Origin of the sequence: Streptomyces sp. NPDC091371, from assembly GCF_040684275.1 — a bacterium.
Taxonomy (GTDB): Bacteria; Actinomycetota; Actinomycetes; order Streptomycetales; family Streptomycetaceae; genus Streptomyces.
Window position 1 is genome coordinate 88,495 of record NZ_JBFBFP010000003.1, and the last position, 55,358, is coordinate 143,852.

Here is a 55,358-nt window from a genome sequence, read left to right on the forward strand (position 1 = left end):
AGCATCCGGCCTGCGCACTGCTGCCGCAGGAGGCGGACGAGGCCGGGGTCTCCACCCTCGTGTGGCACCGCCACCGGCCGTTCCACCCGGAGCGGCTGTACCAGGCGCTGGAAGACCTGTGCTGTGCGGCCGCCCGCAGCCGCGGCCGGTTCTGGCTCGCGGACCGGCCGGACACGCTGCTGGCCTGGGACGCCGCGGGCGGCGCGCTCTGCGTGGAGAACAGCGGGCCCTGGCTGGCTTCGCTCCCCGACGCCGCGTGGGAGATGGTGCCGGCCGTGCGCAGGGCGGCCGCCGCGCTGAGCTGGCACCCCGAGCACGGCGACTGCTGCCAGCACCTGGTCTTCACCTCGCCCGGCCTCGACCGCGAGGGGCTGGAGCGGCTGCTCGACTCCTGCCTGCTCACCGACGCCGAGTACACCGCCGGGCGCGAGGGGTGGAAGCGGCTCCCGGCCGCCTTCGACGCCCTGCTCGACCCCGTTTCGTAGAACACCTACCGCCGAGGAGTCCCCGTGGCCCGTCGTACCGCCATCCGCAAGCCCGTCAAGGCGCGCCCCAACCCGCTGGACGCCGCCAAGATCACGCACATCGACTACAAGGACACCGACCTGCTGAGGAAGTTCGTCTCCGACCGCGGCAAGATCCGCGGCCGCCGCGTCACCCGGGTCAGCGCCCAGCAGCAGCGCCTGCTGGCCGTGGCGATCAAGAACGCCCGGGAGATGGCCCTGCTGCCCTACGCGGCGCGGTAGCGGGGGGGGTGACCGGGGCCCTCACTCCCCGGTGCTTCGGGCGCGGGCGCCCGTACGGGTGCGGGACGCCGTCTGGGCCCGCTGCGGGTGACGGCGTACGTACTCGTGCTCCAGCTCGTTCATCCGCTTGGTGTGGGTGACCAGGGCGTCGTCGGACCCGTGCAGCAGGGTCTCGTGACGCGTGCGGTGGATGGCCTCGAGCTCCTTGAGGAGCTTGCCCTCCTCCAGTCTGCTCGCCGACGGACCGCCGTCGTGCTCCGTCATGTCACGTGCACCTCCTCCGACTCCTGCGACGCGTCCTGCGGGCTTCGTCCCCCGACCTCCATCATGCGCCGCCCGCGCCCCGCCCGCCGACCTCCGCGACGAGGGCGCCGCAGAAGGCCTTGAGGTCGCGCGGCCTGCGGCTGGTGATCAGGGTGGCCGGCGCCGCGTGGCAGACGTGGACCTCCTCGTCGACCCAGGTGCCGCCGGCGTTGCGGATGTCGGTCGCGAGGCTGGGGTACGAGGTCAGGGTGCGGCCGCGCACCACGTCGGCCTCCACCAGGGTCCAGGGCGCGTGGCAGATCGCGGCGACGGGCCGGCCCCTATCGAAGAACTCCCGGACGAACGAGACGGCCCGCCGGTCCGTGCGCAGGGCGTCGGGGTTGGCGAGGCCGCCGGGCAGGACGAGCGCGTCGAAGGCCTCGGCCGCGTCCTCGCCCAGGACGTGGTCGACGGCGTGCGCTCCCGCCTTGTCGAGGTGGTGGTAGGCGCGGACCACGCCCGGCTTCGTGGACACCAGCCGGGGTATCCAGCCGGCTTCCAGTACGGCCTTCCACGGCACGGTGAGTTCGACCTCCTCGACGCCCTCGGGCGCCATCAGGAACGCGATGCGCATGCGGGTCGCCTCCTTCCCTCGTCCTCCTCCTTCCAGGGTGCCTGCTCGGGCAGGACCCGGGCGCGGCCGAGGCGGCGGATGGGGGGCGCGGCGATGAGGGCGGTCGCGCAGCAGCAGCTGACCACCGCGCCGAAGAGGAGGAGGCGGTGGACGCCGAGGACGGCGCTCGCGGGGCCGGCCAGCGCCTGGCCGAAGGGCAGCGCCAGGACCGAGCCGGCGATTTCGTACGCGGTGACCCGGCCCAGCCGGTCGGCGGGGATCTGCGTCTGCACGGTGGTGGCCCACTGGACGCTCCAGAAGGCCCAGCCGGTCCCGCTCAGCCCGTATCCGAGCAGGAGCACGGGCAGGCCGGGGACCAGGGATGCCGCCAGCGGCATCAGCGGGAACAGGAACATCGCGAGGCCGCCGGCGAAGAGCGGGCGGGAGGGCCGGATCCGCATCGCGATCAGCCCGCCGAGCACGCAGCCGGCCCCGAAGGCGCTCTCGGCGTAGCCGAACGCCGCCTTGCCGTGGGCCTCCATCACGGAGACCGCGCCCAGCGGGGTGACCGGGCCCCAGACGCACACGCCCAGGACCCACCAGATCAGGATGACCCCCCACATCCAGGAGCGGGAGCGGAACTCGGCCCAGCCGGTGCGCAGGTTCGCGAGGGTGGACGCCGACCGGTCGACGTCGAACCGGGGCAGCCGCAGCGCCAGCAGGCAGATCGCGCTGACCGCGAAGGTGGCCGCGTCGACGGCGAACACCGTGGCCGCCGAGGTGACGGCGACAAGGGTCCCGGCGAGTGCGGGTCCGGCCATCGTGGCGACGCCCTCGCTCACCCGCAGCACCCCGTTGGCCTGCTGCGGGTCGGCGGCGACCTGGGGCACGAGGCTGTTCACGCCCGGCTGGAACATCGCGGTCGCGATCCCGCCCAGCACCGCGCCGCCGATGATGAACCACAGGGGCGGGTGGCCCAGCCAGAGGAAGGCGGCGAGCCCGGTCTGGAGCAGGCACCGGACCGTGTCCGCGCCGATCATCTGCGGCCGGGGGTGGAAGCGGTCCGCGAACACCCCGCCGAAGACCACGAAGAGGGCGAACGCCCCCATCCAGGCGCCCAGCGCGAACCCGACGCCGCTCACCCCGTAGCCGAGGGAGAGCATCGCGACGGCCATCGCGACCGGGATCATCGTGTCGCCGACCACGGACATGGTGCGGGCGGTGAAGTAGAGGGTGAAGTTCCAGGTCCAGAGGCGGGACGGCGACGGCGCGGCAGCAGTGGTCAAGACCATTCGCGCATCCTCGACGGCGACCCGCTCGCGGTCAAGTCATTTGGCGCTTCCCCGAGTCGGGACGAGTAGACACTGTCCAGGCACGGCTGGTAGACAGTGTCTATGCAGGAGGAGAGACCGCTCCGGGAGCGGCTGATCGACGTCGGCGTGGACCTCGTCACGACCGAGGGCACCGCTTCCCTCGGGCTGCGGGAGATCGCCCGCCGGGCCGGGGTCTCGCACGGGGCGCCGCGCCGGCACTTCCCCACCCACCGCTCCCTGTTGTCGGCGATCGCCCGGCGCGGGTTCGCGGACCTCGGCGCGCGGTTCGCGGCGGCGGTCGCCGGGGCGCCCTCCCCGCGCGGGCAGGTGCGGGCGCTGGGAGTCGCGTACGTCGGCTACGCGCTGGAGCAGCGCGGGATGTTCGAGCTGATGTTCCGTCACGACCTGCTCGACGGTTCGGGAGAGGAGTCCTCGGGCGTGCCCCGGCTGCGGGAGTCGACCCTTCCGCTGTTCGACTCGCTCGTCGCGCTGGTCTCCCGCTGCGGGGCGGCCGACCCGGCGGTCACGGCCGCCGCGCTGTGGGCCAACCTGCACGGCGTGGCGCAGTTGTGGGGCTGGGGCAGTCTGCCGCTGGTGCTCGGGGAGAGTGGCGTCCCGGTCGAGCGGCTGGTCGACGCCGCGCTCGACGCGCACCTCGGGCCGGGCCCGCGGGACCCGGCGTGAGGCCGCGGCTCGCGCTCCTCGTCAGCGTGGCCGGCGCCATGATCGTCGCGTTGGACGGCACGGTGCTGAGCGTGGCGCAGCCGAGCCTGCGCCGCGACCTCGGGGCGAGCCTCGCACAGGTGCAGTGGACCAGTACCGCCTATCTGCTCGCGGTGGCCGCCTTCCTGGTGGTCGCCGGGCGACTCGGCGACCGCTACGGGCACACCCGGCTGCTCTTCACCGGCGTGCTGGGATTCGCCGCGGCCTCGGCGGGCATCGCGTACGCGCCCGACGTGGGCTGGGTGATCGGACTGCGGGGCGCGCAGGGCGTGTTCGGGGCGCTGCTCCAGCCCGCGACGCTGGCGCTGCTGCGGCTCGCCTACCCGCCGGAGCGGCTCGGCACGCCGGTCGCGGTGCGGACCAGCGCGATCGGCGTGGCCGCCGCGGCCGGGCCGCTGCTGGGCGGCGTGCTGGTCGCGCAGTGGGGCTGGCGGGCCGTGTTCGTGATCAACGTGCCGGTCGCGCTGCTGATCGCCGTACTGGCCCTGGCCGTACGGGCACCCGCGCCTCCGCGCACGGAGGCCGGGCGGCTGGAGTTCACCGGCTCGGCGCTGCTCGCGGCGGCCCTCGCGGTGCTGGTGCACGCGCTGGTGGGGGTGCCCGCGTACGGGTGGTCGTCCTGGCCGACGCTGCTGGGGTTCGGCGGGGCCGCCGCGCTCGCGGTGTGGTTCGTGCGGCGCGAACGGCGGGCCGCGCGGCCGCTGGTACCGGCCGCCGTGGCGCGCTCGGTGCCGGTGGCGGGGTCGATGGGGCTGCTGCTGGCCGTGTCCGCCGGGCTGTTCGGGGCACTGTTCACGGCGACGTTCCGACTGCAGGACGGGCAGGGGCTCGATCCGCTCGCCACGGGACTGCGGGTGCTGCCGCTGACCTTGCTGATGGTGGCCGGAGCTCCGGTGGCCGGGTTCGCGCTGCGCCGGTTCGGGCCGCGGCGCACCGCGCTCACCGGTACGGGGCTGGTCGCCCTCGGCATCGCGGGGCTGGGCTCGGCCTCCGGGGTGGCCTTCGGCGTGCTGGGTGCCGGGTTCACCACCGTGATGGTGACCGCCACCGGGACCGTGGTCGGCGAGGCGCCCGCCGGGTACGCCGGGGTGATCGGCGGGCTCAAGCAGACGGCGATGAACGTCGGCCCGGCGCTGGGGATCGCGGTCGCGGCGGGCGCCGGGGCGGGCGGGCTCTCGCTGGCCGCCCTGGCCGCGCTGGCCCTCGTAGGACTGGTGCCGGCGTCACTGCTGCCGCCGTCACCGCTCCCCGGGCCCGGCCGCGCGGGCCGTGCAGCTGCGGGCGACCTCGTCGGCGAAGACGAGGGCGGGCGGGGCGAGGGCGGACCAGCGGCGGACCGCCCAGCCCACCGCGAGGGGCGGCAGGGCGGGGATCGGGACCAGGCGCAGCGGGCCGTCGCTGCCGGGGACCCGCCAGCCGGGCAGCGCGGGCACGACGGCGTGGCCCAGGCCTAGTTCGGCGAGCAGCAGCGCCGTGTCCCAGTCGGCCACGCTGGTGTCGGAGCTGACCCGGATGCCGGACTCCGCGAGGGCGGCGTCGAGGTGGCCGCGGGAGGCGGAGTTCTCCGGGAGCCGGATGTGGCGGATCGCGCCGAGGTCGGCGGGCTCGATGCGGGCGCGGGTGGCGAGGGGGTCGTCGGCGCCGACCGCGAGGACCCAGGGCAGCTTCATGACGGGCCGCTGTTCGATGCCGCGGACCGGCGCCCCGATGGTGATCCAGGCGAGGTCGAGGTCGTCGGCGGCGAGGGCGTCGAAGCAGCTGCGGCTGGAGTTCTCGGTCTGGAACTCCAGGCTCACCTCGGGGTGGCGGCGGCGGAAGGTGACGACCGCCTCGGACATGAAGTGGCGCACGGTCGTCGCGCCCGTGGTGACGCGCACCGTCCCGCCGCCTCCCCGCACGAGGTCGTCCAGCCGGCGCAGGGCCCCGTCGAGGCCCGCGATGCCGTCGGCGGCGGCCGCTTGCAGGATGCGGCCCGCTTCGGTCGGCACGACGCCGCGTGCGTGGCGCTCCAGGAGGCTCGTGCCGGTCTGCTTCTCGAGGCGGCGGACGTGCTGGCTGACGGCCGACTGGGTGCAGCCGAGGTCGCGGGCGACGGCGCTGAGGCTGCCCGCGCGGCAGACGGCCACGAACACACGGAGATCATCGAGGGTCATGAGACCCAAGGTATCCCTTGGATGTGTGGAGCAAATCGGAGGATTGACTTGGGTTTTGGGCTGGCTCAAGATCGGTACAGGCCCGGGCGGCAACCCGTCCCGCGCCTCCGCCACGGGGTCCGGACCCCAGGAGGAGGCGAGGACGGGTGTCGACCCGTCCGGGGTCGGGTCAGGGACGTGAAGGTGCGGCCTCAGCCGGAGCCGTCGTCGGGCGGGAACCAGCCCGCCGGCAGGCCGGCGGCGCGCGCGTCGGTCGCGTACCCGGCCCCATCTGCCGCGGCCTGGTGGCGCAGTGCCGTGGAACCGCTCGTCCGCGCCGCGGGCCACCCGGATCGCGGCGGCGCCGGTTGGCCGGCGGCACGGTGGCGCTCGCCGTGGCAGCGGCCGTGGCCGGGGGCGGGGGCGGGCTGTGGTACTTCGACCCCTTCTCCGACACCGGCGGCACCGTGCACCTCGACGACGCCGGCGGCAGCCGGACGGTGGCCGGGGCGGCCTCGGCCGATCCGCTGACGCCACTGCCCACCGGACCGGAGCCGGAAGGTCACCAGGGGATGGCGCCGTCGTCTTCGAAGAACGAAGCGGTCGGGCCGTCGTCGGAAAGCGTGGCGAGCCGGATCGCCGTGGCTGCGCCCTGCTCGGGGGTGCGGGGTCCGTGGAAGCCGGTGAAGTCGGTCGCGCACAGGCCCGGGCAGGCGGCGTTGATCAGGATGTTCGTACCGGCGAACTGCCGGGCGTACTGCACGGTGATGGCGTTGAGGAACGTCTTCGACGGCGCGTAGGCCGCCATGATGGGGCCGATCTCGATGTCCGGGTCCGCCTGCCGGGTCAGGGAGGCGACGCCGCTGGAGACGTTGACGATGCGCGGCGATGTGGAGCGCCGCAGCAGCGGCAGCATCGCGTTGGTCACGCGGATGACGCCGAGGACGTTGGTCTCCACGACCGTGCGGACCACGTCGAGGTCGAGCGCGGTCGGGTCCTGCACCCACCCCGGGCCGGACTCCCCCGAGATCCCGGCGTTGTTGACCAGGACGTCCAGGCGCCCGGCCTGCCGTTCGATCAGTTCCGCGGCATCGGTGACACTGCGGTCGCTGGTCACCTCCAACGGCACCCCGAACGCGTCCACCCCGGCGGCGCGCAGCTTCTCCACGGCGGTCTCGAGCCGGGCCTCGTCCCGGGCTCCCACGCCCACGCGGTGTCCGAGGGCACCCAGACCGGTCGCGATCTCGTACCCGATTCCCTTGTTCGCGCCGGTCACCAGCGCAATCTTCGTTTCGCTCACGGCATTGATGCTCACTCACCGACTGCGGATGCGACCAACACCGATCAAGCATCCAGTGATACTCGTGGGGTATCACCGTGAAGTACGCTCCGGGCATGGACACCCTGGAGACCCGCGAGTTGAGGTACTTCGTGGCCGTCGCCGAGGAACTGCACTTCGGCCGCGCCGCAGAGCGGCTCGGCATCGCCCAGCCACCGCTGTCCCGGGCGATCCAGCAGCTCGAACGGCGCCTCGGCGTCTCGCTACTGGACCGCAACCGGCGCGGCGTCTCGCTGACCGGCGCCGGAGAGGTCCTGCTGCACGAGGGTCGCGCCGCCCTGCACGCGACCACCGCCGCCGCACGCCGCACCCGTCGCGCCGGTGGCGCCGATCATCCGGGTGGCGCCCGCGACCGCCTGGTGCTGGCGGTCAAGGCCGCTTCGTCCCAAGAACTGCTGCGGAAGCTTCTCGACGCCTACGCGGCCCAGCCCGACGCCGCCGAAATCGAAGTGCTGCCCTGCGGTATCGGCGAACAGGAAATACTGCTGCGCGACGGCCGCGCCGACGTGGCACTCATGCAGACGCCGTTCAACTCCCTCGCCGGGTTCGACAGCGAGGAACTGCTGACCGAGGGACGGATCGCCGTCCTGCCCGCCGGGCACCCTCTCGCCGGGCACAAGACCTTGTCCCTGGCCGACGTCACCGACGTCACCGATCTTCCGCTCGCCCGCTGGCCCCGCAACGGCGCCTACCCTCCCGGCCCCGGCCCCGAGATCCGCGACCAGACCCAACTGGCCCAGCTGATCGCCCTCGGACGCACCGCGGCCATCTGCCCCGAATCCTCCCGCGCCTGGCTATGGGCCGAACACACCGCCGTCCCCCTCACCGACGCACCCCCCGTCATCACCCACATGGCCTGGCCCCCACACAGCCGCTCCCGCGCCCTCGCCCAGCTGATCCGCACGGCCACCGAGCTATGACCCCCGGGGGCAGAGGAGTACCGCCGGTCCGCTGCAGGTCGTTGATGCTCAGGGGTGCCCGGCCGCCACGGCCGGCCTACTCGGCAACCACCAGCACCGGCGGCGCCGGTGCGGACCACCGGTGGCCGCAGGGTTCGAAGGCCAGTACGACCGGCTCTCCCGGGCGCTGGCGCCAGGAGATCCGCTGCGGCGCGTCCTCGCACACCGGACAGCAGGGCAGCGCGCCGGACTCCGGCCGGCACTCGGGTGCGGCCGCGAGGGGCGTGGAGTGCGGATCGCGCATGGAGGCTCCCTGCTGGTGCGGTTGGACTGATCGCACTGTGCCATGGACGGGTCCCTCACCGCACGGGCGAATCCTCCAGTGTTTTCGCTGGTCAGGGGTGTGGTCGGCAGGGGTATTCCGGTCCTCTTGCGGGCACTTGGTGATCAACCGCTCGCGCCGGCGGCCGACACCAGGCCCGATTCGTACGCGGCGATCACCGCCTGCGCCCGGTCCCGGACGCCCAGCTTGCCGAAGATGCCCGTGATGTGGTTCTTGACCGTGGAGACGCTGATGTCCAGCTCCCGGGCGATCTCGGCGTTGTCCAGGCCGGTGGCCAGCAGCTGCCAGATCTCCAGCTCGCGCGGGGTGAGCCCGGCCGGGACCCCGGCCGCCGGCGGCCGGGGCCGGGCGGGCGCGCGTACGTAGGCGGAGATGAGCCGGGTGAGCAGCCTCGGCGCGACGGCGGCCTCGCCGGTGTGGACGGTGCGGACCGCGGCTCCGAGCTCCTCCGGGGAGACGTCCTTGGGCAGGAAGCCGTACGCGCCGGCGCGCAGGGCGGCGACCACGTACTCGTCCATGTCGAAGGTGCTGAGCGCCAGAACGCGGGCTTCGGGGACGGTCCGCGCGAGTTCCTCGGTGGCCTTGACCCCGTCGAGGACCGGCATGCGGATGTCCATGACGACCACGTCGGGCTTCAGTTCGCACGCGAGGGCGACGGCCCGGGCGCCGTCCTCGGCCTCGCCTACGACCTCGAACTCCGGGTCGGGGCCGAGGATCAGTGCGAGGCCGCGGCGCACCAGTGGCTGGTCGTCCACGATCAGTACGCGGATCATCGGCTCCCCTTCGGTTCTGGCGGTTCTTGTTGTTCTTACGGCACGGATGGTTCCGACGGGGCCGGGAGGCGGGCCGCGACGCGGAATCCGCCCTCGTCGAGTGCGGCGGCCTCCAGGCTCCCGCCCTGTAGGGAGACGCGCTCGCGCATCCCGATCAGACCGTATCCGGGCGTTTCTCCGGGCCGCGCGGCCGGGGCCTGCTCTCCGGCCCCGTCGTCGCGCACTTCCACCGCCACTTCGTCGGACCCGTAGGTGAGCCGTACGCGGGCGCGCGCCCGGCCGCCGTGTTTGCGGGTGTTGGTCAGCGCCTCCTGCACGATGCGGAAGACGGCCAGGCCGACGGTCGGCGGCAGCGGGCGGACCGGACCCTCCACGGTGAACTCGGTCTCCGTCCCGGCCAGGCAGGCCTCGGAGATGAGCCGGTCGAGGTCCGCAGTTCCGGGCTGCGGGGCCGGCGGGGTGTCCTCCGGTTCCTCGCCGGCCCGCAGCACGTCCAGGAGTTGCCGCATCTCGCGCAACGCGAGCCGCCCGGAGCCCTCCAGCGTGACGAGGGCCTCGCGGGCGACCTCGGGGTCGTGCGCCAGGTTGGCGCGCGCCCCGCCGGCCATCAGCTGCATGGTGGTGATGTGGTGGGCGACGATGTCGTGCAGTTCGCGGGCGATCCGGCGGCGTTCCTCGGCCAGCGCCCGGTCGGCGAGCAGCCTGCGGTGGGCCTCGGCCTCCCGCTGGCGGCGGTTGACGACCTCGGCCGCGCCGACGGTGAACACGGTGACGAAGGCGTTCCCGAACAGGCCCCACCAGCCGAACGGCAGGGGCCAGCCGCTCTGTCCCAGGGAGGTGAGCGGCACCGCCGCGAGGCCGGTTGCCGCCACCACGGCGGGTCGCCGGAACCTGGCCACCGAGTAGAGGGCCACCACCAGTGTGAGGCCGAAGTGCGGGGAGTGCGGGGTGGCCAGGTTCAGCAGCACTCCGAGGGCCAGCACGGCGGCGAGGGCCGCCACCGGGTACCTGCGGCGGACGAGCAGGGGCAGCCCGGAGACCACGGCGATGACGGCCGCGCTGATGCCGATCGCCCCGCCGTCGGTCCGCGAGCCCAGGGTGAAGCCGATGAGGTCGGTGGCGGCGGCCCCGACCGCCACGAGGGCGTCGTTACGCGTCCAGGCCGACCGCTCCCCGCCACTGCCCACCCCCTCAGCCCGACCCACGCCCCGGGCCCCGGCCCGGCCGGCGCCCCGGCCCGCGGCCGCCGCCGCACCCGTGTGCGGTCGCGTGCCGTCCGGCTCCTCGCCCACCAACACCGTCACCGGTCCTCCCCCGTGGCCGCTCATCCCGGCGGACGCCGGGGACCGCGGCCGCGCTCTCCGGTGGTCCATTCTGGCAGCGGCCCCGCTCCCCGCCACCGGCCGCAGGTCGGATCCGTACCAGGACTCCAGTACTGGCCGCGCCGTCCGCCCGGACCCCGGTCCCGGCGTACGGCTCCTCCCCCGACCTGACGTTTTCCCCGTCCCGCCCTGATGGTCTGGAGTCCGGCCGGGAGCCCCCGGCCGGCACCGTACAGACCGGAGGAGATCAGTGATCCGCGCCCTGACCGGATTCTCGACGAGGAATCCGTGGAAGGTCATCGCCCTGTGGGCGGTCCTGGGAATCGCGCTGACCGTGCTCGGCCAGACATTCGTCTTCCGCGCCACCCAGACCGGCAACGGCGGCTTCCTGCCCGCGCAGTACGACTCGGCCGCCGCTCTGAAGATCGCCGAGGAGCGCTTCGGGGCCGATCCGGACGCCAGCCCGCTGACCGTGCTCGTGGCCCGGGCGGACGGCGCCCCGCTCGGCACCGCCGACGAAGCCCGCATCGACGCGGAGGCGGCGCGCCTCGCCCGGACCCGGATCGTCATGCCCCGCGACGAGGACGCGCCGCCCTTCGTCGAGGACCATTCGCAGGTCCCCCGGGTCAGCCCGGCCATGACCGCGCCCGACCGCTCCTTCCGGCTGCTGACCGCGGAACTGACGGGCAATCCGGCCGACCCCGGGGTGCAGGGCACCTACCGCGCCTTCCGGGACTCCGTACGGGAGCGGTTCGCGCAGGAAGGGCTGCGTACGGGCTTCACCGGCGGGCTCGCCGACCGCGTGGACGCGGCGGACGCCGAGAAGACCAGGACGATGGTGGTCGGCATCCTCATGCTCGGGGTCATCGTCCTGCTGCACGTACTGGTCTTCCGCAGCGTCCTGGCGGCCCTGCTGCCGCTGCTGGCCGTGTCCGTCATCGGCGGGGCCGCGGCCGGTGTCGTGGTGTGCGCCGCGCTGCTGACCGGTACCGGACTGGCCGATTCCACGCCGGGGCTGATCAACGTGGTGCTGGTGGGCATCGGCATCGACTACTTCCTCTTCCTCCTGTTCCGCTTCCGTGAGCAGTTGCGCGAGCATCCGGAGCAGTCCGGGCGCGAGGCGGCCGCCGCCGTCGCGGGCCGGGTGGGTACGGCGATCACCTCCGCGGCGCTGACGATCGTCGCCGCGTTCGCCACGCTCGGAGTGGCCTCCTTCGGCCAGTTCCGGGTGCTCGGGCCGGCCATCGCCCTGTCCGTACTGGTGATGCTGCTGGGCAGCCTGACCTTCATGCCCGCACTGTTGGCGGTCACGGGGCGCAAGATGTTCTGGCCCTCCCGGGCCCTGAAGCACGCGCCGCGCGCGGGCGCCGCGGCGAAGACGGGCGCCCTGGTGGCGGGGCGGCCGCTGGCGCTGGTCCTCGCGTCGGTGGCGCTGCTCGGCGGGCTGGCCGCGGGGATGCTGGGGATGCGGATGGACTACGGGCAGGGCGGTGCGGGCGGGGAGCGTACAGCCGCGACCGTCACCGCGGCCGAGATGGCGGGCGCGCTGCAGGCCGGGGTGTCGGACCCGACGAGCGTGTTCGTCACGGCGAAGGACGGGGGCCCGCTCGGCGCCGGGCAACTGGACGGGCTGTCCCGGGCACTGGCCGGGGTCGACGGTGTGGGCCGGGTCGCGGACACGGTGCTGAGCGAGGACCGGCGGGCGGCGCGGATCGACCTGTTCCTGACGGCCGAACCGCAGCGGCAAGAGGCCCGCGACCTGGTCTCGGGACCGGTGCGGCAGGTGGTCGCCGCGCACACGCCCGCCGGTACGGAGGCACACGTGGGCGGCACCCCGGCCCTGTTCGCCGACATCGCGGCGGCCGTGGACAAGGACCTGAAGGTGGTCTTCCCGGTGGCGGCGGCGCTGATCGCGCTGATCCTGTTCGCGCTGCTGCGCAGCCTGCTCGCGCCGGTGATCCTGCTGGCAGCCGTCGGGCTGGGCTTCGCCGCCACGCTCGGCGCCTCGAACCTGGTGTTCCAGCACGCCCTGGGCCGGCCCGGGGTGGACTTCACGCTGCCGCTCGTGCTGTTCCTGTTCGTGGTCGCGCTGGGCACGGACTACAACATCCTGATGAGCGACCGGATCCGGGAGGAGATGGAACGGCCCGGTCCGGCCCGCGCGGCGGTGGGCCGCGCGGTCCGGCACACGGCGCCGGCCATCGCGACGGCGGGCCTGGTGCTGGCCGCCTCCTTCGGGAGCCTGGCCGTCAATCCGGCCCCGTCCACGCAGCAGATCGGCTTCGCGACGGCGCTGGGGATCATGCTGTCCGCCTTCGTCCTGTCGATCGTGCTGGTACCGGCGCTGGCCGCACTGCTGGGGCGGTCCACGTGGTGGCCGGTGCGGCCGCGCCCTTCCGGCGGGGCCGCGGCCGCGACCGCAGACGCCGGCCGGACCCGGATCCCGGACCGCGTGCCTATGTGACGCGGAAGCCGGTGGCCGCGTAGTGGAGCCGGTCGCGGTGGAGGACCAGCCGGTCCCAGGTGGGGAAGGCCAGGTCGGTGACGGCCAGCAGCCGGCCGGAGGTGTCGTGCAGGGTGCGGCGCACGGTCAGGCCGCAGGTCCCGCCGCCGACCGGGGGGTGGGTCGTGCGGGTCATGGTGAGGGTCTCGGCGACCCGGCCGACGACGGCGGCCCGGTCGAGCCAGCGCTGCAGCGCCTGCAGGTCCTCGGCGCGGGCGGCTGCCGCGCGGTCGCGGCAGCGGGCCAGTTCGGGGGTGCGGGCGAGGGCGCCGGGGCTGAAGTAGGTGACGGCGTCCCGCAGCGCCTCCCCGGCCGGCCCCCGCTCGCGCCGGTGGTGCATCAGGGTGCGCTCCCCGCCCCGCATCCCGAGCACCGCGGCGAGCGAGGGCGGCACGGTGACCAGGCTGACCCGGCTCTGGACGCCGGCGCCGGAAGCGACGCCCCCGGCCACGGCTCCGGCGCCGGCTCCAGCTCCGGGCGCGGGCCGCGTGCCCCGGCGCCCGGTCACGACGAGGCCGTCCTCGCGCAGGTGCTGGAGGGCGGCCCTGATGGTCTGCCGGTTGACCTGGTAACGGGCGGCCAGGGTGCGCTCGGAGGGCAGTCTGGCCCCGGGGGTGTGCGCGGTGCGGTCGAGTTCGTGCCGCAGCGCTGCGGCGATCCGCTGGTACTTGGGCATGGCGGCCGAGCCGCCGCCCCGCGAAGGGGAGGGCATGGCATCTCCTCTGACGGGTGGTCAAGGACTGCGCGGTCTGCCCAACCAACCTAGCATTGGTCTATACCTTTAGGTGAGGGGGTGCCCGCACCGACCGCCCACCTTGGCCGATTCCTTACCCCGGCCACCGGTCCGTGGCCGCTGACGGCACGAGGCGCCTACGAGGCCGCGTGCGGAGGCCGGCGAGCCGGCAGCCCCCTCAGCGGGGAGGGCCCCACGGCTAGGATCGGCTCGTGTTCGAATACCACGGTTGGATCACGATACGAGAGAGCCCCGGCGATGACGACGAGGCCCGGCTGGCGGCGATCGTCGAGGAACTCGGGCAGCGCGTCGAGCAACTCGCCCCTCGGTACCTTCTCGACCTGAGGTGGATGAACGGCACGCCGTCCGTCCACCTGGGCGGCCACACGAACCACAGTCACTCCGCGAGCGACGTCCTCGACTTCTTCGCGCACGTGGGCGCCGTCGCCCCCGGCTCCTACGGCCTGCTCCACATCCGTGACGACGAGGACGAGCGCGGACACGAGAACGACTTCCGCGTGATCAGACTGGCCCGCGGTCAGGTATCGGACCACATCGAGCCGTTGCTCTCGCCCTGCATACCCGCCCTGGAAGACCCGTTCACCGCGTAGCGTGCCGCACACTTCGCCCCCGGCGCTCACGGTGGATCAACTCCCTCATTTCAGCGAGTTCGGGAGGGGGATGTAGCGGGCGTCCGCGCCGTCCGCGTGGGTCCAGCGGAGCAGGAGGTTCGTCTTGCCCGGGAGGGAGGGGGACGTGAGGAGGTCCGTGATCTCCGGGAGGTGGTGGGTGGTCGCGTAGCGGAGGAACTCCTCGCGGGCCGCGGGCCACAGGAGCGGGGCGGACTCGGGGTGGCGGGTGGCCAGTTCGTCGGCGATTTCCGTGAGGTGGTTGACCACCAGGCAGTAGACCAGGCGTTGCCAGGCCGCCGCGCGCGGGAGGTCCGGCAGGAGTTTGACGCCCTCCGCGTCCCGGAAGAGGGCCTGCACCGGCATCCCCGCCGCGTCGACCGCGACCAGGGTGTTCTGGAGGTGGGCCTCCAGTACGACCCCGTGGCGGTCGAAGAGTTCCAGCACCGGCGGGACGACCTCGCGCAGGTACGCCCGCCACCAGGCGGCCGGGTCGGTGGTGGCGGACAGGGGGCTGCCCGGGTAGCCCTCCGCCAGGGCGGCGGCGAGCAGCGGGGTGGCCCCCGGCGCGGTGTGCGCGCGCAGCCCGTCGCGGACCAGGACGGCGAGTTCCTCGAAGGCGAACCCGGCGGTGCGGTAACCCCGGTCGGCGAGCCAGGCCGCCCGCGATCCGGAACGGCGAAGCGCCGCGAACCCCGCCTCGACCGCCGCGTCGGTGCGGCGCAGTTTCAGCAGGTCGTGGCGCCACAGCCGGCGCACGTCGTTGGTGATGCGCACGTCGAGGCTGAACTTCACGAACAGGTCGGCGGAGTCGTCGGGGACGTAGAGGGTTCGGATCGAGGCGGTCGGCCAGGCCGGGAGCCGGCTCTCTCCGAGGCGTACGAGGCGCCCGTCGCCGAGGGCCTCGCGCACCGCGGGCCGGGCGGCCACCAGCTCGAGCTGCCACGGGTGCGCCGGCAGCAGCCGGTAGCCCGCCGGCGCGCGCGGCCCGTCGAGCGCGTCCGCGAGGGAGTCGACGGCGTCGGCGGCGGCCCGGCCGCCCTCCTCGGCGCACTGGTCCTCGCGCACCCCGAGGAAGAGCAGCGGGAAGCGGGCGTGGGCCTCCGGCGCGTACGGCAGCCAGCTCGCGGCCGGGGCCCCGCCCCTGGCCTTGGGGGCGGGGTGGTGCGGGTGGCCCATGACGAGGGACTGTTCGGACAGCAGGTACGGGTCCGTCGGGGGCCGCGCGGTGCGGCGGGCGGTCAGCAGCGCGGCGATGGTGTCGCGGCTGTCGGCGATCTCGACGGGGAGTTCGTCGTTGGTGATTCCGGTGAAGCGGCCGAGCTCGTCGGAGGTGAGTTTGACCAGTTCGGCGTGGCTGAGCGGACGCCAGCCGTCCGCCGTGCGCAGTTCGGGCCTCCCGGGCCGGCGCCCGCCGTGCACGCGGAGCAGCCGGCCGCTGCCGCGCAGCCGGTGGACACCACCGCCCGCGGGTTCCGCGGCCTCCCTGAGCAGGCAGTTCAACAGCGGGGTGGCGGCGTACGCGTCGGCGGCGGCGTTGAGATCCACTGATTCCATTCGGTCCGTCCGGTGCGCCGGGGCTCGCGGGACGCGACCACCCGGCCGTGATCTTCAGTATCCGCGATGATGACGTGATCATCCTGTGAAGCGACTATCTGCGGAGCCGCAGCATGCACTTTCCCGCCTCACCGGCCGAAGAGGCCGTCGCCGCCGAGCTGGACGACGTACGCCCCGCCCTCGCGCCCGCGTACGCCGACGCGCTGGACGGTGCCCGGGCGGCCGTCCTGACCCGGCTGTGGCGGGCGCTGGCCTACGAGCCGCTGCCGTGGGTGGTGGGCCGGGAGCGGGGGCCGGGCGGGCTGGCGCTGCTGCTGGCCGGGGGTGGCCGGCTCGAGGGCCCGGCGCCGGATCCGTACACGACCGGGCCGTACGTGCGCGAGCTGCTGTACGACGGCCGGGCGTACGGGCAGGCCGCGCGCCTGGTGACGGCGCTCGGGGTGCCGCACGCGGAGGGGTTCGCCGCCGAGCTGGACGACAGTACGGCCAACCTCGCCCTCTCCCGCGCCGGCCAGCCGCCCGCCGGGCAGGACTCCGCCGCGCGGAGCACCTGGGAGTGGGAGCAGCGGATCGTGGACGGGCACCCGTACCACCCGAACTGCCGCTCCCGGCCTGGCTTCTCGGTCTCCGAGCAGCTGGCGTACGCGCCGGAGCACCGGCCGGTGGTGGAGCTCGGGCTGGTGGCCGTACCGGCCGGGCAGTGCCTGGTGACCGGCGGCTGGCCGCCGGAGCTGCGGGACGGGGAGCGGATCCTGCTCCCGGTGCACCCGTGGCAGGCGGCGCACACCCTCAAGCACGAGGCGGTGCGGTCCGGTTTCCCGGCGCACCCGCTGATGGCGCTGCGCACCCTCTCCCCCGCCGGCGGCGGCGCGCACGTCAAGACGGCGCTGAGCACCCGGCTGACCTCCTCCGTGCGGGACATCTCCGGCTACTCCATCGAGACGGCGGCGGCGGTCTCCGCCTTCGCCGAGTCCCTCGCGGAACGCCTCGACGGGCGGCTGCACATCACCCGCACCCTGGGCGCGGCGACCGCGCACAGCCCCGACCTGGCGGCGGTGCTGCGCGAACCGCCTGAGGCGTACGCGGACACCGCCGCCGGTGAACGGGTCCTCCCGGTGGCCGCGCTGGCCGGGCTCCCCGAGGCGCGGTCGGCGGCCTGGCGGGCGGAGTTCGCCCGCCTCGCGCTCTCGGTGTGCCTGCGCGTGCTGGAGCTCGGGGTGGCGCTGGAGGCCCACGGCCAGAACCTCCTCGTGGTGCTCTCCGCCTCCGGTGCCCCGCTGCGGCTGGTCTACCGCGACCTCGCCGACATCCGGATCAGCCCGGCGCGGCTCGCGGTGCACGGTCTGCCGGTGCCGCCGCTGTCCGGCCGGCTGATCACGGACGACGTGACCGTGCTGCGGCGCAAGCTGTTCGGGTCCCTGGTGGCCGGGGCGCTCGGGGCCGCCGCGGGCTCGGCCGGCGCTTTGCGCGAGAGCCTCGCCGCGGCCGTCCCGGTCCTGCCCGCCACGGCCGACACGGAGGCGCTGCTGACCGGGCCGCTGCCGGCCAAGGCGCTCACCCTGATGCGGCTGAGCCCCGGAATTCCCGGTGATCAGTGGGCGGACCTGCCCAATCCGCTGGCGGATCACCGACCGGGGGGTGATCCGGGGCGCCGGGCGGGCTACTGTCCAGGGGCATGACAGGTACCTGGGATCTGAGCTCGGTACGGGCGTCCTACGACACCGTCGCCGTCGACTACGCCCGGCTCCTCGGCACGGAGTTGTCCGGCAAGCCCCTGGACCGGGCCATGCTGGCCTCCTTCGCGGAGTACGTGCGCGCGGACGGGCGCGGCGGGGACCGTGCGGTCGCGGACGTCGGCTGCGGTCCGGGGCGGGTGACGGCCCATCTGGACGGGCTCGGCGTACCGACGTTCGGCATCGACCTGTCCCCGGCGATGGTGGCGGTGGCCCGGCGGACGTACCCGGGGCTGCGCTTCGAGGTCGGTTCGATGGCGGCGCTGGACGTGGCGGACGGGGTGCTCGGCGGGGTGCTGGCCTGGTACTCCACGGTGCACACCCCGACGTCGGAACTGCCCGCCGTGTTCGCCGAGTTCGCGCGGGTCCTGGCGCCGGGCGGCTACGTCCTGATCGCCTTCAAGGCGGGCGACCGGAAGATCCGGCTGGAGCACGCGTACGGGCATCCCGTCGGCCTGGACGTGTACTGGACGCCGCCGGACCTGATCGCCGGGCTGCTGGCCGGGGCCGGGCTCGCGGAGGCGGCCCGCCTGGTCCGGGAGCCCGACGCGGCGGAGAAGGGCCCACAGGGCTTCGTGCTCGCGCGCAAGGCCGCCTGACGCCTCCGGCTACCAGCGCAGCGGAAGCCTGCTCACGCCCCGCATCAGGGTGCCCGGGAGCCAGTCGCGGGGGCCCGCCCCGGGGTCCTCGGCGAGGTCCGGGAAGCGTTCGAGCAGGGAGCGGATGGCGATGCGGCCCTCCATGCGGGCCAGCGGGGCGCCGAGGCAGAAGTGGATGCCGTGGCCGAAGGCCAGGTGGCTCTGGCCGGTGCGGCGGATGTCGAAGACGTCCGGACCGGGCGCGTGGAAGCGTTCCGGGTCGCGGTCGGCCGCCGCGAGGGCGACGAGGACCGAGGAGCCGGCCTCGATGACGGTGGAGCCGATCTCCAGGTCGGCGACGGCGAAGCGGTACGTGGCGTGCTGCACGGGCCCGTCGTAGCGGAGCATCTCCTCCACCGCGCCGTCGATGAGCCCGTCCGGGTCGGCGCGCAGGGCCGCCAGCTGGCCGGGGTGCGCGAGGAGGGCCCGTACGCCGTTGCCGATGAGGTTCACGGTGGTCTCGTGCCCGGCCACCAGCAGCAGGAAGGCCATCCCGATCAGCTCGTCCGGGGCCAGCTGGTCGCCGTCCTCGTCGCGGGTCCGGATCAGGGCGCTCAGGAGGTCCTGGCCGGGGTCCTGGGCCTTGGCCTCGACGAGTTCGAAGAGGTACCCGGTCATCTGCTCCATGACCTTGCCGTCCGGGCCGGCCGGGTTCGCCGGGGTGACGATCTCGCTCGACCAGTACCGGAAGCGCTCCTGGTCGAGGTCGGGGACGCCGAGCAGCTCGCAGATGACGGTCATCGGCAGGGGCGCGGCGAAGGACTTGATCAGGTCGCCGCGGCGGTCGGGGCGGGCGGCCATCGCGTCCAGCAGTTCGTCGGTGACCTGCTGGACGCGTGGGCGCAGGGCCTCGACGCGGCGGGAGGTGAACTCGCGGGCGACCAGGCGGCGCAGCCGGGTGTGGTGGGGCGGGTCGGACTCGAGCATGTTGCGGTTGGCGGCGTAGGCCTGGGTGGTGTCGAAGAACTCCGAGCCGAGCCAGTTCTTGGACAGGGCCGGGTGGGTGAGGGCCTGCCGGGCCTCCTCGTGGCCGACGACCAGCCACGAGCGGTCCCCACCGATCTCTATCCGGTGGACGGGGCCCGCCTGGCGCAGCGCGGCGTAGAAGGGATAGGGGTCGGCGTTGAACTCCTCGGCGTGCGCGCCGAGATCGACGAGAGACATGCGGGCAGCGTACGGGCGCGGCCCACGGGACCGAACCGGTTGTGCGGCGATCCGAACCGTTTCGGCCGTCGCCGTCCGTGGTGGGCCGTTCGGGCGGCACGCCCGGTGTGTGGGGGCCCGCCTGCACCGGGATCGGGCCGGGCGGTGGCAGGAAGGGAGCATGAGCCTTCCTCGCCGCCGGGTCCTGGGCAGCGCCGCCGCGGCCGTCCTGGCCACCGTCGGGTCGGCGGGTCGCGGGCCCGACTACGGGGCGCTCGCCCGCGGGCTCGACGGCCGGCTGGTGCTGCCCGGCGACGGGGACTTCCCCGAGGCGCGGCAGCTGTTCCAGCCCCGTTACGACTCCCTCGCCCCGGCCGCGGTGGCCTATCCCGCGCACACCGCGGACGTGGCCGCCTGCCTGGACTTCGCCCGCCGGTCGGCCGTGCCGGTGGTCGCGCGCGGCGGCGGGCACGGCTACGCGGGCTGGGCCGCGCGCGCCGGCGGGCTGGTCGTCGACCTCGGGGCGATGGCGCGGGTGGCCGTGGCGGGGGACGGCGTACGGATCGGCGCCGGGGCCCGGCTCGGGGAGGTGAACGCAGCGCTCGCCGGCCGCGGGCTCGCCGTCCCGACCGGGCTGTGCCCCACCGTCGGCATCGCCGGCCTCACTCTCGGCGGCGGCCTGGGCCTGGCGTCGCGGGCGTACGGCGCCACCTGCGACCGCCTCACCGGAGCCCAGGTGGTCACCCCCGACGGGGCCGTCCGCGAGGTCGGCGCGGACCGGGAGCCCGAGCTGTACTGGGCCCTGCGCGGCGGCGGGGGCGGCAACTTCGGGGTGGTCACCGAGTTCCGCTTCGCCGCCCATCCGGTCGCGGACGCCGCCTTCGCCGAACTGCACTGGCCCGGCGCCGAGTCCGCGGCGGTGCTGCGCGGCTGGCAGCGGTGGCTGGCCGGGCTGGCGGACCCGTTCTGGAGCCAGGTGGAGTTCACCGTCGGGGCCGGCCCCGGTGCCGTGCCCGCGCTGCGGGTGGTGTGCCTTGATGGGCGCCGTGCGCTGGAAGCGGAGTTGACCCGGCTGTCGGACCTGGTCGGCAGGCCGGTCCGGGACAGCCGGCTCGTCGTACGGGGGTACGGGGACACGGTGCGGGCCATGTCGGGCTGCCTGGAGCGGAGCCCCGCCGAGTGCCGGCTGCCGGGGTCCCTGCCCGGCCGGGACCCCGCGGGGCGGCTCGGCCGGGAGTCGTACGCCGCCCGCTCCGACTTCTGGGCGGGCGCCGGGCTGCCGGACGCGGCGATCGGCGCGGTCCTGGACGCGGTGCGGCGCTACCCGTCGGCGGTGCCCCGGGGCGGGCTCGGGGTGGTCCAGTTCGACGGGGTGTGCGGCGGCGCGCTGAACCGGGTACCGGCCGGCGCCACCGCCTTCGCGCACCGCGCCGCCGCCTTCCTCGCCCAGTACCTCGTCTACTGGCCCGAGTCCGCGCCGGCCGCGGACGTGGCCCGGCACCAGGGCTGGCTCGACGGGCTCTGGCAGAACCTGCGCCCCTGGGCGAGCGGGAGCGCGTACCAGAACTACAGCGACCCGCAGCTGGCCGGTTGGCGCGAGGCCTACTACGGGCCGAACCTCGCCCGGCTGGAGGCGGCCCGCCGCCGCTACGACCCCGACCGGCTGTTCCGTTTCCCCCACGCCCTCTAGGAGCACCGCATGCGACGTACGTTGACGATGGCCGCGGCGGCGGCCGCGCTGCTGATGGCCGGGGGGCCGCTGCCCGGGGCCGAGGCCGCCGGGCACGCCGCCCCGGAGGCCGCCGCGGCCGGGCGCTGGTCCGCCGGGGCCGCGGAGTCCTTCTGGACGCCGGAACGGATGGCGTCCGCGGTCCCCCTGCCCATCGCCCCGTCCCCGGACTCAGGCGATCTTTCAGCCCCGCCGGCGTTCGAGGCGCGGGGGTCCGGGGGCCGGGCCCCCGGCAGCGGCGCCGCAGACGACCCGGACTCCGCCCCCGGCCCCTTCCCGGGCACCGCCCTGGGCTCCGACCCGGGCCCCTTCCCGGGCCCCCACCCGGGCACCGCCCCAGGCACCGCCCCGGGCCCCCTCCCAGGCCCCTTCCCAGACACCGCCCCGGACTTCACCCCCGGCCCCTTCACAGGCTCCGCCCCGGCGCCGTCGGAGGCGACGCCGGACGCGGCGCCCGAGCCGGCGCCCGCGCCCGCCCCGGCTCCCGTGCCGGACCCGACCCCGCCCGAGGCCGTGATCCCGCCCCCGCTCCTGGACCCGGCCTCCCCCCGCCTGCCGGCCGCAGGCCTCGGCCCCGGCGTCGGGCAGGACTTCAACGGGATTCCCTCCGTCGGCCGGATGTACCTCGTCAAGGGCGGCGGCGCCTACTTCTGCACCGCCAGCGTGGTCTCCTCCCCCGGCCGCGACCTGGTGATGAGCGCGGCCCACTGCCTGACGGGATCCGACTCCCAGAAGGTGGCCTTCGTACCGCAGTACACGCGGGCGAACCCGCGGCCGTACGGCATGTTCCCGGTGCGGCGGACCTCGGCGGGGAAGTCCAGGATCTGGATCGACCCGCGCTACCGCTCGCAGGGCGTCAACCGGGCGGCCGGTCTCGACGTGGCCTTCGCCCAGGTGGGGCCGGACTCCGACGGCTTCCCGGTGGAGGACGTGGTCGGCGGGAACCGCCTCGTCACCGGGGCCGGTTACGCGCACCCGAAGGTATCGCTCGTCGGGTACCCGGCGTCCGCCGCCCGGCCGCGGCTGTGCGTGAACCGGACGACGAAGTTCACCAGCAAGGATCCGGCGATCCCCGGATCGTTCCTGCGGATCGCCTGCACGGGCTACCCGGGCGGGACCAGCGGCGGCCCGTTCCTGACCCGCTACGACGCGCGGACCGGGACCGGTGACGTGGTGGGGGTCATCGGCGGCTGGAAGACGGGCGGGGACACCGCCGACGTCTCCTACAGCTCCTACTTCGGCTCGGACGTCAGGAAGTTGTACGCGAAGGCTGTCGCCGAGGCGAAGGCGGGATGAGCCGGGCGGCCTCGGCCGGGGCCACTGCGGCCCGCACCCAGCGGGTGCGGCGCGGGTTGCCGACCGTCCGCGGGGCCGCCGGGAGCCCGTCGGCGGTCAGCGGGTCCGCGGGCGCGAGGCCGAGCCGGCGCCGCAGGTCGGCGAGGGCCGCGTGGACCGGCGCGAGGACGACCTCCGCGCCCGGGTCGATGTGCGCGAGGGCGTGCGCGGTGGTCTCGATCGCCTCGGCGGCGTCCTCGGCGGCGCTGCGGCTCCAGCCTCCGTGCACGACGGTGTCGTAGAGGTGGCAGGCGGCATCGGCGACGGCGTCGGCCCGTTCACCGACGCCCGGCGCCGCGATGGTCGGCAGTTCCATGCCGGGTCAACGAGCCGGTGCCGCCGAGGGGTGCGACCGGATCGACCGGATCCGGCGGGCCGCGGCGTGCGAGGCGACCACGGCGGCGCCGGCCAGCGCCAGGCCCCGGGCCAGGTCGCGCGGCCGCGTGGGCCGCAGCACCCCGGCTCGGCGCAGCCGGCCGCGCGCCCACAGCGTGAAGGGGACCACCAGCAGCGGCGAGGTGACCACCCCGGGCGTGTAGCCGCGGGTGGCGGCGGCCTGTGCGAGGTGGACGAGGCCGTGCAGTCCGAAGCCGTTGAGGGAGTCCTGGTAGAAGGCCGAACGCCCGCCGGTGCGGTACCCGTCGGCGGCGGCCGCGGCGACGACGAGCCCCATCACCCCGACGGCGGTGGCGAACTCGCGCCCGTCCACGTCTTCGAGGCGCCGCCAGATCCGGTCGGGCAGGTAGGGGTGGCGTGCGCGCAGGGCCGGGACGCGGGTGCGGGACCAGCGGGCCATGGTGGCGGCCTCTTCGAGGTCGTGCACGGTCCAGGCGGCGAGCAGGCCGAGGGTGGCGGCGCCCGCGGGTACCGAGGTTTCGCTCATGGGACGACAGTCTGCAACCAGAGCGGCAGCAGCAGGAGGGAAATCACCGAACTCTTGATCACGAGGGAGGCGGAGAGATCGACGCCCACGTCGTAGCGCTGGGCGAAGATGAACAGGTTCTGCGGGGTGGGCATGGCGGCGATCAGGACCAGGTACGCCAGCCAGTCGCCCCGCACGCCGAACAGCATCCCGCACACCGCCCAGGTCAGCAGCGGGAACGCCAGGCACTTGAAGCCGATGAGCGCCAGCTCCTCGCGCGTGGTGCCCCGGACGTCCAGGCCGAGGCCGCCGAGGTGGAGGCCGAGGGCGAACAGGGCCACCGGGGAGGCGCTGTCGCCGACGAAGGCGGCGCCGTCCAGGACCACGGCCGGGACGTGCACGGAGAGCAGGTTCAGCAGGATGCCCGCGTTGCAGGAGAGCACCAGCGGGGTGGTCAGGGAGGCGCCTACGGCGCGGGAGAGGCGCCGGCCCGGGCCGCCTTCGAGGGGGCCCGCCCGGCCGAGTTCCATGAGGGAGATGACGACGAGGGACAGCACGCAGACCTGGAACAGCAGGATCGGGAAGATCGGCGCGGCCGTCCCGAAGACGGTGATGAAGACGGGGACGGCGAAGTAGGCGGTGTTCACCTGCACGCCGCCCATCACGCGGAGCGCGACGGCCCGCGGGTCCCGTACGGAGTTGGCGACCGAGGCCGCGGCGACCAGCGCCACCGCGAGGGCCGCGGCGGCCGCGTACCCGCCGATCGCCCGCCAGTCGAAGAGGGCGCCGAGGTCGCTGGCGTAGATGTTGCCGAAGAGGTAGCAGGGGACGGCGAAGAGGAACGCGTAGTCGGAGAAGGCCTTGGACGCCTCCGCCGGAACGATTTTGCGGCGCGCCAGCAGCACCCCGCCGCCGAAGGCCAGCAGGACCGGCAGCAGTTTCTCCAGCGCGGCTGCCCCACCCATGCGTACCGGACTCCCCCGTGATCGACCGGCCAGCAGCCTACCGGTACCCCCGTTCCCGGAGCGGCCGCGCATAGGCTGGACCGATCATGAGCGACAGACCCCGCATCCGGCTGGGCGGCCGGACCCGTGAACGCCTCCGCACTCCCAGGGCAGCCGGACCCGGCGCGCCGGCGCAGCTCGGCGTGGTGCTGCGCACGCCCGCGCGCGCGGCGGAGCCCTTGTTCGCCCAGGCGCCCAAGTTCTGGCAGCGGATGCTGCCCTACGCGGTCGTCGGCGTCTTCGTGGTGACGCTGCTGCCGGTGACCATCGCCGTGCTGACCGGCGACTACGGGGCGGACGGCGGCTGGTCGGGCGCGCTGGGCGTGGCGCAGACCGTGCCGCTGCTGCTGGCCGTGACCCGGCCGGTGCCCGCCTGGGCGCTGGTCCTCTTCGCGGACACCTTCGGCGCTGTGCTGCTGGCCCACGCGGACAAGGTGGCCGGGCACCCCTGGCCGTGGCCGCCGATGACCATCGTCGGGTACCTGGCGCTGATGGCCTGCATGGGGCTGCGCGAGTCCATCCGGACCCTGGTCGGGGTGTGGCTGGCGACCGGAGCGGTCGGGGCGGTGCTCGGCAGCTTCTTCCAGCCGGCGGGCACGACGAACACCGCCGCCCTGCTGTTCGTGCTCTCCGGGGTGGTGCTGGCGCTGACGGGCGCCCTGCGCGGGCTCGGGGACGCCCAGCGGCGGATCGCCGAGCAGGAGAGCATCAGCGAGGCGGAGCGGGCCCGGCGCACGCTGCTGGAGGAACGGGCCCGGATCGCACGGGAGTTGCACGATGTGGTGGCCCACCACATGTCGGTGATCACCGTGCAGGCGGATTCGGCGCCGTACCGGCTGCCGGGCATGCCGGAGCCGGTACAGGAGGAGTTCGCGGTGATCGCGGCCAGTGCGCGGGAATCGCTCGGTGAGATGCGGCGGCTGCTGACGGTGCTGCGCGGCGACGGTACGGAGCGCGCCGAGGGCGAGAAGGTTCCGCAGCCGGGGATCGACCGGGTGCAGCAGCTGGTGGAGGCGACCGTACGGGCGGGGCAGCCGGTGGAGCTGTCCCTGGCGGCGGGCGCGGCCGGGGCGGCGCCGCCGGCCGTGGACCTGTCGGCGTACCGGATCGTGCAGGAGGCCCTGGCCAATGTGGTGCGGCACGCGCCGGGGGCGGAAACCCGGGTCTCGGTGACCGCCGACGAGGACGAGGTGCTCGTGGTCGTGGTCAACGGCCCTGCCCCGGGTGCCGTGGTGGCGCTGGAGGGTTCGGGCACGGGGCACGGTCTGGTGGGGATGCGCGAACGCGTACGGTTGACGGGTGGGACGCTGGACACCGGTCCGCTTCCCGACGGCGGATTCCGCGTCGCCGCCCGCCTGCCCCTGAAGGACGCGACGGAGGACGCAAGTTGACCATCCGGGTGATCATCGTCGACGACCAGGCCATGGTGCGGGCGGGGTTCGCCGCCCTGCTGTCGGCGCAGGCCGACATCGATGTGGTGGGCGAGGCTCCCGACGGGCGCCAGGGGGTGCAGGTGTCCCGCTCGACGCATCCCGACGTGGTGCTGATGGACGTGCGGATGCCGGAGATGGACGGCCTCACCGCCGCCCGGGAGCTCCTCGACCCGCCGCCGGGGGTGGTGCACCGGCCGAAGGTGCTCATGCTGACCACCTTCGACATCGACGACTACGTGTACGAGGCCCTGCGCGCCGGCGCCTCCGGCTTCCTCCTCAAGGACGCCCCGCCGGCCGACCTGATCGCGGCGGTCCGCGTCGTCGCCTCGGGCGAGGCGCTGCTGGCCCCGTCGGTGACGCGGCGGCTGATCGCGGACTTCGTCCAGCAGCGGCCGGCCCCGCGCAAGGACCCGGCGCTGCGGCTGAACGGGCTGACCCCGCGCGAGACCGAGGTGCTGGAGCTCATCGCGCGGGGGTTGTCGAACCAGGAGATCGCCGGCCATCTGGTGCTGGCGGAGCAGACGGTGAAGACCCACATCGGACGGGTGCTGGCCAAGCTCGGCCTGCGCGACCGGGCGCAGGCCGTGATCTTCGCGTACGAGGCGGGGCTGGTACGGCCGGGCGACTCCGGCTGACGGACGCGCCGCGTCCGGCGGAACGGGATCAGTCGGCGACGTCGACGCCGTAGGCGCGGGCCAGCTCCGCCAGGCCGTGGTCGTGGCCCTGGCCGACGGCGCGGAAGCGCCACAGCGGGCCGCGCCGGTAGATCTCGGCCAGCAGCATGGTGCGTTCGGTGGTGGCGGCGTCCACGGCGGCCCGGGCCAGGGGCATCGCCCCGGTGCCGGGCGCCGCGGTGATCTGTACCGCGCCGACGTCGCCGAAGGTGAGCGTGCCGTCGATGGCGGCGCAGACCACGACCTTGCGGGCGGCCGGGGGCATGGCGGCGAGGTCGACGCTGATCGTCTGCTCGGTCGGGCCGTCGCCGAGCAGCCGTACGGACCCGTTGGGGCTTTCCGGGGCTCCGTAGAAGACGAAGTCCTCGTCGCAGGCGACCTGTTCGTCCTCGTCCACGACGAAGGCGACGACGTCGATCTCACCGCTCGTCTGCTGTGCCCAGGAGACCCCCACGTCCCAGCGGGTGCCTTCGCCGGTGACGGGGAGGTCGACCACTCCGCCGCAGGGGAGCGTGCGCGGGGACCGGGACCGCTCGTCCGGGGCGGGAACGGCCCGCACGCCGGGCGCGGCGAGCCAGTCGGCGTCGTGGGTCGGGAGGAGGAGGGAGGAGATCCGGGCCATCCGCCGGTCGTTCTCACCCCCGGGGAGGAGTACGACGTCCGTGACGCTCGCGGAGAGGTTGATGGCGGCCGATCCGCCGAGCGCGACGATACGGGCACGGGCCTCGGCCGCGGACTCGTGGGCTCCGCCCAGGACGAGGACGCGCCGCCCGGCCAGGGGCTTGGACTCGGTCGTGGCGGGCTCGGGCGTGCGCGCGGCGGGCACGGACGCCGTCGCCGGGGCGGCAGCCGGCTTCTCGTGCGGGGTGCCGGGGCGTACGTCGTCCAGCAGTTGGAGGAAGGCGCGCTCGTCGAGGATGACGATGCCCTCGGCGACCGCCCTGCGGCCCTTGGCCGACGCCGAAGGGGAGTCGTTCGTGACCAGGGCGCTGGTGTAGCGGCTGACGGACTGCATCACGTTCAGGCCGGCGGCGGAGGACCGCACCGCCAGTTCAGCCCGACCGGTCTCGGTTTCGCCGGTGATGGCGATCTTCATGCCCTGGACCAGCGGATCGCCCGGAGCGAGCTTCCCCGGATTGCGGTAGGCGCACGGCGTCTTGGGGGGCTGCGGTGCGTACCGCGCGTTCTGCCGTGGCGGGCAGGCCACCAGCGGCAGCGCCAGGTCCAGCCGGGCCGCCTCGGCGAGGGAGGCGCGGAGGATCCCGGCCAGCACGCGGGTGTCGTCCAGGGCGTCGTGGGCCTGCGTTTGGGGCACCCCGTAGTGGGCGGCCAGCGTGCCGAGCCGCATGTCGTCCGTCGGCGGGTCCACCCGCCGGTTCAGCGCCAGGGTGCACAGGCGGCGCGCCACCGGCAGGTGCACTCCGGCGCGCGCGAACTCGTGGGCCAGGAAGTCGTAGTCGAACTGGGCGTTGTGGGCGACCAGGACCCGGTCCCGCAGCATCTCCGCGATCCGACCGGCGACCTGGTCGAAGGTCGGCGCCCCGCTCAGCCGCTCCGGTGTCAGCCCGTGGACGTGCACGGGACCGGGGTCGCAGCCGGGGTCGAGCAGGGTCGAGAACTCGCCGGTCTGCCGCCCGTCCTTGTCGATGGTCACCACCGCGATCGACAGCACCCGGTCCCGGCGTGCGACCAATCCCGAGGTCTCCACGTCCACCAGCGCCCAATCGAGGGCGTAGTCAAGCAGGTTGGACGTGTCGGGAGCGCTGGAGGAAGTCATGGGGCAAGCATGATCCGAAAGCGGCCGCGGCCTCAAGCCGAATCCGATCAACGTCCACATATCGGAAGCCGCCGGGCTCGGTGCTCTCCGGCGCGGTCTCCTCCACCCCCTACCGGGGTATGACATCCGACTTGGCTCCACGGTCCGACGTCCGCTCCGGTACCTCCTTCCTACCTTCCCCCTCGTCACGGAGCTCGTCACGAGGAAGGGAGTTGGGGCATGCGCCGCTTCGGGAGGACGCTGGTCACGGCCGCGCTGGCGGTGACCGTCGTCGCGGGGACCGCGGGATGGGCGTCCGGGGACAGCCAGCGGGCGGTCACCGGGCCGCCGCCGGGGGTCGCCGCCTGGCGCGCGGACGCGGTGTCGGGCCGGGCGCTGCCCGATCCGGCGGGCGCGACCCCGCGCGAGGTGGCCCGGTTCTTCGCCGGTCTGGACGATGCCGCGCGGCGCGAGCTCGTACGGTCGCATCCGCTGGTGGTGGGGAACCTGGACGGGGCGCCGCTCGCCCTGCGGTACGAGGCCAACCGGATCGCCGTCACGGCCACGGGTGAGGCCCGGTACGCCTCGCTCGCCGCGCCGGGCCGGCAGATCCTCGCCTTCGACCCGCGCGGCCGGGGGCAGGTGGCGGAGGTGTTCGGGGACCTGGAGCGGGCGGGGCACGTATCGGTGATCGTGCCCGGCTCGGACAACGACGCCGGCAACTACGACGCCGGGCGCAAGCCGAACACGGGCCCGGCCGGGATGGCCCGGGCGCTGCGCGCGGCGACCGGGGCGGCCGCGGCGGCCCCGGATTCCGTGGCGGTGATCGCGTGGATCGGGTACACGACCCCGGTCGGGGTCGGTCTGGACGCGGCCGACGGCCGCCTCGCCGAGGCCGGGGCGGCCCGTCTGGCCCGCTTCACCGCCGGGCTGGACGCGGTCGGCGCGCCCGACCCGGTGCTGTTCTGCCACAGCTACGGCTCGGTGGTCTGCGGGCTCGCCGCCCGGGACACGGACGCCGCCGACATCGTGGCCTTCGGCTCCCCCGGCATGCGCGCCGGCACCGCCGCCGCCCTGCGCACCGGAGCACGCGTGTGGGCGGCCCGGGGCCCCTCCGACTGGATCGCCGACGTGCCGAACGTCGAGTTCGCCGGGATCGGCCACGGCGCCGACCCCACCTCCCCGGCCTTCGGAGCCCGCCGGGTGCCGGCCGCCGACGTACAGGGCCACACCGGCTACTTCATGCCCGGCACCCAGTCCTTGGCGGCGTTCGCCGCGATCGCGAAGGGAGACGTCCGATGAGCGCCCTCACCACTCTGCGGCGCACCGCCGACCGGATCGACCGGCAGACCCCCGCCCATCGCGACCGGGCGGTCGACGGGCTGCGCGCCCTGGCGCTGCTCGCCGTGCCCACCGGCCACTGGCTGCTCGGCGGATTCACCCTCGACGCGGACGGCGGCCTGCACAACGCCAGCCCGCTGTCGGCCTTCGGCGGACTCGCCCCGGCCGGCTGGGTGCTCCAGATGCTCGGCATCTTCTTCCTGGTCGGCGGGTACGCCTCGGCGCTTTCCTACGGCCGCCGCAAGGGGTCGACGGGCGCCTGGCTGAAGGGCCGGATCGCCCGGCTGGGGCGGCCGGTGCTCGGGGTGACCGCCGTGTGGGCGCTGGCCGCGCCCGTGCTGTACGCGGCCGGGGTGCCGGAGGCCACGCTGCGCACCGGGGCGACGCTGGTGATCCAGCCGCTGTGGTTCGTCGGGGTGTACGTGGTGATCACCGCGCTGACCCCGTACTGCGTGCGGGCGGCGCACCGGCTCGGCGGGTGGGCAGCGGCCCCGCTGCTGGGTTCGGTCGCCGTGGTGGACTTCCTGCGCTACGGGCCGCTGTCCGACACCGTGCCCTCCTGGCTGTCCCTGCTGAACGTGCTGCCGGGCTGGCTGTTCGCGTACCAGCTCGGCGTGTCGTGGGGCGAGCGGCGGATCGGCCGGCGCGGGGCCTGGCTGCTGCTGGCGGGCGGGACGCTGCTGTTCGCGGTGCTGCTGGTGGTCTTCCACTACCCGGCGTCGATGGTCGGCGTACCGGGCGAGGCGCGCACCAACTCGCACCCGCCGTCGCTGCTGGTACTGGCCCTGGCCGCGGCCCAGTCGGGGGCGGCGATCCTGCTGCGGGACCGGCTGGCGGCGCTGCTGGCGCGGCCGGCGGTGTGGGCTCCGGTGGTCGTGATCAACTTGTGCGCGATGACGATCCTGTGCTGGCACCAGACGGCCATGCTGGCGGCGGCCGTTCCCGGTTCCTTCGTGGGCGGGCTGGCGGGGCTGACCACGGCTCCGGACAGCCTGGGGTGGATCGCGGCGCGGGTGGCGTGGATGCCGGTGTTCGCGGTGCTGCTGGTCGGCATCGCCCGGTACGCGCGCCGGTTCGAGAACCCGCCGCGGGCGGCGGTCAGGGGCCGCGCGGTGCGGCGGACCGTGGCGGGGCTGCTGGCGGCGGGGTTCGCGGTGTTCGCGCTGGGCCTGGCGTAGCGCCCGGCCCGCCGGAGCACCCGTACATGACGAGAGCGCCGCTCCCCACCGGGAGCGGCGCTCTCGTCATGCCGTATGGCGATCCGTCAGGCGATCGACGCGGCGACGATGGCGGCCACGGCCAGGTTGCAGGAGGCCGTGACCCACACCGCCGGGTGCGGCTCGGGGTCGACCACGATCGCGCCGAGCTTGCCGGGGGTCACCAGGTCCAGCACCAGGAAGGCCACCGCCATCAGGACCAGGCCGAGCACGCCGAAGGCCGCCGTCGAGGCCAGGCCCTTGCCGAAGTCGTCGTACGTCGTCCAGATCGAGGTGAAGACGATGCCGCCGATGCCGAGGAGCGCGGAGCTGAGCAGCACGGCGGCGTTGCGGTTGCGCTCTTCCCAGATCTGCTTGGGCAGCTTCCCGGGCGTCAGCACGTCCACGAGGACGATGCCGAGGATCAGCAGGACCAGGCCCAGGGCGCCGTAGGCACTCGTCCGGCCAAGTCCGTTGATGATGTCGCTCATTGAGAAGCCTGTCTCCGCGTGGGTGGGATAAGTATGTGCCGGGGGCTGGCCGAATGTATCGCACGGCCCTGCGGCGGACCATGGGGAGGTCGGCAATTGGTAAAGGTCAGGGCCGCACAGGCGGACGAGGCGGAGGCCCTCACGGGGCTGGTGATGCGGTCGAAGGCGCACTGGGGGTACGACGCCGCATTCCTCGCCGCGTGCGCCGAAGACCTGCGGATCCGGCCCGAGGACGCCGAGGCCCGCAGGATCGTGGTGGCCGAGGACGAGCGCGGGACGGTGCTCGGGCTCGCCTCCCTGGAGGGGGATCCCCCACGGGCCGTCCTCGGGCTGCTGTTCGTGGAGCCGGCGGCCATCGGGCGGGGCGTGGGCCGGCTCCTGTACCGGGACGTGCTGCGCCGGGCCGCGGACCTGGGCGTGCGCACCCTCGTGATCGACTCCGATCCGCACGCGGCCGGGTTCTACCGGGCCATGGGGGCGGACGAGTCGGGCGAGCGGGACGGCCTGGTCCGCTTCGAGGCGGCGCCGGCCCCGGTACCGGAGTGGGCGCGGGTCTGGGGAGGCGGGCACGGAGCCGTACACATCGGCAATGTCGCGGAGTTCAACACGCAGTTCCAGGAGGTGTCCCTCGGCCGCGGGCAGCGCGGCGCCCACCACTACTCGTGCCTCGCCGCCTTCTACACCCCGTGGCCCGCCGCCCTGGTGCTGCCCGCCGAGGTGCCGCGGGTGTGGGCCGAGCTGGTCGGCCGCTGCCTGGGCTGGGAGGGCGTCGAGGTGTACGACGGGGTGCTGGCGGACGAGGACCCCGGGCTGTCCGACGCGGTACGCGCCCATCCGGCGCTCGCCGGACATCTGGAGGAGCTCGGGCTGCCGCTCGTACCGTGGGGGCAGAGCGAACCCTTCGCGCGGCTCGCCGGGCGGAGGTGGAACCCCCGGTCCCTGCGGTACGAGTCGAAGGCCGCCGCACACGCCATGTTCGGCCGGATCGTGGACGACGGCGGCCACCCGGGCATCCTGTTGCCGTTGCAGTGGCGGGCCCGGACCCGGCGGCAGGCCCGGCGCCTGCTGGCGGCCCGGGTCACGGCCGGACAGACCACGGTGCTGAAGACCCGGCACGGCGTGGGCGGTTCGGGCACCACGGTGGTCACCCCGCGCACTGTCGCGCAGGCCGGCGGGATACGTGCGGTGATGCGCCGGCTGCCGCGCGGGCCGTTGCTGGTGGAGGAGTACGTGCCCGCCCCGGTCGGCGCGGACGGGGTACGGGACCTGAACTACAACGGGTTCGTCGACGGTGCGGGTCGCGTGCACGAGGTGGGCGTGGCGCTGATGGACGTGGCGGGCACCTGCTACCAGGGTGCCACGGTGGGCCCGGGTGCCGTGCCCCCGTGGGCGGAGAAGCCGATGCTGTCCTTCGGCGAGGCGGTTGGCCGGGAACTGGCGGCGGTGGGCTACCGGGGCTGGTTCGACGTGGACTTCGTCGCCGACGACCGGGGCCGCCTCGCGCCCACCGAGACCAACCTGAGACTGACCGGTCCTTCGGTGGCCTTCATGGTCCGCACCCGGCTCGACGAGCTGCGCGGCGGCGCCCACCTGGTGCGGGTCATGGACCGCGTCGAGCTGGGCGCCCGGCTGCCCGAAGTCCAGCTGGAGCGGCTGCTGACGACGATGACCGACGGCTGCGCGGCCCTCGGCGCGCAGTTCCTCCCCGCCATCGCGACCGCCGCGTTCGACCCGGCCCCGTGGCTGGGGGCCGTGGTCGCGGCCCGTACGGCCGAGGCGTTGGCGGAGGCGGGGCAGCTGGTCCGGACTCGGGCACGGCAGGTCGGGGACATGTTCGCGGGATGACCGGCCGGTCCGGGTGCCGGACCACCGCGCACGGGCCGGTCACTCGTCGAAGTGGAAGGGGTCCGGGGGCTTGTGCGCGACGAAGACCATGATGACGGCGCCCGCGATCATCAAGGGGATGTTGAAGAAGTAGACCAGGGTCGCCTGGGTGGCCCAGTCCGTCTTGGCGGCGAGCCGGTAGGAGTTGTCCTGCGGCATCCAGGAGGCGAGCACGTAGACCACGGACAGGTGGGCGGCCGTGGTCAGCCGGGGCGACCGGCCCTGGCGCGCCATCGCATCGCGGCCGCCGGCGAGGAAGGCCATGCCGGTCGCGAAGGCCAGCCACTCGAAGAGGTACAGGATGAAGAACAGCCCGTTATAGGGCGACGGCACCCCGCTGAGGTCGGTCGAGCCCGTCCACGCCCCGTACGTCAGGACCACCGCCAGCACCAGGGCGATCGGGAACGTCACGCAGCCGCGCAGGCAGCTGCTCGACGGGCCCTCGGGTGCGTTCGGCCTCGTGTAGCGGTCGCCCCGCTTCCCGCCGGCGACGTTCTGGGCGCTGCGCGGCAGGGGCAGGGCCTCGCGGTCCTCCTGCCCCACCCGGTTGCGCGGCAGCTCGGGCAGACGGATCACCGCCTGGGGGACGTCCTGGGGAGAGAGCTTGCCCTTGAGCCGTCTGCCCAGGGCAGCCGTGTCGGGCAGACCTGCGTCGGCCGGCCCCGGGTAGGCGACGGGGGCGAGGTAGGCGGCGAGCGTGGGCCCCTTGTCCTCCAGCACGATCGTGCGGACCAGCACCGAGCCGACCGCGTGCTCGCCCCGGATGACGCTCTCGATCCGGTGGGCGTCGACGCGCCTGCTTCCCAGCCTGAGCACGTCCCGGGCCCGGCCGGTGTACTCCAGGAGTCCGTCCGGGCGCAGCAGGCCGTGGTCACCGGTGGGAATCGCGTCGCCTCCCCCTGGCGGTGTCAGGTGTATCTCCTCGCCGCGCAGCTCCACCCGGCAGCCGGGAAAGGCGGTGCCGATGAGCGAGACGCCCTCCGGCGCCGACTCCGGGTGGGTCAGCCGCGCGATGTCGAACCAGGTGCCGCAGCCGGCCGCCTCGGTGACGGCATATACGTTGAGCAGGCGTGCGCCCGGGCTCAACCGCGCCTGGTAGGTGACCTGTTCATCGAGGAACAGCCGGTCGCCCGAGACGGTGACGAGCCGCACCGTCGTCAGGTCGGCGATCCCCCGGGACTTCTTCTCGACCGGGCTCCAGTCGGGGCCGAGCAGCCAGGCCGCACCGGACGGATCGGTGTGCACCACGGAGACCCGGCCGGTCCCGAGGGCGCTCCGCGCATTGCCGGCGATGCCTGGCCCGCCGACCGGGAACACCAGGGCGCCTCCGCTGCACAGGGCCCTGGTCCAGCCCGCCGCGAACGCGGGCGCGTCGTACCGGGTGTGGATCAGGTGCCGGTCCCCGGGGGTGAACCCGCCTATTTCGGCCCAGCCTGCGTACGCGGCGGCGAGGCGGTCGTGGCCGATCAGCACGGGGCGGGAGGCCGCGCCGGCGAACAGTACGGCGGCGTCCGGTGCCGGGACGGTGTCCGGCGGCTCCGGGTCGTGCGCGTCGATCTGCCGCGCCTGCTGGTCCACCGCGATGACGACCGCGTCGCCACTGACGTCCAGCCGGGGCACCTGCGCGGTGTGGGTCAGGACGGCGAACGGCCGTACCGCCTTGAGCTGGCCTTTGGCGGTCCGGGCGGATTCCAGGTCCACCACGGCGTACGTGCCGCCGGCCTTGAGCACCGCGAGGAGCCCGACCACCAGGTCGCCCCCGCGGCCCATGGCCAACGCCACCGTCGCCCCGGCGGGCATCGCGGCCTCCAGGAGATGACGGGCCAGCCGGTTGGCCCGCTGGTCGATCTCCGCGTAGCTCGAGTCAGTGGAGCCGTCGAGCACGGCGCAGGCGTCGGGGGTTGCGCCGGCCCACTGCTCGAAGCGGACGAGAACGGTATCGATGGTGCGGGGCCCGGAGTTGGTCGACTCGGATTCCTGCGTCATGCGCCGATGATGCCACCGCATACCGACACGCACGATAGTCCGTCTGCTGTAAGGGAGTTGGAGGCCCGGCACTCGAACGGAAGTCGGTCCGCGAAGCGCTCGGGAGACCCCTTGACCTCAATCATGGTCGAGGTCTTAGCGTTCGGGTCATGGACATGGAAGTCACCGCCTGGACCTCGCTGCACAGTGCGATCAACGCCCAGCAGGACCGTCGCCCGCTCTCGGCGGCGAGCCTGCGCCGCGTCGCCGCCTTCGCCCGCCCGCACCGCCGCGGGCTCACCTTCTTCCTGCTGCTGAGCGTGGTCACCGCCCTGCTGGCGGTGGCCACCCCGGTGCTCGCCAGCCGGGTCGTCGACGCCATCGTCGCCGGCCGGGACAGCGGCACCGTCGTCCGGCTCGCGCTGCTCATCGCGCTGATCGCGGTCGCCGAGGCGGGCCTGGGCCTGCTGACCCGCCGCCTGTCCGCGACGCTCGGCGAGGGGCTGATCCTGGATCTGCGGACGGCGGTCTTCGACCACGTGCAGCGGATGCCGGTCGCCTTCTTCACGCGGACCCGGACGGGCGCCCTGGTCAGCCGGCTCAACAATGACGTGATCGGTGCCCAACGGGCCTTCAGCAACACCCTGTCGGGGGTGGTCGCGAACACCGTGACCCTGCTGCTGACCCTGGTCGTGATGCTCAGCATCTCCTGGCAGATCACCCTCCTCGCACTGGTGCTGCTGCCCGTGTTCGTGCTTCCGGCCCGCCGGATGGGCGCGCGGATGGCGGGGATGCAGCGGGAGGCCTCCGCGCTGAACGCCGCGATGGGCACCCAGATGACCGAGCGGTTCTCCGCCCCGGGCGCGACGCTCGTCAAGCTCTTCGGGCGGCCCTCGGACGAGTCAGCCGAGTTCGCGGCCCGGGCGGCGCGGGTGCGCGACATCGGGATCCGCACGGCGATGGCCCAGTCGACCTTCATCACGGCCCTCACCCTGGTCTCCGCCCTGGCCCTCGCCCTCGTCTACGGGCTCGGCGGCTTCTACGCCCTGCGCGGGACCCTGGACGCCGGTTCCGTCGTCGCCCTCGCCCTTCTCCTGACCAGGCTCTACGCCCCGCTCACCGCGCTCGCCGGCGCCCGCGTCGAGGTGATGAGCGCCATGGTCAGCTTCGAGCGGGTCTTCGAGATCCTCGACCTGAAGCCGCTGATCGCCGAGAAGCCGGACGCCCGCCGGGTCCCGGAGGGGCCGGTGGCCGTGGAGTTCGACGCGGTCTCCTTCGGCTACCCCTCCGCCGACAAGGTCTCGCTCGCCTCCCTGGAGTCGGTCGCCACCCTCGACACCCGGGGCGGCACGCAGGTGCTGCACGAGGTGTCCTTCCGCGCCGAACCCGGCCAGATGATCGCCCTGGTGGGCTCGTCCGGCGCCGGCAAGTCGACCATCGCCCAGCTGCTGCCGCGGCTGTACGACGCCGACGCGGGCGCGGTCCGGCTCGGCGGGATCGACGTACGGGACCTCACCGCCGACTCGATCCGCGAGACGCTCGGCATGGTCACCCAGGACGGGCACCTCTTCCACGAGTCGGTACGGGCGAACCTGCTGCTGGCCAGGCCCGACGCCGCCGAGGAGGAGATCTGGGAAGCCCTGCGCCGCTCCCGCCTTGACGGGCTCGTCGCCTCGCTGCCGGACGGGCTGGACACGGTCGTCGGCGAACGCGGCTACCGCCTCTCGGGCGGAGAGCGGCAGCGGCTGACCATCGCGCGGCTGCTGCTGGCCCGGCAGCGGGTGGTGGTCCTCGACGAGGCCACGGCCCACCTGGACTCCACCTCGGAGGCGGCCGTGCAGGAGGCCCTGGGCGAGGCGCTCGCGGGCCGGACCGCGGTGGTGATCGCGCACCGGCTGTCAACCGTACAGGCGGCGGACCTGATCCTGGTCGTGGAGGACGGCCGGATCGTGGAACGGGGCACGCACACCGAGCTGCTGGCGGCGCGGGGACGGTACGAGGAGCTGTACCGCACCCAGTTCGCGGCGGCCGACGCTGCACCGGGCGACACGGTGCCCGCCCCGGGCGGCGCGGTACCGGCCCCGGGCGCATGATGCTGTGATGGACATCAAGCTGGAGCTCGTCGCCGTGCCCGTCACCGATGTGGACCGGGCCAAGGCCTTCTACGAGCGGATCGGCTTCAACGCCGACCACGACGTGACCGTGAACGAGGACATCCGCTTCGTGCAGCTGACCCCGCCGGGGTCGGCCTGTTCGATCGCGATCGGCAAGGGGCTCACCCGGATGACCCCGGGATCACTGGACAACATGCAGGTCGTCGTCACCGACATCGAGGAGGCGTACGCCGACCTCCGGGGCCGGGGCATCGAGGTGACCGAGATCCAGGACATGCCCTGGGGCTCCTTCGTCTACTTCTCCGACCCGGACGGCAACGGCTGGGCAGTCCAGCAGACCACGCCCCGCGACGCGGCCGGGCCTCCGGCGTAGCGGGCCGCGCGGCGCGCTCACGCAATCGGGCGAACGGGGGCCCGGCTGCGGAGCGCGTCCCGCCCGCCGGCGGCCCGCCCTGGGAGGGTCCGACGGATGATCACCATGATTGCGGTGGTGGCGGTCGCGCTCCTCGGGTCGTTCGCCGCCAACCGGTATCTGCGGCCCAGAGTGGTGAGCGACGAAGACCCGGGGATGAGCGTCCGCGAGCTGATCGGGCCCATGCAGACGCTGACCGTGCTGCTCCTGGCCTTCGTCCTCGCGACCTCGGCCGCCTCCTACAGCAAGGCCGACGACGCAGCGCGCGCCGAAGCGCACGCGCTCGACCACCTCGCCGAAGTGGCCTCGTACCTGCCGGAGTCCCACCGCGCCCGGCTGCAGAGCGGTGTCGTGTGCTACGCCCGCGCCGTGCGGCACATGGAGTGGCCGACGATGGCGAACGGCCGGAGCTCCTCCGGACCCGGTGTGTGGAGCGCCGATTTCCGCCGGACGTTCCGGGAGCTGCGGGCCGATCAGTCCTTCGGCATGCTCGTCGCCGCCGACGAGAACCGCTCCGCGGAACGCCAGCAGCGCCTCGCCCAGGCCAGTCCCACCATCCCGGGGCCCATCATGTGGTTCCTGCTGACCGCCCTGGCCCTGACCATTCTGGGCCTCGGCGTCTCCATCCCCCACCGGAACAACGGCGCACAGCTGGCCGCGCTCACCGTGATCACGGCCCTGCTCACCAGCGCCCTCGTGATGATCTACACGATCGACCGGCCGTTCGCCGGCTTCATCCACATCGCGCCCACGGCCATCCACGAGATCGAGCGGGAAACCCTCCACGACCTCGCCGCCGCCCGGCCCGGGGCGCCGCTCCCCTGCGATGACTCGGGCCGGCGGACGGCGGGTTGACCCCGTCAGTTCTCCGCGGCGGCAGGGGCGGGCACCTCGGCGTGGTGGTGGTCGAGCTCCCACGCGTGGTGCTTGAACTCGTGGCGGAAGTCGGTGTGGTCCTCCCACTGGCGGGCGATGCCGCGCAGGACGTCCCAGTTGTGCTCCACCGACTGGTCGATGACACGGCGCATGGCCGGCTCGGCCGACTCGCGCTTCTCCAGCAGGCCCTTGATCGCGGAGGCCTCCAGGACGGCGTTGCGCAGTGCGCGCAGCGCACGGCCGGTGTCGTCCATGGAGAATCCGTACTCGCTCCCCGTCTCCGCGTCGAACAGCGGGGTGAGCCGCGCTTCGATGAACGCGGTGATCCGCTCGAAGTGCTGCACATCCATCAGGGGCTCCTTCTCCTGCCGGGACACCCTTCGGCCCGGCGTTTTCGCTCGGTTCTGCTGTTCGGCGCCATTATGCCGGGCGCGGGCGGCCCGGCCGGTGGTGCCGGCCTCCGGCGGCGGCCGGCCCGATGGGCCCGCCGGTCCTCAATTCCCTGTCACACGCGGCCAGATCGGCGATATGGCGATGATCTATTTTGATCATCTACTGCCACGAAGGGACCACACAGGTGGACGCGAGTTCAAGACTGACCGAGCGCTTCGAGGAGCACCGCTCTCATCTGCGAGCGGTGGCCTACCGGATGCTCGGTTCACTCAGCGAGGCCGAGGACGCCGTCCAGGAGACCTGGCTGCGCCTGAACCGCTCCGACACCAGCGAGGTCGAGAACCTCGGCGGCTGGCTGACCACCGTCGTGTCGCGGCTGTGCCTGAACATGCTGCGCAGCCGCGAGACCCGGCGCGAGGAATCCATCGACGCGTACCCGACCGACCCGGCCGCCGGCCGCGAGGACGGGGTCGATCCCGAGCAGGAGGCGGTGCTGGCCGACTCGGTGGGGCTGGCGCTGCTGGTCGTGCTCGACAAGCTCGCGCCGGCCGAGCGGCTCGCGTTCGTCCTGCACGACATGTTCTCCGTGCCCTTCGAAGAGATCGCCCCGATGGTCGAGAAGACCCCGGCCGCGACCCGGCAGCTGGCCAGCCGCGCGCGGCGCCGGGTCAAGGGCGCCCCGCTGGTGCCCGACGCCGATCTGGGCCGTCAGCGTCGCGTGGTGGACGCCTTCCTTGCGGCCACCCGCGGCGGGAACCTCGACGCCCTGGTCACCCTGCTCCACCCCGACGTGCTGCTCACCGCCGACAAGGCGGTCATCCCGTCCGCCGCCGCGATCGTCGTCAGCGGCGCCCTTCCGGTGGCCACGGGTGCGATGGCCGCCATGCAGCGGGCCCAGGCCACTCAGACGGCGCTGGTCGACGGCGTGGTCGGCCTGGCGATGGCCCCGCTCGGACAGCTGTTCCTGGTGCTCCGGTTCACCGTGGTGGACGACCTGATCACCGCGATCGACGTGGTGGCCGAGCCGGAGGCGCTGCACGCGATCGACATCGCCGTGCTCGACGCCTGACCCGCGGCCGGCGCGGGGCGCTCAGGGGGTTCAGGGCGCGAGGACGTCCAGTTCGTCCAGGGCGCCCATCGTGATCTGCCGGGTCAGCGCCTCGGCGCGGGCCGCGTCACCCTCCCGTACGGCTTCGGCCACCTGTACGTGGAGGGTGACGGCGGCCGGGTCGGGATCGTGGAACATGACCTCGTGCTCGGTGCGGCCGGTCAGCACCTCGGCGACCACGTCCCCGAGGCGGGCGAACATCTCGTTGCCGGAGGCGTTGAGCACGACCCGGTGGAAGGCGATGTCGTGGCGCAGATAGCGCTCGAGCTGGTGGCCGCGCGAGGTGCGGACCATGCCCAGGGCCGCCTCGGTGAGCTCGGCGCACTGCTCCGGGGTGGCCAGGGTCGCGGCCAGTCCGGCCGCGACCGGCTCGACCGCCGAGCGCAGCACGGTCAGGGAGCGCAGCTGCCGGGGGCGGTCGCTGCCGGCGAGCCGCCAGCGGATGACGCGCGGGTCGTAGACGTTCCACTCCCCGATGGGGCGCACGGTGACCCCGACCCGGCGGCGGGATTCGACGAGGTGCATCGATTCCAGTACGCGGACCACCTCGCGGACCACCGTGCGGGAGGCGTCGAACCGTTCGGCGATCTCGTCGGTGCGCAGGACGCTGCCGGGCGGGTGGGCGCCGGCCGTGATCGCGAGGCCGAGGGTGTCCAGCACACGGGAGTGGAGGCCCTGGCCGGGACTGCCTTCGGTGGTCATGGCGTCAGCGTACGGTGACGGCCCCGCGAAGAACAGATGCGACGTTTTACACCCCCACCCTTGAATACGTAGTACTTAATGCGCTTCAGTGGTGAGGCACGAACGATGCCGACGAACACAGCGAGGTGGGCGTGAGCACCCAGCGCGTCATAGTGGTGATGGGCGTGGCCAGTACGGGCAAGACCACCGTGGGCGGGCTGCTCGCGGAGGCGCTCGGCGTTCCGTACGCGGAGGGCGACGCGTTCCACCCCGCGGCCAACGTGGCCAAGATGTCCGCCGGCACCCCGCTGGAAGACGCCGACCGGTGGCCGTGGCTGGACTCGATCGGCGAGTGGATCCGCAACAGTGCGCGGCTGCGCGGCGGAGTCGTCGCGGCCTCGTCGCTCAAGCGCGTCTACCGCGACCGGCTGCGCGCCCCGGCGCCTGGAGCGGTGTTCGTCCACCTCACCGGTGAGCGGCCGCTGATCGAGAGGCGGATGTCGGCCCGCAAGGGCCACTTCATGCCCGCCTCCTTGCTGGACTCGCAGTTCGCCACGCTGGAGCCGCTCCAGGCGGACGAACTCGGCGTCACCGTGGACGTGTCCGGATCCCCCGCGGAAGTCACCGAGAAGGCGCTGGCCGCTCTGCGCCTGTCACTCGTCCTGTAGCTGCGCGGCGGCGAGGGCGAGGCCGACGGCCGCCGTCCCGCAGCGGTCGGCGAGGGTCGCGACCTCGGCCCGCAGGCCGTCGGCCTCCGGGGCGTGCCATCCCGGCGCGGCGGCCGCCGCGCGCAGCCGGACCGCGTGCGAACGCAGCGCGGTGGCGTGGTCGCACAGGCCGGGCCGGCCTTCGGCCGCCGGGCGGGGCGCCCGGCGGGGCAGCTGCCCGGTGGCCCGGCGGCGGGTGAAGGCGGGTTGCCGGGCGGGAACAGGCCGGGCGGCGGGTCGGCCGCCGGGGGCGCGTCGGCCGGCGGGACGTTCCGCGGGGCGTTCGGCGGGGCGTTCCGACAGGCCCTGGCCCCGGTCGCAGAAGGCCCGGAAGGCGGCGCCGAGCCCGAGGAGCGGTTCGGCTGCCTGGGCCCGCCCGGTGGCGATCTGCCAGCCGGCGTGGTCGTTGAAGGGGTTCGTGTCGGTCAGGGCGTTCCAGGCGAGGATGTCCGCGAAGTACGGGGAGAGCAGCCCGAAGGCATGCTCCGCTCCCTGGTCGCGCATGACGTGCCGGAACCGCCGGACCGCCTCGGCCTGCCGGCCCTCCGCGACCGCCTGGAGGACGGCCGCGGCCCCGGGATCCTCGAGGAGTTCGGGACGGTCCGCGCTCGCGGCCCGGATCCTGGCCCGGAGCCCGCAGACCGCGATGCTGATCGCGAGGCTCTCCCGGCCGGCCAGGATCCCCGCGAGCCGGCCCGCGCGGGCCGCGCCCCGGCCGCGCGGGGCCCAGCCGAGGCCCGCCGGATCGGTGAGCGTGCGCAGCAGGGTGCGCCAGCCGAGCCGGTGATGGCCTCCGCGGGCGAGGGCCGCGGCGGGCAGCCGGGGGCCGAGTGCGAGTGCGGAGGCGTGGCGGGCGGCTTCGCCGACCGCGTCGGCGGCCTCGGCGAGCGCGCGGCACAGGGCGTCGAGCAGGTCGGCGTCCTGGTCGCGGGAGGCGGGGTACGACGAGGACGCGGAGGACGCGGTCGCGGCGTCGGGCATGGGTTCCTCTTGTGGTTGGCCAGGGGGAGGGAGGACTGGGAGGACTGAGGGGTGCGGCGCCGTCAGCGGCGGGTGAGGGTGAGCCGGATGGTGCCCGGGTCGAGCGTGGCCGGCAGGGGGCCCACCGGGTCCAGCACGGGCCGGGCGCCGGCGAGGCGGTGGCCGCGGAGCACCTCGGCGCAGAACGCCGCGGTGATCATGAGGCCGAGCTGGTCGCCCGGGCAGCGGCCGCCGCCGTGGCTGAAGGGCGCGATCCGGATGTCCCGGTCGGCGTCGGGGTTCTTCCACCGGCCCGGCACGAACACGTGCGCGGCCGGTACCCGCTCGGGATCGCGCTGGAGGAACGCGGCGGGCAGCAGTACGGAGGTGCCGGCCGGGTAGCGCACGCCCCGCCACTCGGTCTCGGCGCGGGTGACGCGGATCAGGTCGGGCACCACGGGGAACAGGCGTAGGGATTCCCGTACGCAGGCCCGCAGCCGGGGCAGTTCGCCGTCGGTCCCGCCCCGCGTGGCTTCCGCCGCGGCCGTGTCCTGTTCGGCGGGGTGCGCGCCGAGCAGGAGCAGGGTCCGCAGCAGGGTGCCCGGGACGGCGTCCATGGCCAGCAGCCAGTGGTGGGCCTGGCGCAGCGGGTCCAGGGCGCCGGCGGGGTCGGACCGGCGGGTGGCCCGGCCGACGAGGGTGCCGTCGTCGGCGTGGGCGGCGTACTCCTGGATGCGGGCGAGGGTCCTCCCGTACACGGTGCGGGCGGCGCGGGCCCGGCCGCCGCGCAGCTGCCGCAGCCAGCCGCCGAGCTCCTCGTCGGAGGCGGCCGCGTCGCCGAGCACGATCCGGCGGGCGGCGCGGTGCACGGCGTGCCGGGCGCGTACGAGGTCGAGGACGCGGGTGGCTGTCAGGTGCGGGGCCTCTTCGGCGACGGCCGCGAGGAAGGCGCCGCACGAGGGGTGCACGGGAACGCCCGCGGCCAGCGCCTCCTCGTTGATCCGGCGGCGCTGGGCGCGCAGTTCGCCGCGGGAGCAGCCGATGCCGGCGGGCTCCTCGGGGCCCAGGCCGCGGCACTTCTCCGGCGGGTCCGCCGCGAGGAGGCTCACGGGTTCGGCGTAGAAGCGGTGCAGGTCAAGCGGGTCGAGCACGACGAGGAAGGTGCGTCCGGACCGGGTGCGCACGAGGGCGGGCCCGTCACCGCGGCGGGCCTTCAGGGCGCGCAGTGCGGCGGCGGAGGCGCGTGGTGTGCCGGTACTGACGAAGCCGCGCAGGCGGGCTCCGAAGGTGGGGGCGGCGGGGGGCGTCCGCCGGTCGGGGGCTTCCGCGCCCAGGGCCCGGACGCGGGCCCTGAGCCCGTCGAGGGCGGCCCCTTGGACCGTACGCATGCGTGTACCTCCGCAGCCGGAACAACAACGGTCGGTGACATCGGCATCACCGTACGTCCCGCCCGGGGAGTGCGCGAGCTCCGGTCCGCGCGAACGCGGCCTCGCGGAAGGCGGAGCGCAGGGGCCGCCGCCCGGCGGCCGTCGGGAGGAGGATCGCCCACCGGTGGAGCCGCAGCGAGATCCACAGGGCCGGGCCGTGGTCCGCCGGGTTGGGGTGGGTCCAGACGCCGTGCGGGGCCGGGTGCCAGAGGAGGCCGCGGGCGGGCGTGAGTTCGCCCGTGCGGATCCGGAGGGACTCGGTGGTCCAGGTGCGGGTGATGGGCGCCGCGCGCTCCGGCGCCGGGGCGAGGAGGTGGCGCAGGAAGCGGATCAGGTCGGCGGGCGGCGCGTGCAGGGTACCGCCGGCGAACCGGGTGCCGGTCATGCCGAGGGGGCGCCAGATCCTGGTGGCGGCGAGCTCCCCGAGGGGACTGCCCGCGAGCCGCTCGGCGAGCCGGGTGAGGGCGTCGGTTCCGCCCGGGTGGGTGAGGAGGTGGTGGGCGGTGGTCCCGGCGGGGGCGTCGGTGTCCCCGTAGGCCGCGAGGGGGGTGTGCAGCCGCAGCGCGCCCTCGTCGACGAGGCTCCCGAGGACCGGCCAGAGCGCCAGCGCCCCGGCCAGCGCGCCGACGTCGGCGACGGCCTCGGCATCGCCGACGGGGCGCGAACCGGCGTGGACGCCGTCGGCGTCGCCCACCGCCCATACCGCCGCCGGGTCGGCGGCCGCCACGAGGGCCCGGATGTCATCGGCCTGGTCGCTCAGGAGCGTCATGGTCACCCACGCTAACGAGCCCCGCGCCCGCCTCCGGCCCGTCGCGTCGGAGTCCGCGCCCCCGCCACCCGAATGCCGGTCCGCCACCCTGCCCCGGCCGCCGGGTGGCCCTTCGCGGCCGCGCGCGCCAGCCTGGGGGCATGACCGCACCCACCGAGCCCGGAGCCCCCGATTCCCCGGGGGTCCCCGGCATCGCGGTCGCGTCTGCGCGCGGCCGGTGGATCCTGCTGACCACCGTGCTCGGGTCGAGCATGGCTCTGCTGGACTCGACGGTGGTCAACGTCGCGCTGCCGCGCATCGGGCAGGACCTCGGCGCCGATCTGGCCGTGCTCCAGTGGACGGTCAACGCCTATCTGCTCACCCTGGCGAGCCTGATCCTGGTCGGCGGGGCGCTCGGCGACCGCTTCGGTCGGCGGCGCGTCTTCGTGCTGGGCGTGGTGTGGTTCGCGGTGGGCTCGCTGCTCTGCGGCATCGCGCCGAACGCCGGGGTGCTGGTGGCCGCCCGCGCCCTGCAGGGCATCGGCGGCGCGCTCCTGACGCCGGGTTCGCTCGCGCTGATCCAGGGCTCGATCCGGGCCGAGGACCGGGGGCGGGCCGTGGGCCTGTGGTCGGGGCTGGGCGGGGTGGGCGCCGCGGTGGGGCCGTTCGTGGGCGGCTGGCTGGTGGACGGGCCCGGCTGGCGCTGGGTGTTCCTGCTGAACGTGCCGCTGGCCGCGGTCTGCGTGCCGGTGGCGCTGCGGCACGTACCGGAGTCGCGGGATCCGCAGGCGCACGGGCGGTTCGACGTGGCCGGTGCGGTGCTGGGCGCGGCCTCGTTGGCGCTGATCACGTACGCGCTGATCGAGGCGCGTTCCGCGGCGGCGCCGGTGGTGGCCGCGGCGGTGGGCGGCGTGCTGCTGGGCGGTGCGTTCATCTGGCTGGAGCGGCGGCGGGCGGAGCCGATGATGCCGCCGGACATCTTCCGGTCCCGGCTGTTCACGGCCGTCAACCTGGTCACCCTGTGCGTGTACGCGGCCATCGGCGGGTTCTTCTTCCTCGTCGTGCTCCAGCTCCAGGTGGTGTCCGGCTACTCCGCGCTGGCCGCCGGGTCGGCGATGCTGCCGACGACCGCGCTGATGCTGCTGCTGTCGGCCCGCTCGGGGGAGCTCGGGGAGCGGATCGGGCCGCGGATCCCGCTCACGGTGGGGCCGCTGGTGTGCGCGGCCGGGACGCTGCTCGCGCTGCGGGTGGGCCCGGACGCCTCGTACTGGGGGGACGTGCTGCCGGCCATGGCCGTAATGGGCCTGGGCCTGGCGACCCTGGTGGCTCCGCTGACGGCGACCGTGCTGGGCTCGGTGGACCCGGGCCGGGCCGGGCTTGCCAGCGGTATCAACAACGCCGCGGCGCGGGCGGCCGGGCTGCTGGCGGTGGCGGCGCTGCCGCTGCTGGCCGGGATGGGGCCGGAGTCGTACCGCTCGCCGGCCCAGTTCGACGCGGCCTTCGGGCGGGCCATGCTCTGGTGCGCGGGGGCGTTCGCGGCGGGCGCCGCCGTGGCCTGGGCGACCGTGCGGTCCCCCGCGCCCGGGGCCTGCCACCCGGAGTGCCAGACGCACTGCGCGGTGGCCGCCCCGCCGCTCGAACCCCCGCGGGAGGCCGACGGGAGGCCGCTGCGCGGGGAAGGCCCGGAACCCGGCTGATCCCATGCGCTGGAGCGCGGAGGCGGATCTGGCGGCGGGCACGGTCATCGCCGCCGCCGGAGTGGTGTGCCTGGTACGGGTGCGGCGCGTCCGGGACCTGCCGCTGGCCGCGCTGCCACGCTGCTGGGCGCGCACCAGCTGGTGGAGGCCGCCGTCTGGGCGCCGTGGCGGCGGCCGTTCGCCCGCCGCCACGGCCTGGGCCGTGATCGCCCTCCCCGTGCTGCCCGTGTGGGTGCCGCTCGGGGTGCTGTGCTCTCGTACTGCCTGGCGACCGGGCCGGTGACCGCCGAGATCCGGGGTCACACCCTGGGCTACGGCGTGAAGGTTCCGTGGATGCCCCTGGTGCTGACGGGCTATCTGTTCGCCACGTTGGGCGCCCTGCTGCTCGCCGCGGACCGGCGGCTGCGGTTCCTCGGAGCGGTGCCGGCCGCCGGGGCATTGGCCTGCTCAGCGCTGTGGCGACTGGAATTCGCCTCCGCGTGGTGCGCCTTCGCGGCGGTCGCTTCCGTGCTGGTGCTGGGCTGGGTCGGGCGTCGGGAACCGGCTTCGTCTGTTACGTGATCGACCGAAAGTTACCTAGACGTATGTAGTGACTTCACACGAGGGCAGCAGTAGAACTCGTTCCCATTCCGCCGAGAGTGAGGAACGTCACATGAGTGACCGAGCCCTGCCCGGAAACGCTTCCCCTGGAATTTCGCGTCGTGGATTCATCGCTAGAACGAGTTCCATTCTCGGGGCGGTGACCCTCTCGGGCCACCTCGCCCCGGCTGAGGCTCAGGCCGCGGCCGGCGCCGCGGCCGCTCCCATCGAAAGCGGCGCCCACGTCCCGGCCCTGATCATCGGCACCGGTTACGGCGGCTCCGTCGCGGCGCTGCGCCTCGCGCAGGCGGGCGTCGACGTGCAGATGATCGAGATGGGCATGGACTGGGTCACCCCGGGGTCGGACGGCAAGGTCTTCCCGAAGGTGACCAGCCCGGACTACCGCTCGTTCTGGCTCCGCACCCGGACCAAGGCGCCGCTGAGCAACTTCCTCGGCTTCCCCATCGACAAGGACGTCCCCAAGTACACGGGCATCCTCGACGCCGAGGACTTCGCCGGCATCACGGTCTACCAGGGCCGCGGCGTCGGCGGCGGCTCGCTGGTCAACGGCGGGATGGCCGTCACGCCCAAGCGGGCCAACTTCCAGGCCGTCCTCCCCTCGGTCGACGCGGACGAGATGTACAACACGTACTACCCGCGGGCCAACGCCGGGCTCGGGGTCGGCATGATCGACCCCGCCTGGTTCGAGACGGCCGCCTGCTACCAGTTCTCCCGGGTCGGCCGGAAGCACGCCCAGCGTTCCGGCTTCGCGTGGACCTTCGTCCCCGACGTGTACGACTGGGACTACATGGAGCAGGAGGCCGCCGGCACCGTCCCCAAGTCGGCGCTCGACGGCGAGATCCTCTACGGCAACAACCACGGCAAGAAGTCCCTCGTACAGACCTACCTCGCCCAGGCGAGGGCCACGGGCAAGGTCTCCATCTCCGCCCTGCACAAGGTCACCACGGTCACCCCCACGACCGGCGGCGGCTACACGGTCGGCATCGACCAGCTCAACACCACCGGCGACACCGTGGCCACCAAGACGGTGACCGCGGACCGGGTGTTCTTCGCGGCCGGCAGCGTCGGCACCAGCAAGCTCCTGGTCAAGCTGAAGGCCACGGGCGCGCTGCCCGACCTCAACAGCGAGGTCGGCAAGGGCTGGGGCGACAACGGCAACGTCATGTGCGGCCGCGCCAACCACATGTGGGACCCGACCGGGAAGCTCCAGGCCACCATCCCCTGCTCCGGCATCGACAACTGGGACGCCGGCGGCGCGTTCGCCGAGGTGGCGCCGCTCCCCACCGGCATCGAGACGTACGCCTCGTTCTACCTGTCGATCACGAAGAACCCGAACCGCGCCGAGTTCAGCTGGAACGCCGCCACCGGCAAGGCCGACCTCAGCTGGCAGACGGCCTGGAAGCAGCCGTCGATCGACATGGCCAAGACCATCTTCGACAAGATCAACGCGAAGGAGGGCACGATCTACCGGACCGACCTGTTCGGCGGCAACAAGATCTGGAACGACACCCTCACCTACCACCCGCTCGGCGGCGCGGTCCTGAACAAGGCCACCGACAACTACGGGCGCCTGCACGGCTACACCGGCCTGTACGTGATCGACGGAGCGCTCATCCCCGGCAACACCAGCGTCAACCCGTTCGTCACGATCACGGCGCTCGCCGAACGCAACATCGAGAAGATCATCGCCACCGACCTGTAAGGGACGCCGGCGCGGATCCCGCGGGCCGCCGGAAAAGCGTTTGACGCCCCAGGGCGTCGGACGGTCGGATGGCGGCCCATGGGCACAGCACAGATGCACCCCGGACAGCACCCCATCGACGAGGACCTCGTACGGCGCCTGGTCGCCGGGCAGTTCCCCCGGTGGGCGGGGCTCCCGGTGGAGCGGTTCCCGTCCGGCGGCACGGTCAACGCCATGTACCGGCTGGGTGACGTCATGGTCGTACGGCTGCCCCTGGTGCGGGACGGAGCCGAGGACGTGGGGATGGAGCGGCACTGGCTGCCGCTCCTCGCGGCCCGGCTGCCCACGGCGATCCCCGAGGTGCTCGGCGCCGGGGAGCCCGCGGAAGGCTATCCCTGGCCCTGGTCGGTGTACCGGTGGCGGGCCGGGCAGACCCCGGTGGCGGGCGCGCTCGGGCAGCCCGTACGACTGGCCGAGGACCTGGCGGCCTTCGTGGCGGCCATGCGGGGCATCAGCCTGCCGGGGCGCCGAAGGCCCACCGCGGCGGGCCCCTCGCCGCGCTGGACGCGGCGACCTTGGCGGCGATCGAGCAGTTGCGGGGGCTGCCGGAGGAAGGCGTCGACTGCGATGCCGTGGCCGCAGTCTGGAAGAACGCGCTGCGGGCGCCGGAGTGGGACGGGCCCCCGGTGTGGCTGCACGCCGACCTGACGCCGGGCAACCTGCTCGTGGACGACGGCAGGCTGACCTCGGTGATCGACTTCGGGTGCACGGGCGTGGGCGATCCCGCCTGCGACCTGTTCCCCGCCTGGAACCTGCTCCCGGCCGACGCGCGGGAGGTGTTCCGCGAGGCGCTCGGCGTGGACCGGGCGACCTGGATCCGCGGCCGGGGCCGGACGCTCTCCCAGGCGCTCATCGCGCTGCCGTACTACCGCGACACGAACCCGGCCATGGCGCTGGGCGCCCGGCACGTGATCCGGGCGGTGCTGGAGGAGCTCTGAGCCCGTGGCCCCGTACCGCAGCCGCCGCGGCGGCTGCGGTACGACCCGCGTCAATGGCCGGGCAGCACGCACACGCTGTCGAGGCCGAGCACGTGGTTGAGCCGGCCGAAGGCCAGCCAGGAGCCGATGCTCATGGTCAGCTCCACGATCTCCAACTGGCTGTAGTGCGCGGTCATCCGGTCCCAGAACTCCTCGTCGAGCCCGTGGTGGTCCAGGGTGTACCGCTCGGCGTACTCCGCCGCCAGCCGGGTCCGGTCGTCGAAGGCCTCGGTGGTGCGCCACTCGGTGACCGCCTCCGAGAACTCCTCCTCGACCTTCTCGCCGTCCCGTTCCGTGCGCCAGTCGAGGCAGAACACACAGCCGTTGATCTGCGCGACCCGCAGTCGGGCCGCCTCGAACTCGCGCAGCCCCAGGGTGGTGTGGGCGTACACCGACAGCGAGAAGTTCGCCGCGGCCATGCCGATGCCGGGGACCATGTCCCCCCACACGTACTCGATGGGGTGCTGGCCTTCGGGGATGTCGATCCTCATGACTGCTTCCTTCCGAGTCTGCCGATGGCGGGGCGCAGCGGGACGTCGAGGGCGTCGTAGAGTCCGGGTTCCGCCTCGGTGAGCCAGTCGATGGCGCTCACCAGGCGGCCCACGGCGGTGGCGTTGCCGCCGGCCGAGCGGTTGTCGCCCTCGTCGGTGGCCTCGACGGTGACCTCGATGCGGGGGCGGCCCTCGATGACGACCCGGTGGGCGCCGTCGCCGCCGTCGGGCGGGGCCGGCCAGTCCGGTGCGCACGAGGCGTGGATACGGGTGACGTGCTCGATGACGATGCGGGGTTCGCCCTCGACGATGCCCTGCACCTCGAAGCGGATCGCCCCTTGGGTGCCGGCTTCGAACTCGCCCATGGTGCGGGTGGTCACGGTGGTGTCGAGCGGTCGGCGCTCCGAGGTTTCGCGGATCTCGTCGAGTTCGACGCCGAGGGCCCGGGCCATCATCCTGATCTGCCCGCCCCACACCATGGTCGGGATGGCGGGCATGAGCATCATCGGTTCGTAGTCCATGGGCTGGCCCATGCCGACGAGGTAGCGGACGGAGTCCGGCTGGTCGTAGGTGGAGTAGTCGAATATCTCCTGGCAGCGGATGGCGTCGATGGTGGTGCCCAGTCCGCTGAGCAGGAGCGGGAGGACGTCGTTGCCCCAGCCGGGGTCGACACCGGAGGCGAAGAGCGAGCCTCCGCCCTCGGCGATGGCGGCCAGGACCGGGTCGCGGAACTCCGGTGGGGCGCTGCGGTGGTCGTAGAGCGGGTACAGGGCGGGACTGACGACGACGGCCCCGGACCTGATGGCCCGGGTGATGTCGGCGAGTGCGTCGTCGGGGCGGACGTCGCCGGAGGCGGCGTACACCACGGCGCGGGGGCGGGCGGCCAGTACGGCCTCGATGTCGTCGGTGGCCGCCACCCCCAACGGGTGGGGGAGTCCGCCGAGTTCGCCCGCGTCGCGGCCGACCTTGGCCGGGTCGTGGACGATGACGGCGGTGAGCTCCAGCGCGGGATGGGCCTCGACGGCACGAATGGCCAAACGGCCGACGTTGCCGGTGCCCCAGACAACCGTGGGAATCATGCGCGGAGGGTAGCCACAGGACCTGCACGTTTCCAGAGTCGTGCGGCATGCGGTCACACGCCCCGCGGCGTCACTGGTTCTGGGCGCCCAGGACGAAGAGGAGGTAGACGAAGAAGGCGAAGAGGTGGCCGACGAACAGGTAGGCGATCAGCCGGATGACGAGGCCGCGCGGGAACTTCGCTTCGATGCGGGACCGCATGGTCGCGGGGGTCACGGCGGTCACCCCGATCTCTTCTTGGGACATGGGTACGGCTCCTCGGCTCATCGGTGGTGCGTGGACGTGGCGGACCCGCCGAGGCACAGCCCGGCGAGGCTGCTCTGCAGCAGCGTGTGGACGAACAGCAGCTCCGCCCCGCCCGCCGAGGCCGCGCCGATCCGGTGCGGGGTGAGGGAGTCGAAGTGGGCGCTGTCCCCCGGTTCGAGGAGGTACTCGGCCTCGCCCAGGTGCAGGCGCAGCCGCCCGTCGAGCACGTACAGCCATTCCTCGCCGGGATGTACGCGGACCAGCTCGCCCTGGCTGCGGCCGTGGGGGACGTGCACGCGCAGGGCCTGCATCCCGCGCCCGGAGCCGCCGGCCTGCCAGTAGGTCCACCCGTCGGCCTCGCGGGCGCCCGGGCCGCCGGCCCGTACGATGGGATCGGCGACGGCGGGGGTCTCGCCGAGCAGCTCGGAGACCGTGGTGCCGTAGGTGCGCGCGAGTCCGAGCAGGAGCGGCAGCGAAGGCTGGCGGCGGCCGGTCTCCAGGCGGGACAGGTGGGCGGGCGAGAGCCGGGCCCGGGCGGCGGCGGCTTCCAGGGTGAGGCCGGCGCGCCGGCGCAGCTCGCGCAGTTGCGGGGCGACGGCGGGCAGCTCGTCGGGCGCCTCTTCGGGACCGGGGGCGGGTCCGGGGGCGGGACCGGGGGCGGGACCGGGGGCAGGACCGGGTGTCATGCCCCGATTGAGCCAGATGCTTGCCTGCTTGGCAATCTAACGTGCCTCTGAGGCAAAACCGCCGCCTCCTCCCAGCACCCTCTCCACCGTGTCCGCCTGCTCCGCGCTCTTGTCCGGGCGGTGCCTGAGCACCCGCGCGAAGCGCAGGGCCACCCCCGCCGGGTAGCGCGGGGAGCGCTGGAGGCCGTCGTAGGCGATCTCCACGACCAGTTCGGGCCGCACCCGCACGGTGAAACCGTCGTCCGAGATGGCGAGGGCGCGCAGGGCTCCGGTCTGCCAGCGCAGCATCTCGTCGGTGAGCCCCTTGAAGGTCTTGCCGAGCATGGCGTACGTGCCGTCGGCGGCCCGCGCGCCCAGGTGCAGGTTCGACAGCAGGCCGGTGCGCCGCCCGTGGCCCCATTCGGCGGCGAGGACCACCAGGTCGAGGGTGTGCACGGGTTTCACCTTCAGCCAGTGTTTGCCGCGCCGGCCGGCCGCGTAGGAGGAGTCGAGGGCCTTGACCATGACGCCCTCGTGGCCGCGGCGCAGGGTCTCGGCCCGGAACTCCTCGGCCTCGGCCGCCTGCGCCACCGGGTCCTCCACCACGAGCCGGCGGACCCGGGCGTGCTCGGGCACGAGGGCGGCGAGGGCCTCGTACCGTGCGCGGACCGGGAGGTCGAGCAGCACGTCCTCGCCGACGGCCAGGACGTCGAAGAAGCAGGGGACGACCGGGAGCGCCTGCCGGGCCGCCGCGACGTCCACGCGGGAGCCGACCCGGCTCGCGATGTCCTGGAAGGGGACCGGCCGGCCGTCCGCGGCCAGCCCGATGACCTCCCCGTCGAGGATGAACCGCTCCCCCGGCAGCGCCCGGGCGAGTTCCGCCACCTCGGGCAGCCGGTCCGTGATCTCGTCGAGGGAGCGCGTGTACACCCGTACGTCGGCACCCTCGCGGTGCACTTGGACCCGGATCCCGTCGAGCTTCTCCTCCACCGCACAGGGCCCGAGCGCCTCCAGCGCCTCGGCGAGGGACCCGGCGGTGTTCGCCAGCATCGGCTGGACGGGCTGCCCGACGCGCAGGGTGAACCCGCCCAGCGCCTCCGCGCCGCCGGCCAGCACGGCCTGCGCGACCCGGGGCAGCGAGCCGTCGAGCATCACCGCGCGGCCCAGGGCGGCGGCCGGCACCCCGGCGGCCGCGGCCACGCCCTCCAGGGCGACCGCGTCCAGCGCGCCCTGGCGCACCTCCCCGGAGAGCAGGCTGCGCAGGAACGCCTGCTCGGCCCCGGTGGCCGCGCCCAGCAGCGCGCCGAGGATCCGGCGCCGCTCCGCCTGCGACCCGGTGCCCTTGGCGGCGGCGAGCTCGGTGACCGCCGCGTCGACGGCGGGCACCGTGAGCGTGGGCTCCTGCGCGGGCGGGACCTCCTGGGCCAGGGCGCGCCAGCCGATGCCCGGGCGGCCCTGCGGGAGGCGCCCGGCGAGGTACGCGATCACCAGTCCGGCCTCCTCGGGCGGCGCGGCGGCGAAGAGTTCCGCGAGCAGGGCGGTCTTGCGGGAGCGGGCGGAGGTGTCGGCGACCTCCCGGGACACGCGCGCGAGCTCGGCCAGCAGCATGCGGCCATCCTCCCGCCGCGGGGCGCGGGGCGCAGGTCGGAACAGCTCGGCAGCGGTCGCGCGGATACCGCAGGCGCGGTACACGGAGCGGTCGGCGTACTCCTCGAGAAGTGCCGGACATCCCCCTTCGGGCGCTCGGGCGCGGGGCACCCGGGCGTCTAGGGTTCCCATATGAAGCTCCGATTGCCCCGGCACCGCCGAGACCGCCTGCTGGCGGGCGCCGCAGCCTTCGCCGTCGTCGCGGGAGCCGGCACCTGGTCGGTGGCGGGCGGCGGCGACCAGCCGACCGTGCGCCGCCAGGACCAGGTGCTGAAGATGCCCGGCCGGCAGGCGCCCGATGTCGGGATCGACATCTCGTACTTCACCACCGACGGCGGGGAGAAACGTCCCGCCGTCCTCCTGGGGCACGGCTTCGGGGGCAGCAAGGACGATGTCCGCGAGCAGGCCGAGGGGTTGGCCCGGGACGGGTACGCCGTGCTGACCTGGTCGGCGCGCGGCTTCGGCCGTTCCGGCGGCGAGATCGGGCTGAACGACCCCGACTACGAGGTCAAGGACGTCTCGCGGCTCGTCGACTGGCTGGCGGCCCGCCCGGAGGTGCTCCTCGACGCGGACGGCGATCCGCGCGTCGGCGTCTCCGGAGCCTCCTACGGCGGTGCCGTCTCGCTGCTCGCCGCCGGCCACGACCGGCGGGTGGACGCCATCGCCCCGCAGATCACCTACTGGAACCTCGCGGACTCCCTCTTCCCCCAGGGCGTGTTCAAGAAGCTGTGGTCCGGCATCTTCTTCACCACCGGCTCCGCCGGCGGGATGCAGCAGCAGGCGGGTCCGCAGCGGGAGGGGCCGCAGCGGGAGGCTCCCCCGGCCCCCGGCTGCGGCCGGTTCCAGCCCGAGCTGTGCGCCATGTACGAGCGCGTCGCGACGGCCGGGAAGCCCGACCCCGAGGCCCGCGCCCTGCTGGAACAGCGCAGTCCGTCGGCCGTGGGCGCCAGGATCAAGGTGCCGACGCTGATCGTGCAGGGCCAGGACGACTCCCTGTTCCCGCTGGACCAGGCCGACGCCATGGCCAAGGCCATTGCGGCGAACGGTGCGCCCGTCTCCGTGGACTGGGCGGCCGGCGGCCACGACGGGGGCATGCGCGAGGCGGACCGGGCCGAGGACCGGGTCGCATCGTGGTTCGACCGCCACCTCAAGGGGGACGCGGGCGCGGACACCGGCCCGGTGTTCCGGGTCTCGCGCTCCGGCGGCATCGACTCCACCGACGGCCGGGTGCAGCTGCGCGGCGCGAGCGGCGGGCAGTACCCCGGGCTGGCCTCCGGCCCGCGGGAGTTCGCGCTGGCCGGGCGCGAGCAGACCTTCGCCAATCCCGCGGGCGGGGCTCCTCCCGCCCTGTCCTCGCTACCCGGCATCGGCGGGCAGCTCGCCGCCTTCGGGGCCGGGCTCTCACTGGACTTCCCCGGCCAGCACGCCCGGTTCGAGTCGGAGCCGCTGACGCGCGAGGTGCGCATCACGGGCACGCCGACCGTCACCCTGAACGTGAGGTCGACGGCTGCCGACGGATCGGCCGTCCTGTTCGGCAAGGTGTACGACGTCGGGCCGGACGGGCGTCAGCAGGTGCTGCCCAGTCAGCTGGTCGCCCCGGTACGAGTGGAGAACGCGCAGCAGGGCGTGGACGTCGAGCTGCGGCTGCCCGCGATCGACCACGCCGTGGAGGCCGGGCACCGGCTGCGGCTGGTGGTCGCCGCGACCGACCTCGGCTACGCGACCCCGGCCGCGCCGGC

The 55,358-nt window shown here is 74.2% G+C and carries 50 protein-coding genes and 3 pseudogenes (2 of these 53 only partly in view); 26 read left to right on the forward strand and 27 right to left on the reverse strand.

Features of this window, described 5'->3' with window-relative positions:
* Together AB0O21_RS05615 and rpsR are read left to right on the forward strand one after the other, a co-directional pair.
* Positions 1-485, forward strand: partial view of a GTP-binding protein gene (locus AB0O21_RS05615; protein WP_365166579.1) — the end only. Its footprint begins 658 nt before the window's first position; only the last 485 of its 1,143 coding nucleotides appear in the window; its start codon lies beyond the left edge, outside the window; the stop codon is at positions 483-485.
* A gap of 24 nt (positions 486-509) precedes the next feature.
* Entirely contained in the window at positions 510-746 is a 237-nt protein-coding gene (gene rpsR, locus AB0O21_RS05620) for a 30S ribosomal protein S18 (protein WP_365166582.1), read from the forward strand.
* Between the two features lie 21 nt (positions 747-767).
* Here the strand turns inward: rpsR and AB0O21_RS05625 are convergent, their stop codons facing one another.
* The 3 genes from AB0O21_RS05625 to AB0O21_RS05635 form a co-directional block, all read right to left on the reverse strand.
* Positions 768-1,010 (reverse strand): DUF6158 family protein, encoded by a 243-nt coding sequence (locus AB0O21_RS05625; RefSeq protein WP_365166585.1) that lies wholly within the window; start codon positions 1,008-1,010, stop codon positions 768-770.
* Positions 1,011-1,071: 61 nt separating this feature from the next.
* Positions 1,072-1,623, reverse strand: a complete 552-nt coding sequence (locus AB0O21_RS05630) for a type 1 glutamine amidotransferase domain-containing protein (protein WP_365166587.1) — start codon at positions 1,621-1,623, stop codon at positions 1,072-1,074.
* A complete protein-coding gene (locus AB0O21_RS05635) occupies positions 1,605-2,894 on the reverse strand; it encodes an MFS transporter (RefSeq protein WP_365166589.1) in 1,290 nt (429 codons plus the stop codon). Before AB0O21_RS05635 ends, AB0O21_RS05630 begins: the two co-directional genes overlap by 19 nt.
* 102 nt (positions 2,895-2,996) lie before the next feature.
* On the opposite strand from AB0O21_RS05635, the gene AB0O21_RS05640 reads away from it, so the two are divergent.
* Both AB0O21_RS05640 and AB0O21_RS05645 read left to right on the forward strand, forming a co-directional pair.
* On the forward strand, positions 2,997-3,599 hold the full coding sequence (locus AB0O21_RS05640; RefSeq protein WP_365166591.1) for a TetR/AcrR family transcriptional regulator: 603 nt from the start codon (positions 2,997-2,999) through the stop codon (positions 3,597-3,599).
* Positions 3,600-3,637: 38 nt separating this feature from the next.
* A pseudogene (locus AB0O21_RS05645) lies at positions 3,638-4,765 on the forward strand (MFS transporter); the annotation flags it as partial.
* A 111-nt stretch (positions 4,766-4,876) separates the two neighbouring features.
* Here AB0O21_RS05645 and AB0O21_RS05650 read toward each other — a convergent pair.
* Both AB0O21_RS05650 and AB0O21_RS05655 read right to left on the reverse strand, forming a co-directional pair.
* Positions 4,877-5,791, reverse strand: a complete 915-nt coding sequence (locus AB0O21_RS05650; protein ID WP_365166593.1) for a LysR family transcriptional regulator — start codon at positions 5,789-5,791, stop codon at positions 4,877-4,879.
* A 541-nt stretch (positions 5,792-6,332) separates the two neighbouring features.
* Positions 6,333-7,070 carry an SDR family oxidoreductase gene (locus AB0O21_RS05655; RefSeq protein ID WP_365166596.1) on the reverse strand — a complete coding sequence of 246 codons (738 nt, stop codon included), beginning with the start codon at positions 7,068-7,070 and terminating at the stop codon, positions 6,333-6,335.
* 95 nt (positions 7,071-7,165) lie between these two features.
* Between AB0O21_RS05655 and AB0O21_RS05660 the strand changes: the two genes are divergently transcribed.
* Positions 7,166-8,029 (forward strand): LysR family transcriptional regulator, encoded by an 864-nt coding sequence (locus AB0O21_RS05660; protein ID WP_365166598.1) that lies wholly within the window; start codon positions 7,166-7,168, stop codon positions 8,027-8,029.
* 76 nt (positions 8,030-8,105) lie between these two features.
* Here AB0O21_RS05660 and AB0O21_RS05665 read toward each other — a convergent pair whose 3' ends face one another.
* The 3 genes from AB0O21_RS05665 to AB0O21_RS05675 all read right to left on the reverse strand — a co-directional run bounded on the left by AB0O21_RS05665 (position 8,106) and on the right by AB0O21_RS05675 (position 10,428).
* Positions 8,106-8,312 (reverse strand): hypothetical protein, encoded by a 207-nt coding sequence (locus AB0O21_RS05665; protein ID WP_365166600.1) that lies wholly within the window; start codon positions 8,310-8,312, stop codon positions 8,106-8,108.
* Between the two features lie 143 nt (positions 8,313-8,455).
* Entirely contained in the window at positions 8,456-9,124 is a 669-nt protein-coding gene (locus AB0O21_RS05670) for a response regulator transcription factor (protein WP_365166603.1), read from the reverse strand.
* Positions 9,125-9,159: 35 nt separating this feature from the next.
* A complete protein-coding gene (locus tag AB0O21_RS05675) occupies positions 9,160-10,428 on the reverse strand; it encodes a sensor histidine kinase (protein WP_365166606.1) in 1,269 nt (422 codons plus the stop codon).
* A 268-nt stretch (positions 10,429-10,696) separates the two neighbouring features.
* Here AB0O21_RS05675 and AB0O21_RS05680 point away from each other — a divergent pair, with 268 nt between their 5' ends.
* The gene (locus AB0O21_RS05680; RefSeq protein ID WP_365166608.1) at positions 10,697-12,910 is read left to right on the forward strand and encodes an MMPL family transporter; all 2,214 of its coding nucleotides are present in this window, start codon (positions 10,697-10,699) and stop codon (positions 12,908-12,910) included.
* Here AB0O21_RS05680 and AB0O21_RS05685 read toward each other — a convergent pair.
* Positions 12,903-13,661, reverse strand: coding sequence for a GntR family transcriptional regulator (locus tag AB0O21_RS05685; RefSeq protein WP_365166611.1), 759 nt, complete (start codon positions 13,659-13,661; stop codon positions 12,903-12,905). The two genes, AB0O21_RS05680 and AB0O21_RS05685, sit on opposite strands and share 8 nt — an antisense overlap.
* Before the next feature lie 233 nt (positions 13,662-13,894).
* On the opposite strand from AB0O21_RS05685, the gene AB0O21_RS05690 reads away from it, so the two are divergent.
* A complete protein-coding gene (locus tag AB0O21_RS05690) occupies positions 13,895-14,293 on the forward strand; it encodes an Imm7 family immunity protein (RefSeq protein ID WP_365166613.1) in 399 nt (132 codons plus the stop codon).
* A 45-nt stretch (positions 14,294-14,338) separates the two neighbouring features.
* Here the strand turns inward: AB0O21_RS05690 and AB0O21_RS05695 are convergent, their stop codons facing one another.
* Entirely contained in the window at positions 14,339-15,859 is a 1,521-nt protein-coding gene (locus AB0O21_RS05695; protein WP_365166615.1) for an IucA/IucC family protein, read from the reverse strand.
* 122 nt (positions 15,860-15,981) lie between these two features.
* Here AB0O21_RS05695 and AB0O21_RS05700 point away from each other — a divergent pair, with 122 nt between their 5' ends.
* Positions 15,982-17,547 carry an IucA/IucC family protein gene (locus tag AB0O21_RS05700; protein WP_365166617.1) on the forward strand — a complete coding sequence of 522 codons (1,566 nt, stop codon included), beginning with the start codon at positions 15,982-15,984 and terminating at the stop codon, positions 17,545-17,547.
* A complete protein-coding gene (locus AB0O21_RS05705; protein ID WP_365166620.1) occupies positions 17,544-18,200 on the forward strand; it encodes a class I SAM-dependent methyltransferase in 657 nt (218 codons plus the stop codon). Before AB0O21_RS05700 ends, AB0O21_RS05705 begins: the two co-directional genes overlap by 4 nt.
* A 9-nt stretch (positions 18,201-18,209) precedes the next feature.
* On the opposite strand, the gene AB0O21_RS05710 is transcribed toward AB0O21_RS05705, so the two are convergent.
* Complete coding sequence (locus AB0O21_RS05710; protein ID WP_365166622.1) at positions 18,210-19,403, reverse strand: cytochrome P450; 1,194 nt, start codon at positions 19,401-19,403, stop codon at positions 18,210-18,212.
* A gap of 160 nt (positions 19,404-19,563) precedes the next feature.
* Here AB0O21_RS05710 and AB0O21_RS05715 point away from each other — a divergent pair, with 160 nt between their 5' ends.
* Together AB0O21_RS05715 and AB0O21_RS05720 are read left to right on the forward strand one after the other, a co-directional pair.
* Complete coding sequence (locus AB0O21_RS05715) at positions 19,564-21,072, forward strand: FAD-binding oxidoreductase (RefSeq protein ID WP_365166624.1); 1,509 nt, start codon at positions 19,564-19,566, stop codon at positions 21,070-21,072.
* 9 nt (positions 21,073-21,081) lie between these two features.
* A complete protein-coding gene (locus tag AB0O21_RS05720) occupies positions 21,082-22,407 on the forward strand; it encodes a trypsin-like peptidase domain-containing protein (RefSeq protein WP_365166625.1) in 1,326 nt (441 codons plus the stop codon).
* On the opposite strand, the gene AB0O21_RS05725 is transcribed toward AB0O21_RS05720, so the two are convergent.
* The 3 genes from AB0O21_RS05725 to AB0O21_RS05735 are packed head-to-tail and all read right to left on the reverse strand — an operon-like array spanning position 22,361 to position 24,273.
* Positions 22,361-22,762 carry a hypothetical protein gene (locus AB0O21_RS05725; protein ID WP_365166627.1) on the reverse strand — a complete coding sequence of 134 codons (402 nt, stop codon included), beginning with the start codon at positions 22,760-22,762 and terminating at the stop codon, positions 22,361-22,363. The two genes, AB0O21_RS05720 and AB0O21_RS05725, sit on opposite strands and share 47 nt — an antisense overlap.
* Positions 22,763-22,768: 6 nt before the next feature.
* Complete coding sequence (locus AB0O21_RS05730) at positions 22,769-23,329, reverse strand: HXXEE domain-containing protein (RefSeq protein WP_365166630.1); 561 nt, start codon at positions 23,327-23,329, stop codon at positions 22,769-22,771.
* Positions 23,326-24,273: an AEC family transporter gene (locus tag AB0O21_RS05735; protein ID WP_365166632.1), complete on the reverse strand. Its 948-nt coding sequence runs from the start codon at positions 24,271-24,273 to the stop codon at positions 23,326-23,328. Before AB0O21_RS05735 ends, AB0O21_RS05730 begins: the two co-directional genes overlap by 4 nt.
* A gap of 86 nt (positions 24,274-24,359) precedes the next feature.
* Here AB0O21_RS05735 and AB0O21_RS05740 point away from each other — a divergent pair, with 86 nt between their 5' ends.
* Positions 24,360-25,703 carry a histidine kinase gene (locus AB0O21_RS05740; RefSeq protein WP_365166634.1) on the forward strand — a complete coding sequence of 448 codons (1,344 nt, stop codon included), beginning with the start codon at positions 24,360-24,362 and terminating at the stop codon, positions 25,701-25,703.
* A complete protein-coding gene (locus AB0O21_RS05745) occupies positions 25,700-26,380 on the forward strand; it encodes a response regulator transcription factor (RefSeq protein WP_365166636.1) in 681 nt (226 codons plus the stop codon). The genes AB0O21_RS05740 and AB0O21_RS05745 overlap by 4 nt, the downstream gene beginning before the upstream one ends.
* A gap of 28 nt (positions 26,381-26,408) precedes the next feature.
* Here the strand turns inward: AB0O21_RS05745 and AB0O21_RS05750 are convergent, their stop codons facing one another.
* On the reverse strand, positions 26,409-28,196 hold the full coding sequence (locus tag AB0O21_RS05750) for a TerD family protein (protein WP_365166638.1): 1,788 nt from the start codon (positions 28,194-28,196) through the stop codon (positions 26,409-26,411).
* 219 nt (positions 28,197-28,415) lie between these two features.
* Between AB0O21_RS05750 and AB0O21_RS05755 the strand changes: the two genes are divergently transcribed.
* Positions 28,416-29,477, forward strand: coding sequence for an alpha/beta hydrolase (locus AB0O21_RS05755; protein WP_365166640.1), 1,062 nt, complete (start codon positions 28,416-28,418; stop codon positions 29,475-29,477).
* Positions 29,474-30,694: an acyltransferase gene (locus tag AB0O21_RS05760; protein WP_365166642.1), complete on the forward strand. Its 1,221-nt coding sequence runs from the start codon at positions 29,474-29,476 to the stop codon at positions 30,692-30,694. The genes AB0O21_RS05755 and AB0O21_RS05760 overlap by 4 nt, the downstream gene beginning before the upstream one ends.
* 86 nt (positions 30,695-30,780) lie before the next feature.
* On the opposite strand, the gene AB0O21_RS05765 is transcribed toward AB0O21_RS05760, so the two are convergent.
* Entirely contained in the window at positions 30,781-31,203 is a 423-nt protein-coding gene (locus AB0O21_RS05765; RefSeq protein WP_365166643.1) for a DUF350 domain-containing protein, read from the reverse strand.
* Positions 31,204-31,299: 96 nt separating this feature from the next.
* Between AB0O21_RS05765 and AB0O21_RS05770 the strand changes: the two genes are divergently transcribed.
* Entirely contained in the window at positions 31,300-33,048 is a 1,749-nt protein-coding gene (locus AB0O21_RS05770) for a GNAT family N-acetyltransferase (protein ID WP_365166646.1), read from the forward strand.
* Positions 33,049-33,087: 39 nt separating this feature from the next.
* Here the strand turns inward: AB0O21_RS05770 and AB0O21_RS05775 are convergent, their stop codons facing one another.
* A complete protein-coding gene (locus AB0O21_RS05775) occupies positions 33,088-35,073 on the reverse strand; it encodes an AMP-binding protein (protein WP_365166648.1) in 1,986 nt (661 codons plus the stop codon).
* Between the two features lie 149 nt (positions 35,074-35,222).
* On the opposite strand from AB0O21_RS05775, the gene AB0O21_RS05780 reads away from it, so the two are divergent.
* From AB0O21_RS05780 to AB0O21_RS05790, 3 genes are all read left to right on the forward strand, one after another.
* Positions 35,223-37,145: an ABC transporter ATP-binding protein gene (locus tag AB0O21_RS05780; RefSeq protein WP_365166650.1), complete on the forward strand. Its 1,923-nt coding sequence runs from the start codon at positions 35,223-35,225 to the stop codon at positions 37,143-37,145.
* Positions 37,146-37,152: 7 nt separating this feature from the next.
* Positions 37,153-37,539 carry a VOC family protein gene (locus AB0O21_RS05785; protein WP_365166652.1) on the forward strand — a complete coding sequence of 129 codons (387 nt, stop codon included), beginning with the start codon at positions 37,153-37,155 and terminating at the stop codon, positions 37,537-37,539.
* Between the two features lie 96 nt (positions 37,540-37,635).
* Complete coding sequence (locus AB0O21_RS05790; protein ID WP_365166654.1) at positions 37,636-38,433, forward strand: hypothetical protein; 798 nt, start codon at positions 37,636-37,638, stop codon at positions 38,431-38,433.
* 5 nt (positions 38,434-38,438) lie between these two features.
* Here AB0O21_RS05790 and AB0O21_RS05795 read toward each other — a convergent pair whose 3' ends face one another.
* Positions 38,439-38,804, reverse strand: a complete 366-nt coding sequence (locus tag AB0O21_RS05795; protein ID WP_365166656.1) for a hypothetical protein — start codon at positions 38,802-38,804, stop codon at positions 38,439-38,441.
* A 227-nt stretch (positions 38,805-39,031) separates the two neighbouring features.
* Between AB0O21_RS05795 and AB0O21_RS05800 the strand changes: the two genes are divergently transcribed.
* Complete coding sequence (locus AB0O21_RS05800; RefSeq protein ID WP_365166658.1) at positions 39,032-39,916, forward strand: sigma-70 family RNA polymerase sigma factor; 885 nt, start codon at positions 39,032-39,034, stop codon at positions 39,914-39,916.
* A 30-nt stretch (positions 39,917-39,946) separates the two neighbouring features.
* Here AB0O21_RS05800 and AB0O21_RS05805 read toward each other — a convergent pair whose 3' ends face one another.
* Positions 39,947-40,657: an FCD domain-containing protein gene (locus tag AB0O21_RS05805; RefSeq protein ID WP_365166661.1), complete on the reverse strand. Its 711-nt coding sequence runs from the start codon at positions 40,655-40,657 to the stop codon at positions 39,947-39,949.
* Positions 40,658-40,788: 131 nt separating this feature from the next.
* Here AB0O21_RS05805 and AB0O21_RS05810 point away from each other — a divergent pair, with 131 nt between their 5' ends.
* Positions 40,789-41,304, forward strand: coding sequence for a gluconokinase (locus tag AB0O21_RS05810; protein ID WP_365166663.1), 516 nt, complete (start codon positions 40,789-40,791; stop codon positions 41,302-41,304).
* Here AB0O21_RS05810 and AB0O21_RS05815 read toward each other — a convergent pair.
* The 3 genes from AB0O21_RS05815 to AB0O21_RS05825 all read right to left on the reverse strand — a co-directional run bounded on the left by AB0O21_RS05815 (position 41,290) and on the right by AB0O21_RS05825 (position 44,499).
* Positions 41,290-42,324 carry a hypothetical protein gene (locus tag AB0O21_RS05815; protein ID WP_365166665.1) on the reverse strand — a complete coding sequence of 345 codons (1,035 nt, stop codon included), beginning with the start codon at positions 42,322-42,324 and terminating at the stop codon, positions 41,290-41,292. The genes AB0O21_RS05810 and AB0O21_RS05815 overlap by 15 nt on opposite strands.
* Positions 42,325-42,386: 62 nt before the next feature.
* Positions 42,387-43,691, reverse strand: coding sequence for a cytochrome P450 (locus AB0O21_RS05820; protein ID WP_365166667.1), 1,305 nt, complete (start codon positions 43,689-43,691; stop codon positions 42,387-42,389).
* Between the two features lie 46 nt (positions 43,692-43,737).
* Positions 43,738-44,499 (reverse strand): hypothetical protein, encoded by a 762-nt coding sequence (locus tag AB0O21_RS05825; protein ID WP_365166669.1) that lies wholly within the window; start codon positions 44,497-44,499, stop codon positions 43,738-43,740.
* 140 nt (positions 44,500-44,639) lie between these two features.
* On the opposite strand from AB0O21_RS05825, the gene AB0O21_RS05830 reads away from it, so the two are divergent.
* The 4 genes and pseudogenes from AB0O21_RS05830 (at position 44,640) to AB0O21_RS05845 (ending at position 49,454) form a co-directional block, all read left to right on the forward strand.
* A complete protein-coding gene (locus tag AB0O21_RS05830) occupies positions 44,640-46,175 on the forward strand; it encodes an MFS transporter (RefSeq protein ID WP_365166672.1) in 1,536 nt (511 codons plus the stop codon).
* Between the two features lie 4 nt (positions 46,176-46,179).
* Positions 46,180-46,736: pseudogene (locus tag AB0O21_RS05835) on the forward strand (DUF6629 family protein).
* 91 nt (positions 46,737-46,827) lie between these two features.
* Positions 46,828-48,477 carry a GMC oxidoreductase gene (locus tag AB0O21_RS05840; RefSeq protein WP_365166674.1) on the forward strand — a complete coding sequence of 550 codons (1,650 nt, stop codon included), beginning with the start codon at positions 46,828-46,830 and terminating at the stop codon, positions 48,475-48,477.
* A 78-nt stretch (positions 48,478-48,555) separates the two neighbouring features.
* A pseudogene (locus AB0O21_RS05845) lies at positions 48,556-49,454 on the forward strand (aminoglycoside phosphotransferase family protein).
* Positions 49,455-49,504: 50 nt separating this feature from the next.
* On the opposite strand, the gene AB0O21_RS05850 reads toward AB0O21_RS05845, so the two are convergent.
* The 5 genes from AB0O21_RS05850 to AB0O21_RS05870 form a co-directional block, all read right to left on the reverse strand.
* On the reverse strand, positions 49,505-49,984 hold the full coding sequence (locus tag AB0O21_RS05850) for a carboxymuconolactone decarboxylase family protein (RefSeq protein ID WP_365166676.1): 480 nt from the start codon (positions 49,982-49,984) through the stop codon (positions 49,505-49,507).
* Positions 49,981-51,063, reverse strand: a complete 1,083-nt coding sequence (locus AB0O21_RS05855; protein ID WP_365166678.1) for a dihydrodipicolinate reductase — start codon at positions 51,061-51,063, stop codon at positions 49,981-49,983. The genes AB0O21_RS05850 and AB0O21_RS05855 overlap by 4 nt, the downstream gene beginning before the upstream one ends.
* 70 nt (positions 51,064-51,133) lie before the next feature.
* Complete coding sequence (locus AB0O21_RS05860) at positions 51,134-51,307, reverse strand: DUF6126 family protein (RefSeq protein ID WP_365166680.1); 174 nt, start codon at positions 51,305-51,307, stop codon at positions 51,134-51,136.
* Positions 51,308-51,324: 17 nt separating this feature from the next.
* Positions 51,325-51,993, reverse strand: coding sequence for an XRE family transcriptional regulator (locus AB0O21_RS05865; protein ID WP_365166682.1), 669 nt, complete (start codon positions 51,991-51,993; stop codon positions 51,325-51,327).
* Between the two features lie 36 nt (positions 51,994-52,029).
* Positions 52,030-53,580, reverse strand: coding sequence for an ATP-dependent DNA ligase (locus tag AB0O21_RS05870; protein ID WP_365166684.1), 1,551 nt, complete (start codon positions 53,578-53,580; stop codon positions 52,030-52,032).
* A 171-nt stretch (positions 53,581-53,751) separates the two neighbouring features.
* Here AB0O21_RS05870 and AB0O21_RS05875 point away from each other — a divergent pair, with 171 nt between their 5' ends.
* Positions 53,752-55,358, forward strand: partial view of an alpha/beta fold hydrolase gene (locus AB0O21_RS05875; RefSeq protein WP_365166686.1) — the 5' portion only. Its footprint extends 1,105 nt past the window's final position; only the first 1,607 of its 2,712 coding nucleotides appear in the window; it begins with the start codon at positions 53,752-53,754; the stop codon falls past the right edge of the window.

Excerpts from the sequence above, each read along its gene's own strand:
- AB0O21_RS05625 (WP_365166585.1), bottom strand. The coding sequence starts at position 1,010 with ATGACGGAGCACGACGGCGGTCCGTCGGCGAGCAGACTGGAGGAGGGC.
- AB0O21_RS05630 (WP_365166587.1), bottom strand. The coding sequence starts at position 1,623 with ATGCGCATCGCGTTCCTGATGGCGCCCGAGGGCGTCGAGGAGGTCGAA.
- AB0O21_RS05635 (WP_365166589.1), bottom strand. The coding sequence starts at position 2,894 with ATGGTCTTGACCACTGCTGCCGCGCCGTCGCCGTCCCGCCTCTGGACC.
- AB0O21_RS05640 (WP_365166591.1), top strand. The coding sequence starts at position 2,997 with ATGCAGGAGGAGAGACCGCTCCGGGAGCGGCTGATCGACGTCGGCGTG.
- AB0O21_RS05650 (WP_365166593.1), bottom strand. The coding sequence starts at position 5,791 with ATGACCCTCGATGATCTCCGTGTGTTCGTGGCCGTCTGCCGCGCGGGC.
- AB0O21_RS05660 (WP_365166598.1), top strand. The coding sequence starts at position 7,166 with ATGGACACCCTGGAGACCCGCGAGTTGAGGTACTTCGTGGCCGTCGCC.
- AB0O21_RS05665 (WP_365166600.1), bottom strand. The coding sequence starts at position 8,312 with ATGCGCGATCCGCACTCCACGCCCCTCGCGGCCGCACCCGAGTGCCGG.
- AB0O21_RS05670 (WP_365166603.1), bottom strand. The coding sequence starts at position 9,124 with ATGATCCGCGTACTGATCGTGGACGACCAGCCACTGGTGCGCCGCGGC.
- AB0O21_RS05685 (WP_365166611.1), bottom strand. The coding sequence starts at position 13,661 with ATGCCCTCCCCTTCGCGGGGCGGCGGCTCGGCCGCCATGCCCAAGTAC.
- AB0O21_RS05700 (WP_365166617.1), top strand. The coding sequence starts at position 15,982 with ATGCACTTTCCCGCCTCACCGGCCGAAGAGGCCGTCGCCGCCGAGCTG.
- AB0O21_RS05705 (WP_365166620.1), top strand. The coding sequence starts at position 17,544 with ATGACAGGTACCTGGGATCTGAGCTCGGTACGGGCGTCCTACGACACC.
- AB0O21_RS05710 (WP_365166622.1), bottom strand. The coding sequence starts at position 19,403 with ATGTCTCTCGTCGATCTCGGCGCGCACGCCGAGGAGTTCAACGCCGAC.
- AB0O21_RS05715 (WP_365166624.1), top strand. The coding sequence starts at position 19,564 with ATGAGCCTTCCTCGCCGCCGGGTCCTGGGCAGCGCCGCCGCGGCCGTC.
- AB0O21_RS05720 (WP_365166625.1), top strand. The coding sequence starts at position 21,082 with ATGCGACGTACGTTGACGATGGCCGCGGCGGCGGCCGCGCTGCTGATG.
- AB0O21_RS05725 (WP_365166627.1), bottom strand. The coding sequence starts at position 22,762 with ATGGAACTGCCGACCATCGCGGCGCCGGGCGTCGGTGAACGGGCCGAC.
- AB0O21_RS05730 (WP_365166630.1), bottom strand. The coding sequence starts at position 23,329 with ATGAGCGAAACCTCGGTACCCGCGGGCGCCGCCACCCTCGGCCTGCTC.
- AB0O21_RS05735 (WP_365166632.1), bottom strand. The coding sequence starts at position 24,273 with ATGGGTGGGGCAGCCGCGCTGGAGAAACTGCTGCCGGTCCTGCTGGCC.
- AB0O21_RS05740 (WP_365166634.1), top strand. The coding sequence starts at position 24,360 with ATGAGCGACAGACCCCGCATCCGGCTGGGCGGCCGGACCCGTGAACGC.
- AB0O21_RS05750 (WP_365166638.1), bottom strand. The coding sequence starts at position 28,196 with ATGACTTCCTCCAGCGCTCCCGACACGTCCAACCTGCTTGACTACGCC.
- AB0O21_RS05755 (WP_365166640.1), top strand. The coding sequence starts at position 28,416 with ATGCGCCGCTTCGGGAGGACGCTGGTCACGGCCGCGCTGGCGGTGACC.
- AB0O21_RS05760 (WP_365166642.1), top strand. The coding sequence starts at position 29,474 with ATGAGCGCCCTCACCACTCTGCGGCGCACCGCCGACCGGATCGACCGG.
- AB0O21_RS05765 (WP_365166643.1), bottom strand. The coding sequence starts at position 31,203 with ATGAGCGACATCATCAACGGACTTGGCCGGACGAGTGCCTACGGCGCC.
- AB0O21_RS05775 (WP_365166648.1), bottom strand. The coding sequence starts at position 35,073 with ATGACGCAGGAATCCGAGTCGACCAACTCCGGGCCCCGCACCATCGAT.
- AB0O21_RS05780 (WP_365166650.1), top strand. The coding sequence starts at position 35,223 with ATGGACATGGAAGTCACCGCCTGGACCTCGCTGCACAGTGCGATCAAC.
- AB0O21_RS05785 (WP_365166652.1), top strand. The coding sequence starts at position 37,153 with ATGGACATCAAGCTGGAGCTCGTCGCCGTGCCCGTCACCGATGTGGAC.
- AB0O21_RS05790 (WP_365166654.1), top strand. The coding sequence starts at position 37,636 with ATGATCACCATGATTGCGGTGGTGGCGGTCGCGCTCCTCGGGTCGTTC.
- AB0O21_RS05795 (WP_365166656.1), bottom strand. The coding sequence starts at position 38,804 with ATGGATGTGCAGCACTTCGAGCGGATCACCGCGTTCATCGAAGCGCGG.
- AB0O21_RS05805 (WP_365166661.1), bottom strand. The coding sequence starts at position 40,657 with ATGACCACCGAAGGCAGTCCCGGCCAGGGCCTCCACTCCCGTGTGCTG.
- AB0O21_RS05815 (WP_365166665.1), bottom strand. The coding sequence starts at position 42,324 with ATGCCCGACGCCGCGACCGCGTCCTCCGCGTCCTCGTCGTACCCCGCC.
- AB0O21_RS05820 (WP_365166667.1), bottom strand. The coding sequence starts at position 43,691 with ATGCGTACGGTCCAAGGGGCCGCCCTCGACGGGCTCAGGGCCCGCGTC.
- AB0O21_RS05825 (WP_365166669.1), bottom strand. The coding sequence starts at position 44,499 with ATGACGCTCCTGAGCGACCAGGCCGATGACATCCGGGCCCTCGTGGCG.
- AB0O21_RS05830 (WP_365166672.1), top strand. The coding sequence starts at position 44,640 with ATGACCGCACCCACCGAGCCCGGAGCCCCCGATTCCCCGGGGGTCCCC.
- AB0O21_RS05840 (WP_365166674.1), top strand. The coding sequence starts at position 46,828 with ATGAGTGACCGAGCCCTGCCCGGAAACGCTTCCCCTGGAATTTCGCGT.
- AB0O21_RS05850 (WP_365166676.1), bottom strand. The coding sequence starts at position 49,984 with ATGAGGATCGACATCCCCGAAGGCCAGCACCCCATCGAGTACGTGTGG.
- AB0O21_RS05855 (WP_365166678.1), bottom strand. The coding sequence starts at position 51,063 with ATGATTCCCACGGTTGTCTGGGGCACCGGCAACGTCGGCCGTTTGGCC.
- AB0O21_RS05860 (WP_365166680.1), bottom strand. The coding sequence starts at position 51,307 with ATGTCCCAAGAAGAGATCGGGGTGACCGCCGTGACCCCCGCGACCATG.
- AB0O21_RS05865 (WP_365166682.1), bottom strand. The coding sequence starts at position 51,993 with ATGACACCCGGTCCTGCCCCCGGTCCCGCCCCCGGTCCCGCCCCCGGA.
- AB0O21_RS05870 (WP_365166684.1), bottom strand. The coding sequence starts at position 53,580 with ATGCTGCTGGCCGAGCTCGCGCGCGTGTCCCGGGAGGTCGCCGACACC.